The sequence below is a fragment of the Microbacterium sp. LMX7-1.2 genome (genome assembly GCF_040675935.1).
In the GTDB taxonomy this organism is placed as follows: Bacteria; Actinomycetota; Actinomycetes; order Actinomycetales; family Microbacteriaceae; genus Microbacterium.
In genome coordinates this window covers 1,453,490-1,511,160 of record NZ_JBEGIL010000001.1, presented here as the reverse complement: position 1 = coordinate 1,511,160, position 57,671 = coordinate 1,453,490, and the positions used below count along the sequence as shown (strand labels likewise).

General features: G+C 71.0%; 47 protein-coding genes (1 of these 47 cut by a window edge). 30 read left to right on the top strand and 17 right to left on the bottom strand.

Annotation, left to right across the window (positions count from 1 at the left end):
• The 8 genes in view from MRBLMX7_RS07390 to MRBLMX7_RS07355 are tightly spaced (at most 27 nt apart) and all read left to right on the top strand, a layout consistent with a single transcriptional unit that may run on beyond the window.
• Window positions 1–44, top strand: the final stretch of a protein-coding gene (locus MRBLMX7_RS07390) for a transglutaminaseTgpA domain-containing protein (RefSeq protein WP_363367125.1). It extends 2,362 nt beyond the left edge of the window; only the last 44 of its 2,406 coding nucleotides appear in the window; its start codon lies off the left edge, out of view; the stop codon is at window positions 42–44.
• Window positions 41–1,546, top strand: coding sequence for an RDD family protein (locus MRBLMX7_RS07385; RefSeq protein WP_363367124.1), 1,506 nt, complete (start codon window positions 41–43; stop codon window positions 1,544–1,546). Before MRBLMX7_RS07390 ends, MRBLMX7_RS07385 begins: the two co-directional genes overlap by 4 nt.
• Complete coding sequence (locus MRBLMX7_RS07380) at window positions 1,543–2,355, top strand: PP2C family protein-serine/threonine phosphatase (RefSeq protein ID WP_050723309.1); 813 nt, start codon at window positions 1,543–1,545, stop codon at window positions 2,353–2,355. The genes MRBLMX7_RS07385 and MRBLMX7_RS07380 overlap by 4 nt, the downstream gene beginning before the upstream one ends.
• Window positions 2,355–3,734, top strand: coding sequence for an FHA domain-containing protein (locus tag MRBLMX7_RS07375; protein WP_363367121.1), 1,380 nt, complete (start codon window positions 2,355–2,357; stop codon window positions 3,732–3,734). Before MRBLMX7_RS07380 ends, MRBLMX7_RS07375 begins: the two co-directional genes overlap by 1 nt.
• Window positions 3,731–5,419: a serine/threonine-protein kinase gene (locus MRBLMX7_RS07370; RefSeq protein ID WP_363367119.1), complete on the top strand. Its 1,689-nt coding sequence runs from the start codon at window positions 3,731–3,733 to the stop codon at window positions 5,417–5,419. Before MRBLMX7_RS07375 ends, MRBLMX7_RS07370 begins: the two co-directional genes overlap by 4 nt.
• Window positions 5,407–6,144: a hypothetical protein gene (locus MRBLMX7_RS07365; protein ID WP_082297629.1), complete on the top strand. Its 738-nt coding sequence runs from the start codon at window positions 5,407–5,409 to the stop codon at window positions 6,142–6,144. The genes MRBLMX7_RS07370 and MRBLMX7_RS07365 overlap by 13 nt, the downstream gene beginning before the upstream one ends.
• Before the next feature lie 27 nt (window positions 6,145–6,171).
• Window positions 6,172–6,942 carry a hypothetical protein gene (locus tag MRBLMX7_RS07360; protein ID WP_363367117.1) on the top strand — a complete coding sequence of 257 codons (771 nt, stop codon included), beginning with the start codon at window positions 6,172–6,174 and terminating at the stop codon, window positions 6,940–6,942.
• Between the two features lie 7 nt (window positions 6,943–6,949).
• On the top strand, window positions 6,950–7,312 hold the full coding sequence (locus tag MRBLMX7_RS07355; RefSeq protein WP_050723314.1) for a hypothetical protein: 363 nt from the start codon (window positions 6,950–6,952) through the stop codon (window positions 7,310–7,312).
• Between the two features lie 39 nt (window positions 7,313–7,351).
• On the opposite strand, the gene MRBLMX7_RS07350 is transcribed toward MRBLMX7_RS07355, so the two are convergent.
• Both MRBLMX7_RS07350 and MRBLMX7_RS07345 read right to left on the bottom strand, forming a co-directional pair.
• Window positions 7,352–8,062, bottom strand: coding sequence for a hypothetical protein (locus tag MRBLMX7_RS07350; protein ID WP_363367114.1), 711 nt, complete (start codon window positions 8,060–8,062; stop codon window positions 7,352–7,354).
• A complete protein-coding gene (locus MRBLMX7_RS07345; protein WP_363367112.1) occupies window positions 8,046–8,705 on the bottom strand; it encodes a hypothetical protein in 660 nt (219 codons plus the stop codon). The genes MRBLMX7_RS07350 and MRBLMX7_RS07345 overlap by 17 nt, the downstream gene beginning before the upstream one ends.
• A gap of 74 nt (window positions 8,706–8,779) precedes the next feature.
• On the opposite strand from MRBLMX7_RS07345, the gene MRBLMX7_RS07340 reads away from it, so the two are divergent.
• From MRBLMX7_RS07340 to MRBLMX7_RS07285, 12 genes are all read left to right on the top strand, one after another.
• Complete coding sequence (locus MRBLMX7_RS07340; protein ID WP_363367110.1) at window positions 8,780–9,829, top strand: hypothetical protein; 1,050 nt, start codon at window positions 8,780–8,782, stop codon at window positions 9,827–9,829.
• On the top strand, window positions 9,826–14,163 hold the full coding sequence (locus tag MRBLMX7_RS07335) for an FtsK/SpoIIIE domain-containing protein (protein WP_363367108.1): 4,338 nt from the start codon (window positions 9,826–9,828) through the stop codon (window positions 14,161–14,163). Before MRBLMX7_RS07340 ends, MRBLMX7_RS07335 begins: the two co-directional genes overlap by 4 nt.
• A gap of 111 nt (window positions 14,164–14,274) precedes the next feature.
• A complete protein-coding gene (locus tag MRBLMX7_RS07330) occupies window positions 14,275–14,970 on the top strand; it encodes an FHA domain-containing protein (RefSeq protein ID WP_363367106.1) in 696 nt (231 codons plus the stop codon).
• Window positions 14,971–15,078: 108 nt separating this feature from the next.
• On the top strand, window positions 15,079–15,372 hold the full coding sequence (locus MRBLMX7_RS07325) for a WXG100 family type VII secretion target (protein ID WP_050723320.1): 294 nt from the start codon (window positions 15,079–15,081) through the stop codon (window positions 15,370–15,372).
• 50 nt (window positions 15,373–15,422) lie between these two features.
• Window positions 15,423–15,863, top strand: a complete 441-nt coding sequence (locus tag MRBLMX7_RS07320) for a WXG100 family type VII secretion target (RefSeq protein ID WP_363367104.1) — start codon at window positions 15,423–15,425, stop codon at window positions 15,861–15,863.
• The gene (locus tag MRBLMX7_RS07315) at window positions 15,860–16,198 is read left to right on the top strand and encodes a hypothetical protein (RefSeq protein ID WP_050723322.1); all 339 of its coding nucleotides are present in this window, start codon (window positions 15,860–15,862) and stop codon (window positions 16,196–16,198) included. The genes MRBLMX7_RS07320 and MRBLMX7_RS07315 overlap by 4 nt, the downstream gene beginning before the upstream one ends.
• Window positions 16,199–16,202: 4 nt before the next feature.
• On the top strand, window positions 16,203–20,333 hold the full coding sequence (locus tag MRBLMX7_RS07310) for a hypothetical protein (RefSeq protein WP_363367101.1): 4,131 nt from the start codon (window positions 16,203–16,205) through the stop codon (window positions 20,331–20,333).
• A 44-nt stretch (window positions 20,334–20,377) separates the two neighbouring features.
• Entirely contained in the window at window positions 20,378–20,740 is a 363-nt protein-coding gene (locus MRBLMX7_RS07305) for a hypothetical protein (protein ID WP_363367099.1), read from the top strand.
• 109 nt (window positions 20,741–20,849) lie between these two features.
• A complete protein-coding gene (locus MRBLMX7_RS07300; protein ID WP_363367097.1) occupies window positions 20,850–21,749 on the top strand; it encodes a hypothetical protein in 900 nt (299 codons plus the stop codon).
• A gap of 36 nt (window positions 21,750–21,785) precedes the next feature.
• Complete coding sequence (locus MRBLMX7_RS07295; protein ID WP_363367095.1) at window positions 21,786–22,271, top strand: DUF6301 family protein; 486 nt, start codon at window positions 21,786–21,788, stop codon at window positions 22,269–22,271.
• On the top strand, window positions 22,271–22,741 hold the full coding sequence (locus tag MRBLMX7_RS07290; RefSeq protein ID WP_363367093.1) for a TY-Chap domain-containing protein: 471 nt from the start codon (window positions 22,271–22,273) through the stop codon (window positions 22,739–22,741). The genes MRBLMX7_RS07295 and MRBLMX7_RS07290 overlap by 1 nt, the downstream gene beginning before the upstream one ends.
• 33 nt (window positions 22,742–22,774) lie before the next feature.
• A complete protein-coding gene (locus MRBLMX7_RS07285) occupies window positions 22,775–23,254 on the top strand; it encodes a DUF6301 family protein (RefSeq protein WP_363367091.1) in 480 nt (159 codons plus the stop codon).
• 224 nt (window positions 23,255–23,478) lie between these two features.
• Here MRBLMX7_RS07285 and MRBLMX7_RS07280 read toward each other — a convergent pair whose 3' ends face one another.
• Together MRBLMX7_RS07280 and MRBLMX7_RS07275 are read right to left on the bottom strand one after the other, a co-directional pair.
• Window positions 23,479–23,952 (bottom strand): recombinase family protein, encoded by a 474-nt coding sequence (locus MRBLMX7_RS07280; protein ID WP_363367089.1) that lies wholly within the window; start codon window positions 23,950–23,952, stop codon window positions 23,479–23,481.
• A 52-nt stretch (window positions 23,953–24,004) separates the two neighbouring features.
• On the bottom strand, window positions 24,005–24,994 hold the full coding sequence (locus MRBLMX7_RS07275) for a malate dehydrogenase (RefSeq protein WP_363367087.1): 990 nt from the start codon (window positions 24,992–24,994) through the stop codon (window positions 24,005–24,007).
• A gap of 63 nt (window positions 24,995–25,057) precedes the next feature.
• Here MRBLMX7_RS07275 and ypfJ point away from each other — a divergent pair, with 63 nt between their 5' ends.
• A complete protein-coding gene (gene ypfJ, locus MRBLMX7_RS07270) occupies window positions 25,058–25,936 on the top strand; it encodes a KPN_02809 family neutral zinc metallopeptidase (RefSeq protein ID WP_363367085.1) in 879 nt (292 codons plus the stop codon).
• Here ypfJ and MRBLMX7_RS07265 read toward each other — a convergent pair whose 3' ends face one another.
• Entirely contained in the window at window positions 25,937–26,566 is a 630-nt protein-coding gene (locus MRBLMX7_RS07265; protein ID WP_363367083.1) for a hypothetical protein, read from the bottom strand.
• A gap of 51 nt (window positions 26,567–26,617) precedes the next feature.
• Here MRBLMX7_RS07265 and pip point away from each other — a divergent pair, with 51 nt between their 5' ends.
• Window positions 26,618–27,580, top strand: coding sequence for a prolyl aminopeptidase (gene pip / locus MRBLMX7_RS07260; protein ID WP_363367081.1), 963 nt, complete (start codon window positions 26,618–26,620; stop codon window positions 27,578–27,580).
• A gap of 77 nt (window positions 27,581–27,657) precedes the next feature.
• Here the strand turns inward: pip and MRBLMX7_RS07255 are convergent, their stop codons facing one another.
• From MRBLMX7_RS07255 to MRBLMX7_RS07245, 3 genes are read right to left on the bottom strand one after another with little or no spacing between them, the layout of a single operon-like run.
• On the bottom strand, window positions 27,658–29,421 hold the full coding sequence (locus MRBLMX7_RS07255; RefSeq protein ID WP_363367079.1) for an aldehyde dehydrogenase family protein: 1,764 nt from the start codon (window positions 29,419–29,421) through the stop codon (window positions 27,658–27,660).
• A 28-nt stretch (window positions 29,422–29,449) separates the two neighbouring features.
• Complete coding sequence (locus MRBLMX7_RS07250; protein ID WP_363367077.1) at window positions 29,450–30,862, bottom strand: MFS transporter; 1,413 nt, start codon at window positions 30,860–30,862, stop codon at window positions 29,450–29,452.
• A 34-nt stretch (window positions 30,863–30,896) separates the two neighbouring features.
• On the bottom strand, window positions 30,897–31,160 hold the full coding sequence (locus MRBLMX7_RS07245; protein ID WP_050723336.1) for a glutaredoxin family protein: 264 nt from the start codon (window positions 31,158–31,160) through the stop codon (window positions 30,897–30,899).
• Between the two features lie 90 nt (window positions 31,161–31,250).
• Here MRBLMX7_RS07245 and MRBLMX7_RS07240 point away from each other — a divergent pair, with 90 nt between their 5' ends.
• Complete coding sequence (locus MRBLMX7_RS07240; RefSeq protein ID WP_050723337.1) at window positions 31,251–31,643, top strand: SIP domain-containing protein; 393 nt, start codon at window positions 31,251–31,253, stop codon at window positions 31,641–31,643.
• A 61-nt stretch (window positions 31,644–31,704) separates the two neighbouring features.
• Here the strand turns inward: MRBLMX7_RS07240 and MRBLMX7_RS07235 are convergent, their stop codons facing one another.
• A complete protein-coding gene (locus tag MRBLMX7_RS07235) occupies window positions 31,705–32,166 on the bottom strand; it encodes an adenylyltransferase/cytidyltransferase family protein (RefSeq protein WP_363367074.1) in 462 nt (153 codons plus the stop codon).
• Between the two features lie 163 nt (window positions 32,167–32,329).
• On the opposite strand from MRBLMX7_RS07235, the gene MRBLMX7_RS07230 reads away from it, so the two are divergent.
• Together MRBLMX7_RS07230 and MRBLMX7_RS07225 are read left to right on the top strand one after the other, a co-directional pair.
• Window positions 32,330–33,505, top strand: a complete 1,176-nt coding sequence (locus MRBLMX7_RS07230; RefSeq protein ID WP_363367072.1) for a glycosyltransferase — start codon at window positions 32,330–32,332, stop codon at window positions 33,503–33,505.
• 248 nt (window positions 33,506–33,753) lie between these two features.
• Entirely contained in the window at window positions 33,754–36,567 is a 2,814-nt protein-coding gene (locus MRBLMX7_RS07225) for a right-handed parallel beta-helix repeat-containing protein (protein WP_363367070.1), read from the top strand.
• A gap of 18 nt (window positions 36,568–36,585) precedes the next feature.
• On the opposite strand, the gene MRBLMX7_RS07220 is transcribed toward MRBLMX7_RS07225, so the two are convergent.
• Both MRBLMX7_RS07220 and MRBLMX7_RS07215 read right to left on the bottom strand, forming a co-directional pair.
• On the bottom strand, window positions 36,586–38,253 hold the full coding sequence (locus MRBLMX7_RS07220) for a polysaccharide deacetylase family protein (RefSeq protein ID WP_363367068.1): 1,668 nt from the start codon (window positions 38,251–38,253) through the stop codon (window positions 36,586–36,588).
• On the bottom strand, window positions 38,250–40,463 hold the full coding sequence (locus tag MRBLMX7_RS07215; protein WP_363367067.1) for a glycosyltransferase family 4 protein: 2,214 nt from the start codon (window positions 40,461–40,463) through the stop codon (window positions 38,250–38,252). The genes MRBLMX7_RS07220 and MRBLMX7_RS07215 overlap by 4 nt, the downstream gene beginning before the upstream one ends.
• 124 nt (window positions 40,464–40,587) lie before the next feature.
• Here MRBLMX7_RS07215 and MRBLMX7_RS07210 point away from each other — a divergent pair, with 124 nt between their 5' ends.
• The 4 genes from MRBLMX7_RS07210 (at window position 40,588) to MRBLMX7_RS07195 (ending at window position 48,823) form a co-directional block, all read left to right on the top strand.
• On the top strand, window positions 40,588–41,331 hold the full coding sequence (locus MRBLMX7_RS07210) for a CDP-alcohol phosphatidyltransferase family protein (protein ID WP_363367065.1): 744 nt from the start codon (window positions 40,588–40,590) through the stop codon (window positions 41,329–41,331).
• Complete coding sequence (locus MRBLMX7_RS07205; RefSeq protein WP_363367063.1) at window positions 41,321–42,238, top strand: glycosyltransferase family 2 protein; 918 nt, start codon at window positions 41,321–41,323, stop codon at window positions 42,236–42,238. Before MRBLMX7_RS07210 ends, MRBLMX7_RS07205 begins: the two co-directional genes overlap by 11 nt.
• Before the next feature lie 63 nt (window positions 42,239–42,301).
• Complete coding sequence (locus MRBLMX7_RS07200) at window positions 42,302–42,943, top strand: hypothetical protein (protein ID WP_363367061.1); 642 nt, start codon at window positions 42,302–42,304, stop codon at window positions 42,941–42,943.
• A 216-nt stretch (window positions 42,944–43,159) separates the two neighbouring features.
• Window positions 43,160–48,823 carry a PKD domain-containing protein gene (locus tag MRBLMX7_RS07195; RefSeq protein WP_363367059.1) on the top strand — a complete coding sequence of 1,888 codons (5,664 nt, stop codon included), beginning with the start codon at window positions 43,160–43,162 and terminating at the stop codon, window positions 48,821–48,823.
• A gap of 190 nt (window positions 48,824–49,013) precedes the next feature.
• On the opposite strand, the gene MRBLMX7_RS07190 is transcribed toward MRBLMX7_RS07195, so the two are convergent.
• Genes MRBLMX7_RS07190 through MRBLMX7_RS07175 form a run of 4 tightly spaced genes read right to left on the bottom strand, consistent with a single transcriptional unit; the run spans window position 49,014 to window position 54,178 of the window.
• Complete coding sequence (locus MRBLMX7_RS07190) at window positions 49,014–50,228, bottom strand: hypothetical protein (RefSeq protein ID WP_363367057.1); 1,215 nt, start codon at window positions 50,226–50,228, stop codon at window positions 49,014–49,016.
• Window positions 50,225–51,550 carry a polysaccharide biosynthesis protein gene (locus tag MRBLMX7_RS07185; RefSeq protein WP_363367055.1) on the bottom strand — a complete coding sequence of 442 codons (1,326 nt, stop codon included), beginning with the start codon at window positions 51,548–51,550 and terminating at the stop codon, window positions 50,225–50,227. Before MRBLMX7_RS07185 ends, MRBLMX7_RS07190 begins: the two co-directional genes overlap by 4 nt.
• Window positions 51,547–52,971: a polysaccharide biosynthesis tyrosine autokinase gene (locus tag MRBLMX7_RS07180; RefSeq protein WP_363367054.1), complete on the bottom strand. Its 1,425-nt coding sequence runs from the start codon at window positions 52,969–52,971 to the stop codon at window positions 51,547–51,549. Before MRBLMX7_RS07180 ends, MRBLMX7_RS07185 begins: the two co-directional genes overlap by 4 nt.
• A 37-nt stretch (window positions 52,972–53,008) precedes the next feature.
• Window positions 53,009–54,178, bottom strand: a complete 1,170-nt coding sequence (locus MRBLMX7_RS07175) for a glycosyltransferase (RefSeq protein WP_363367051.1) — start codon at window positions 54,176–54,178, stop codon at window positions 53,009–53,011.
• Between the two features lie 143 nt (window positions 54,179–54,321).
• On the opposite strand from MRBLMX7_RS07175, the gene MRBLMX7_RS07170 reads away from it, so the two are divergent.
• Window positions 54,322–54,912, top strand: coding sequence for a hypothetical protein (locus MRBLMX7_RS07170; protein WP_050721947.1), 591 nt, complete (start codon window positions 54,322–54,324; stop codon window positions 54,910–54,912).
• Window positions 54,913–54,928: 16 nt separating this feature from the next.
• Here MRBLMX7_RS07170 and MRBLMX7_RS07165 read toward each other — a convergent pair whose 3' ends face one another.
• Together MRBLMX7_RS07165 and MRBLMX7_RS07160 are read right to left on the bottom strand one after the other, a co-directional pair.
• On the bottom strand, window positions 54,929–56,095 hold the full coding sequence (locus MRBLMX7_RS07165; protein WP_363367049.1) for a DUF1972 domain-containing protein: 1,167 nt from the start codon (window positions 56,093–56,095) through the stop codon (window positions 54,929–54,931).
• 4 nt (window positions 56,096–56,099) lie between these two features.
• Window positions 56,100–57,632, bottom strand: coding sequence for a sugar transferase (locus tag MRBLMX7_RS07160; RefSeq protein WP_363367047.1), 1,533 nt, complete (start codon window positions 57,630–57,632; stop codon window positions 56,100–56,102).
• Window positions 57,633–57,671 lie beyond the last annotated feature (39 nt).

Here is a 57,671-nt window from a genome sequence, read left to right as displayed (position 1 = left end):
CCCGTCCGACGACGTCCACCTCACCCGAGAGCGAGACACCATGACGCAGCCACAGTCCGGCCGGATCGCGCCGATCCCGCGGCGCGCGATCGCGTACCTGATCGATGCGCTGATCGCCGGCGGCATCGCCATCGTGCCGAGCATCGTCGTGTTCGTCGCCTTCACGGCATCCGCGTCCTCCGCGACGACCCCGGATGCGGCCCTCGGGAGTCTTGCCATCCTCGGGGTCGGTCTGCCGATCGTCGGGCTGCTGGCGCTCGGCTGGTTCGTGTTCTACACGGTCATGCAGTCGGGGCGCGGCTCGATCGGCATGCGTGCGCAGGGTCTGCGCCTGGTCGGCGAGGACGGCGCACCGCTCGGCTTCGGCCGGACGCTGCTGCGCAACGTGATCTTCGGTCTCACGGCCGGCATCGTCGTCGGCTACTTCACGCCCCTGTTCGACGGGTCAGGACGCTTTCAGGGTTGGCACGACAAGGTCGCGAAGTCGCTGATGTACGACGTGCGGACGGATGCCGTGGCACCGGTCTCCGCCGCATCCGCTCCTGCCTCGGCGCCGATGGTGCCCCCCGTGCCGACGGCTCCGCCCGTGCCAGGACTCGCGGCGCCCGGGTCGGTTCCGCCCGGAGCTCCCGGTGCACCCGGAGCTCCCGGTGCGCAGAGCGATCCGGCTCCCCAGTCGCCGAGCGGGTATCCGGTCCCGCAGGGGTACGCGGTGCCGGCGCCTCCGGCGGGCGCACCCGCATCGCCGTTCGCCCGCCCGGAGGCTCCCGCTGCCGCTCCGCAGATGCCGCCCGTTCCCGCCGCGCCGGCGTTCGCCGTTCCGCCCGTGCCCCCGGCCCCGGCAGCGCCCGTCCCCTCGTCGCCCGCCGTGCCGTCCGCGCCCGCCGTGCCCTCGTCCGGCGAGGAGTCGACGGACCGTTCCGCTCCTGAGGTCCCGATCACGACCACGCCTCCGTCGCCGGTGGACGACGGCGGCGTGATCGCGTACGTGCCGGGTATCACCCTCGACGCCCCGCCCCCGCGACCCGCCGCCGTGGAGACCCCGCCGCCCGCTCCCGCGCATCCCGCGGCACCGGCGTTCTCGGCCGCGCCCCCCGCTCCGGCGTTCGCCGCTCCGGCGGAGGCCGCTGCGCCCGCGCCCGCCGCTCCCGGATCGTCCCCCGAGGTGCCGGCCTCCGCAGGTCTCGACGACGACCTCGAGGAGACGCGCATCAGCATCCCCGGGCATCGCCTGGTCTTCACCTGGGACGACGGGACGCGCGTGACCGTGTCGCGTCGCACGGTCTTCGGTCGCAACCCCGGCCCGGAGGACGGCGCCATCATCGTGCCGGTCCGCGACGAGACGCTGTCGCTGTCGAAGACGCACTTCGAGGCCGCGGCCTCCACCTCGGGCGGCTGGGTGCTCGACCGCTTCTCGACCAACGGCATCACCCTCGTGCGCGACGGTCAGCGCATCGCCTGCCCGGCCGGACAACGCGTGCCCGTGCGCCTCGGCGACGCGCTCGAGATCGGCGACCGCATCGTGACGATCGGGGGCTACGCATGACCGTCCCCCTCGCCGTCTCGACGGGTGCGGCGACGCACACCGGTCTGCGACGCACCCTCAACGAGGACGCCTTCCTCGCCACCGCCCCCGTGTTCCTCGTCGCTGACGGCATGGGCGGCCATGAGGCGGGGGAGCGTGCGAGCGCGGCTGTGATCGCCGAATTCGCACGGCACGTGGGCCGCGAGGCGCTCGCCCTCGACGACGTGCGCGATGCGGTCTCGGTCGCGCGCGCCGAGGTCGAGGCGCTCTCGACGAGCAGCAACGGCCGGGCCGGGACGACGCTCAGCGGTGTCGTGATCGCAAACGTCGACGGCATGGGCTACTGGCTCGTGCTCAACATCGGCGACTCCCGCGTCTACCGACTCGAGGACGGCGACCTCGAACAGGTCAGCGTCGACCACTCGGTCGTGCAGGAGCTGATCGAGGCCGGCGAGCTGCGGCCCGAGGACGCCCAGACCGACCGCCGCCGCAACGTCATCACGCGGGCGATCGGTGCCGGGAGCGACGGCGAGGTCGACTACTGGCTGTTCCCCGCCGAGCGCGGCGACCGCCTGCTCGTGTGCTCCGACGGCCTGACCTCCGAGCTCGGCGACGGGGCGATCCGCGAGATCCTCCTGGTCGAGGACGACCCGCAGCGCGCCGCCGACATCCTCGTCTCGAGCGCCGTCCACGCGGGGGGTCGCGACAACGTGACGGTCGTGGTGGTGGATGCCGTCACGGTCGCCTCGCGCCCCGGCACGCTCGTCGAGACCGACGAACCGGACATCGCGGACACGCGTCCGCGCGAAGCCGCAGGAGGAGTGCGCTGATGCGTGTGAACTATCGCCCTGGTACCTGGAACGCCCTCGTGCGCGAGGGGGCCCTGCTCGTTCTCCCCGGCACGACCGACGCCGCGCTCATCGCCGACGCCTGGGACGGCGTGGACGGCATCAGCGACCTCGGTCGCCTCGTCGACCTCCTCACCTCCCGGTCGGGCGGCTCCCTCTCGGCGCTGCCGGACTTCGCGGCCGTCGTGGTCGAGGCCGACGTCGTCCGCGTCGCCGTCCGCGGTCTGCCCGAGGTCGTCGTCGAGACGAGCGAGGGGCGCACGCGCGTGAGCGGCGCCGAGGTGTCGACGTGGAGCGAGCGTCTCGTGCGCGGGGCGACCTCCGTGGAGATCACGGCCGAGGATGCCGGGGGCGCCGCCGATCCGGGACTCCCGCTGCTCGGCGGCGTGGTGCGGGTGTCGTCGCTCGCCGTGGACACGACGGGCGCGTCCGCCGCGGCCCGCGTGGAGGGTGCCGTCGCGTCGGCATCCGTGTCCGCCCCGTCGTCGTCACCCGCTCCATCGGCATCCGCTCCGGCGGAATCCGCTCCGGCGGAATCCGCTTCGGACGACGACGTCTCCGCGGCGGGCCTGGGCGGCGTGAGCCTCGGCGCTCTGGCCGGAGCCGCGGCCGTGGCTCCCGCCGTGGTCCCGGCAGCGCCGATCGGCCTCCCGGCCGACGCCCCCGCCGAGACAGCCTCCGATCTCGAGACGCCCGCCGAGACCTACGCCGCGCCGGAGGACACGATCCTGCCCGAGCCCGAGCCCGATCCCGAGCCCGAGTCCGAGCCGGAGCCCGACCTCACCGACACGCTCATGCCCGAGGACGTCGCGTCGACCGAGGAGGTCGACGAGTTCGACCTGCTGTTCGGGCAGACGATCCACCGTCCCGCCGCCGACGCCCCCGACGAGGCCGTGGTCGATCCCACCCTCGCGGGAGACCACGACGGCGCCACGATCTCCTCCGCCGAGGCGCGGGCACTGCGCCGCGAGGCCCCGGTCTCGCCCGAGGCCCCGACCATCGCGCTGCCCGTCTTCGGCGGCACCGGCCGCATCCGGGTGTCGACCGGTCAGGTCGTGACCCTCGATCGCACGGTCATCATCGGTCGCCGTCCGCGCTCCACCCGCGCCAGCGGTGCGAGCCTGCCGCACCTCATCGCGGTCGAGAGTCCGCAGCAGGACATCTCGCGCAGCCATCTCGAGGTGCGTCCCGAGGGCGACACGGTCGTCGTGATCGACCTGCACACCACGAACGGCTCGACACTGCTGCGCTCGGGCGCCGACCCCGTGCGCCTGCACCCCGGCGAGCAGACGGTCGTCGTGTCGGGCGACGTGGTCGACCTCGGCGACGGCGTGACCGTCGCCTTCGAGGATCTGCCGTGAGTCGTCGCCCCTCGCCGCCGCCCGACCTCCCCGGGTTCACCTACCTCGAGCCCCTGGGCACGGGCGGCTTCGCCGACGTCTTCCTGTACGAGCAGCAGATGCCCCGCCGCCGCGTGGCCGTCAAGGTGCTGCTCGCCGACCGCCTCGCGAGCAGCGCGGCGCAGGAGTTCGCCGACGAGGCGAACGTCATGGCCATGCTGTCGACGCATCCGGCGATCGTCACGATCTACCAGGCCGGCGTCGCCGGCGACGGCCGCCCCTACCTCGTGATGGAGTACTGCCCGCGGCCGAACCTGCAGGTGCGCGCGCGCAAGGAGTCGTTCTCGGTCGCCGAGGCCCTGCGCGTCGGCGTGCAGGTCGCGGGTGCGGTCGAGACCGCGCATCGTGCGGGTGTGCTGCACCGCGACATCAAGCCCGCGAACATCCTCGTCACCGAGTACAACAGGCCGGCGCTCACCGACTTCGGCATCGCCTCGACCACGGGCGCCACGGGCGAAGCATCCGGGATGTCGATCCCGTGGTCGCCGCCCGAGTCGTTCGGCGACCCGCCGCAGAGCGGTCCTCGCACCGACGTGTGGGCGCTGGGCGCGACCCTCTACACGCTGCTCGCCGGTCGTTCGCCGTTCGAGCGCGCGGGGGAGCGCAACTCGAGCGCCGACCTGATCGAGCGGATCGAGCGTGCGGCGCTGCCTCAGCTCGCGCGCCCCGACTCGCCGGAGAGCCTGCAGCGCCTCCTCGAGCGCGCGATGGCCAAGAACCCGGATGACCGGTTCCCGAGCGCTGTCGCGTTCGCCCGGGCGCTGCAGAAGGTGCAGATCGAGCTCTCGCACTCCGTGACGCCGATCGACATCGTCGACGACCATCCCCCGGCGGAGGACCTCGACGACGACGGCGACGGTCTGACCCGCGTCCGCGAGATCGTCAGCATCGACCCCGACGTCGCCGCGTTCACCCGCCCCTCGGCTGCGACGCAGCCCAAGGGCCCGGCCTTCTCCGCGCCCGACGTGCCGCGTTTCGACAGCCCCGAGCCCGTCGACGAGGCCACCCAGCTGCGCCCGCCCGCGTCTGCTCCTGTCGACGACGACGACGACCGCACGATCGCCCGCGGCCCGGTCGTCGTCTCGCCCCAGGCGAGCGCGCCCGTGGGCACGACGCCGAGCGCACCGTCGGGCACGACAGCCGGCGCCCCCGCATCCGCCCCGCATCTCGCGCCGGCACAGACGTCGCCTTCGGCCGCGTCCGGAGCATCCGAGGTGGAGCCTGCGACGCCGCGCCGCCGCACGGGCCTGTGGATCGGCCTGATCGCCGCCGGAGTCGTCGTGGTGGTCGGCGGCATCGTCGGCCTCAACCTGCTCGTCGCGAACGCGCCGACCCCCGATCCGGTCGCGACCGAGGAGGAGGTCGACCCGAAGGACGTGGTGTCCGACGTCGTGCCGCAGGTGTCCGACCTCGCCGGAACGCGCACGGGCGACCAGGTGACCTTCACGTGGACGAACACCGACCCGCTCGAGGGCGACAGCTTCATCTGGATGCCGATCGAGCTCGACGGCTCCGGCGCGGCGTCGACCACGACCGAGACGACGGCGACGATCACGGGAGCGCCGGCCGGTCAGGTCTGCGTCGACGTGGCGCTGCGACGAGAAGACGGACGAGCGTCCGAACCGGTGCGGGGGTGCGTGCAGTGACGGACACGACGGACGTCGGGACGGTGACGGTCGAGTTCGCCGGCGAGTACTTCACGATCGCTCCGGGCAGTCGGTTCTCGCTCGGACGCGAGGGCGACCTGGCGATCGACGACAACCTGTTCCTGCACCGCAACTTCCTCGAGATCTCCGATGTCGACGGGCTGTGGTGGCTGTCGAACATCGGCTCGCGCCTGACGGCATCGGTGACCGACAGCTCCGGCGGCGTCCAGGCGTGGCTCTCGCCCGGCGCGCGGCTGCCGCTCGTGTTCGAGGCGACGACGGTCGTGTTCAGCGCGGGTCCCACGACGTACGAGTTCGTCGTGCACTCGACCCAGCCCGCGTTCCGCGACACGCAGCGGGAGACGACGAGCGGGGACTCCACGATCGGCGACGTGCCTCTCACCGCGAGCCAGCGCCTGCTGATCCTCGCGCTCGCCGAGCCGCAGCTGCTGCGCGACGGCACCGGCATGAGCGAGATCCCCACCTCGGCGAAGGCGGCGGCGCGACTCGGCTGGACCGTCACCCGCTTCAACCGCAAGCTCGACAACGTGTGCGACAAGCTCGACCGCATCGGCGTGCCCGGCATGCGCGGCGGTCAGCGCTCGTTCGCGACGAACCGCCGCGCGCGACTCGTCGAGTACACCATCGCGACGCGCCTCGTCACCCGCGACGACCTCGCGGAGCTCGATCGACCTCAGGCGTCCGCGGAGGACGAGGATGCCTGAGCCGAGCCGATCGGGGAGCAGGCGCCCGTGCACGAGCTGAGCGCGCTCGGCCTCACCGAGACGCACGAGCGGGAGTGGCGCGACTACTTCGCGGGAGGGCGCGTCTTCGCGGTCCGGCTGGATCGGGCAGCCGCGCGACGCCGGCTGCGGGCCAACGCCGTCGTGCTCGTTGTGGCGGCCCTCGTGCTGCTCGCTGCCGTCGTCGCGTTCGTCGCGGTCCTCGTCGGGCAGCTCGGCGGCCCGGTGACCGTGCTGCTGCTCGCCCTGCTGGCGCTCGCCGCCGCGGTGCTGCTGGTGCGTTTCGCGCTGCTGCGGCGACGGCTGCGCATCGCCAGGGCATCGGGCGACGACTACCTCGTCGTGAGCGCGGAGGGTCTGCGGATCGCCGGGCACGTCGACCTGCCGTGGAGTGCGATCATCGGGGCCGTCGGCTACGACGACCGCGGCGGGTCGGTGCCGTTCCTGCGTGCCCCGGCCGCGGCCGTGGAACGTGCAGCCGGTCGTATGCAGGCCGAGTACACGCTCGGCATCCGCGGCGTCCGCGCACTCCGCGATGCCGCACCGCGCGACCTGCACGGGATCTTCGAAGTGATCGCCGACCACGGGGGGATGCGGCTGCCGCTCGATACGATGGTCGCGCCCGAGGACGTCCGCGCCGCGCTCGCGGCGATCTGCATCGCGGGTCGCGGTGCGGGAGTGGATGTCGAGGTCACGGCCGACCGGTCGACGATCTTCCGGAGGACAGTGGCCCTGCTGGGGGCCGAGACGACCGCTCCGCCTTCCGCGGAGCGAGGATGAGGGGAACATGATGGCCGATCTCCGTGCCGCCCGCTGCGAACAGCTCCTGTCTCCGGTGACCGCTCTCACGGTCGCCGTGGTGTCGTGCAACGAGCGCATCCCGCAGAGCTTCGCCGACGTCGTCAGCGCCGCGGAGGACGTACTGGCGATCGCGGACCTCGGATCTCTCGGCGTGGACAGCGAGGACTACGTGGCCTGGGCTTCCGGCGCCCCGCAGACCCTCGCCGACATGATCGAGGCCGCACAGGCAAAGGACACCACGCGGATCTGGGAGGCGTTCTCGCATCCGCAGTTCGGACTCCACCGACTGGGTTCGGCGTGCAGCGGGCTGCCGGGCTGGGTCATGCCCGAGGGGTCCGAGTTCGCCTGAACCGGCTCGTCTGACCCTGGTCGGCTCGCGTCCGGCGGATCAGCAGCCCGCGGGCGACCCGAGATCGGGGACGTCGATCTCGTCGCCCCAGCCCGAGAACTCCAGCTGCAGGGTTCCGGCGGCATCGGCCCGCGTGAGCGAGATCGGCAGCGCAGGCCCCTGCGTCTGCACGCGCAGAGCGCCGAGGGTGCCGTCCGCACCCATCACGAGGTCGACCGCGTCGTCGCGCGGTGCGCCCAGCGTCGACGCGTCCCCCGTGAACTCCGCGAGGGTCTGGAGTGGATGCAGGAGCGACGACCACTGCGTGAGCGCCGCGTCGTCCTCGGCCACGCAGCTGTAGACGCCCGCGTCGAGTCCCTCGGCCGCGGTCGTGGCAGAGGGGCGGACGTACGCCTGGCCCTCGCTCATGACGACGGAGGTCGTGGCGCCGTCGACCGTGAACTCCGCGACCGTCTGCTCGCTCGACCCGTGCACCACCATCGCGAGCGTGCGCCCGGCGCCGTTCGTGTACGTCCCGGTCATGGTCGCGGTGCCCGCCTCCCGCACGGCGGCCAGCATGGTGGCGCGGGCGGAGGCGGCGTCGAGCAGCACGAGCCCGTTGCCGGACGCCTCCTCGTCCCAGGTGCCGAGGTCGAGGTGGGTCGGCGTGGGCACCGGTTCCGCGGCCGCCGTCTTCGACGTGCACCCGGTGAGCAGCAGAGCCGCACCGAGCACGACGGCGATCAGCCGCGCGTCACCCCGCCGCGGCATCCGCGACACATCCCGAGACCGCGCCCTGCGCATCGAGCGTGGCCCGGTCGAGCTTGACCTCTGCGGTCTCGTTGCCGGCGGCCGGACGGACCACCACGCAGGAGCCGTCGTCGACGATCGCGGCGGCGCGCGGCAGCCAGGCCTCCGTGCCCGTCACGAGCTGCGAGACGTCGAGTGTCGGTCCCGAGGGCCCGTCGACCACGATGACCTGGTACGGCACGTCCGGTCCCGACCAGTCGACCCGCACGGCGTTGTCGGTGACCTCGAGCTTCAGGTCGGTCGCCGTCGACCCGCCGGACAGGCCGCCGAGGATCAGGAACACGACGAAGGCGATGAGCGCGAGCAGCGTGGTGCCCACCGAGATCAGGAAGGCCGGATGCCGCCACAGCGGGCGCTGCTTCTCGGGTGCCTCCTCCAGCTCGGGCAGCACGTCGCCGGACGTCTCGAGCGTCCGGATCGCTCCGGGGGCCAGTTGCATGCTCGGTCGGGGGGAGTCCCACCCGAGCTGGCCGTCCAGGGCCGCGGGCGCCGAGCTGCGCGTCGCGGTCCAGGGCACGGGCGCCGCCGTGATCATGGCGTCCACCGGGCGCTCGGCGGCCGGCGCAGCGTTCTGCTGACGGCGCGTGCGCGGGATGTCGCTCATAGATATTCCGGGATTCTCCGTCGTGGTCGGGCGCGTCTATCCTAGTCATGGCCTGCCGCCGACCCTGGAGTCCCATGACCTCGACGCACCGACGCCGGCGAGGAGCTCTCGCTCTCGCCGCCCTCGCGGGTGCCCTGCTGGTCGGGTCGCCGCTCGCGGCATCCTCCGCGCTCGCCGCGGCCACGCCATCCGGCGACGCGATCGAGGTGTCGTACGCCGACGTCACCGAGATCCGCCCCGGCGAAGGATGGCTCATCGACTGCTCCGGCGTCGGCACCCTCGACGGCATCACGGTGAGCTGCGCCGAGGACCGCGTGACGCTCGTGTCCGCGGGGTACGACACGGCCCTCGGGACGCAGACGCTCACGGTGCCGCAGATCACGGGCTCCACCCGCATCTCGATCGACTACCGGGTACGACTCGAGCCGCCGCCCGCGCCGGAGGTCGGCGTCGACCGCATCGACCTCCCCATCGCGGTCGGCGAGCAGGCGCTCGTGCCGATCTCGGCGCTCGCGATCACCTGCGCCGCGTGCACGGCCGACGGCGGGGCGACTATCCATGTCGAACCCCCGGCGCCCGCCGGGAAGGCGGCCGTGCCCTCGGGCATATCGGTCGGCGTGAGCCCGACGCACATCGCGATCCGCGGCACGATCCCCGGCGACGTGGCGATCCCCGTCACGATCACCGACGACGCCGGACAGACCGTGTCCGGCGAGCTCTCGGTCACGATCGTCGACGCACCGGCCCCGACGTTCGGAGCCCTGCACGTCATGGGCGACGCCACCGCGGTCGACATGGTCGCGCAGGTCTGGGGCGGCGATGCGGTGATCGTCTGCAGCACACCGCAGTCCGTCGGCCTGCGGTGCACGGCCGAGGGCGGCGCGGAGCGCACCGGTGACGGACCGGCGCAGCTGATGTTCCGGGTCGTTGCCGACGACGGACGCTTCGCGTGGGGCAGCGTCACCGACGACGCGGATGCCGATGGCGTCTCACTGGTCGCGCCGTCGTGGGAGAGTGAAGCGCCGCTGTCGATCGTCGCGGCGCCTGTCGAGGAGCAGCAGGCCGACGAGGCCGTACCGCTCGCGGGCCTCGCCCGACTTCTGGAAGGGATACCCGCATCATGAGCCTTCGGCTGACCGTCGCCGATCGTCCGGGAGCACCGCAGCCCGAGTCGTGGATCGTCAAGATCGACGAGGCCACCACGATCTCCGAGATCGGCGAGTCGCTCGACGTCCCCGTCGACGAGCTCGCGCCCGGCACCGATCCCGCGTCGGCGTTCACCGCCACGGGCATCCGCAGCGGCGTGGTCGTGCCGTCCCGGCATCCGGTGGTGCTCGAACCCGGTGCCCTGCGCCTGGAGTTCGTCGCCGGTCCCTTCGCCGGGGAGTCCGTGCCGATGGCAGCGGGCGTCGCCACGACGATCGGCCGCGGCTCGTCGGCGGCCGTGCGCGTCGCCGATCCGCATCTGGGCGAGGAGCACGCGTCGATCACGGTGTCCGGCGGCATCGCGGCCGATGGCTCCCTCCTGCCGCTCACCGCCCGCATCGAACTCCTCGACCCCGAGGCGCGGCTGGTCGTCAACGGCGCCGGCGACGAGCGTGCGGCGGACATCGTCCCCGCGGATCTCGTGCAGCTCGGCAGCAGCGTGATCCGCATCGGTGCGGCGCCCGCCTCCGACGCCGACATCACGATCGACGAGGTCGGCTCGCGGGCGTTCAACCGCCCCTCGCGCATCCGCCCCTCGCAGGTGCCCCCGGTGGTCCCGCTGCCCGGCGACAAGCCCGAGGAGCAGGACGCCTCGCCGTTGCCCTGGCTGTCGGCCATCGTGCCCGTCGTGCTCGGCATCACCCTCGCCGTGGTCTTCCAGCGCCCCATCATGCTGCTCATGGCCGCCGCGTCCCCCGTCATGGTGATCGGCTCGTTCTTCGCGAACAAGAAGCTCGCGCGGCGCAAGGGCGAGCGCAGCGAGGCCGACTGGATCGAGGAGATCGACGACGCGCGCCGCCGCATCGCGGTGCACGTGCGCCAGCAGCGTCTCACGAGCTGGTACCACCACCTCGACCCCGTGTACATCCGCGACGTCGTCACCCGCCCGCTGTCGCGCCTGTGGGAGCGTCGCCGCGGCGAGGAGGACGCGCTGCGCGCGCGGGTGGGCGTCGCCGACGTGCCGCTCGACGTGCGCTTCGAGGGCGGTCCGCAGAAGGAGAGACGCAGCGAGCGACGTGTGGGCGTCTCGCCCTCCCCGGTCGCGGTGGACCTCGCCACCGGCCCGGTGGGCGTCGCCGGTCCCGCCGACGTCGCGGGCGGCGTCACGCGCGCGATGCTCACGGCTCTCGTCGCGCTGCGCTCCCCTCGCGACCTGCAGGTGGTGGTGCTGTGCGACCGCGACCAGGAGCACGCCTGGTCGTGGACCCAGTGGCTGCCGCACGCGCAGCCGGGCGTGGGACCGGTTGCGCTGATCGGCAACACCGATCTCACGCGCCGTGAGCGCATCCGTGAGATCGGGAACCTGCTCGACATCCGCATGCGGATCGGCAAGGACCGTCGCCTCGACTCCGAGTCGCAGATCGTGCTCGTCGTCGACGGGGCACGACGCTACCGCATGCTCCCCGGCATGGTCACGATCCTCGAGCACGGCGCCGCGTACGGCATCCACGTGATCGCGATCGACTCGGACCGCTCGCGTCTGCCCGAGGAGGCCACGACCGTGGTCGTCGCGGATCCCGGCGACCCGCTGCTCGGCCGCGTGGAGTCCGGCGACGCGTACCACTCGCCCGTGCTGTTCGATCAGGTGAGCGTCGGCTACGCCGAGGAGATCGCCCGTGCACTGTGCTCGATCGAGCACGTGCGGGGCGTCGGCGACGACGCGACCGTGCCCAGCAGCGTCCGCTACACCGAGCTCCTCGGCATCGACCTCGCCGACCCGCAGCCCATCATCGACCAGTGGCAGGTCGTGCCGCGTCAGTCGTACGTCGTGATCGGCGCCGGCGCCGAAGGCGAGTACGCGATCGACATCGCGACCGACGGCCCGCACGCGCTCGTGGCGGGCACCACCGGATCCGGGAAGTCCGAGTTCCTGCAGGCTCTCGTGATCTCGCTCGCGCTCGCCAACCGTCCGGACGCGCTGAACTTCGTGCTGATCGACTACAAGGGCGGATCGGCGTTCGCGGACTGCGCACGCCTGCCGCACACGGTCGGCATGGTCACGAACCTCGACGCCCGCGAGACCGAGCGCGCGCTCGCCTCCCTCGACGCGGAGCTCAAGCGCCGCGAGCGGGTGCTGCGCGACGACATCGGCGCCAAAGACGTCGACGCCGCCTGGGAGAAGGATGCCGAGGCCGCGGCGCGTCTGGGACTCGCGCGCCTCATGATCGTGGTCGACGAGTTCGCCGAGCTCAAGACCGAGCTGCCGGACTTCATCACGGGTCTCGTGCGCATCGCCCGCGTGGGTCGGTCGCTCGGCGTGAACCTCGTGCTCGCGACGCAGCGCCCCTCGGGCGTCATCACGCCCGAGATGCAGTCGAACATCAACCTGCGCATCGCGCTGCGCGTGACCGATCGGGCGGACTCGACCGACATCATCGGAGTGCCGGATGCCGCGCTCATCTCGGCATCCACCCCCGGTCGCGGCTACGTGCGGGCAGGTCTCGACGCGGCACCCGCTCCGTTCCAGACCGCACGCGTCGCGGGACTCCGGATCGGCCACCAGCGCACCACCCGGGTGCTGCCGGCCGCCGCGCGCTTCGACTGGCAGACCGTGGGTCTGCCGCCGCGCTTCCCCGCGGTCGAAGCAGCGTCGCATCGACCCGACCAGGACGACACCGACCTGCGCGGCCTCGTGCAGCTCGCGAACCAGGCCGCGACCGCTCTGGGCATCGAGCGCAGCCCCTCGCCGTGGCTGCTGCCGCTGCCCGACCTGCTCCCGCTCGACCGCTTCGACGAGTCCTCGGCGCCGGAGGGCGGCCTCGTGCTCGGTCTGGTCGACGTGCCGTCCAAGCAGAAGCAGCAGCCGCTCGTGTGGAACGTGCTCACGGGATCGCACCTGCTGTTCTTCGGCGGCAGCCGGTCCGGACGCACGACGGCCGTCCGCACGCTCCTCGCCCAGGCCGTGCAGCGCTTCACACCCGCCGACCTGCATATCTACGCGGTCGACTACGGCACCGGTGCGCTGCTGCCCTTCGCGGACGCCCCGCACACCGGCGCGGTGGTGACCCCGCAGGACGCCGCGCGCCTGCCGCGGCTGCTCGACCGCCTCGGCATGGACCTGTCGCGCCGTCAGGCCACGCTCGCCCGCGCCGGGGTCGGCAGCATCGCCGAGCAGCGCCGCCAGGTCGACGCCCGCGACGCCCTGCCGTACACCATCGTGGTGATCGACGGATGGGAGCGCCTCGGCGCCTCCATGAGCGCCGACGACCTGGTGCTCGTACGCGACCAGGTCATGCGCCTGCTGCGCGAGGGCCCGGCCGTGGGTCTGCGACTCATCCTCACCGCCGACCGGTCGATCTCTTCCGATAAGGTCTCGACCTTCATCGACACGCAGTACGCACTGCGGATGCGCGACATCAACGACTACCGCGGCGCGGGCATCATGATCCGCGACCTCGCCCCGAACATGCCGCCGGGGCGCGCGCTGTTCGGCTCCGAGGGCACGGAGGCGCAGTTCGCGGTGCTCTCCGCCGAACCGGGCGGTGAGGCGCAGACCGCGGCGGCCCGCGGGATCGTCGAGTACGTGCGAGGGCACTTCGGTCAGTTCCCGCAGCTCGCCGAGCTGCCGCAGCCGCTGCGCGTCGATCCGCTGCCCTCGCGCATCGGTCTCAGCGTCGTGCACTCGCTGCCGCTGCTGAACGCGTCTGCGGCGGAGACGCCCGTGGTCGCGGTGGGCGGCGACCAGCTCTCGCGCATCACGATCGACTGGCCGAACGTCGGCGGGTTCGTCGTCGCCGGCGACCGCCGCAGCGGCAAGACGCACACGCTCGCCGCGCTCGCGCACCAGCTGGGCTGGCACAAGACGCCCATGGTCATCGTCGCGCGGGACGGCTCGATCCTCGCCGAGGTCGCCAAGAGCCACGGCGTCACCGTGCTGTCGCCGCGCACGTCGGACGAGGAGATCGCGGCGGCGCTCGCGCCGACCGATCAGCCGCTCACGGTGGTCGTGGACGACAGCGAGTCGATCAGGGACTCCGCGCTCGACCGCGCTCTGGGCGGCGCCCGAGGGCACGCCCGCTTCATCGTCGGAGTCGGTGCGGAGTCGGCCGGATCGTCGCTCACCGTGGCGCTCACCGAGGCGAAGAAGGGGCGCTCCGGCATCCTGCTCTCCCCGCCCTCGACGATCATCGGGACCCAGGTGTTCGGCGTGCAGCTCGCGCGCACGCACATCGGCCGTGCGGCACCAGGGGCCGGCGTGTTCTTCAGCGACGGCTCGTACATGCCCGTGCAGGTCCCGGACCTGACCGCCTGACGATCCGCAGCGTCTGCGACGGCGGTCTCGCGGGGTCTGCGGCGGGATAGACTGACGCGGGTGCCGTGACCTTGTCGCGGCGCGGGAGGACCACGACGGGGGAATCAGCCGATGAGCACTCAGTGCCGCTTCTGCGGCGAGGCCGTGCGCCCGGACAGCATGTTCTGTCCGTCGTGCGGGCAGCTCATCGGCATGCCGGGCGGCGTCGTCCCGCCGTTCCCCGGCGGCCCCACGGGCGCCGCCACCGCCTCGCCCGCCGAGCAGCAGCGCGCCGCGGAGCCGCTGCCGCCCGTTCCGCTCCCCGCACCGCTCGCGGCCGAGCAGCCCCAGCCCCCGGCATCCGCTCCGGCCGTCGCGCCGCAGCCCGCCGCGCCGCAGCCCGCCGCGCCGCAGCAGTCAGAGCCGCAGCCCCAGCCCATGCAGCCCCAGCCCATGCAGCCCGAGGCCCCGCAGGAGACGCCGCAGCCTGCCGCGTTCGCACCCTCCGTCCCGACGACCGTGTCGCTCCCCGACGGCCAGCACCTCGGCCTCGACGCCGTGCTGGTCTTCGGACGCTCGCCCGAACGCGGCGCCGCCGCCTACCAGGGCGCCCCCGTGCGGCTCGACGACCCGGCCCGGGCCATGTCCCGTGTGCACCTCGTGCTGTCGCCCGCCACCGGGGCCGTGATCGCCACGGACCCCGGCTCGGCCAACGGCACGCTCCTCGAGCGCGACGGCACCCAGTACGCGCTCGTGCCGGGCACGCCCTCGGCTCTCGTGCCCGGCGACCGGCTGCTGCTCGGCGACGCCGTCCTCGTCATCTCCTGACGACGGATGCTCATGGGGAGTTCTCCCCATCGGCCTGCGGCCCCGTGCGTGTTAGGAATGTATCCGGACCAATTCCGCGGCGTCGCCGCACTGAGCAGGGGGTAAGACATGGCTGAGATCAAGGTAACTTCGGAGTCGCTCGCGGGTGTCGCGAACCAGCTCTCCTCGGGTGCGACGTCGATCGAGTCGCAGCTCGGCAACCTGAAGTCCCTCGTGCAGGGCCTCATCGCCGGCGACTGGGGCGGCTCCGCCTCGCAGACCTTCAACGAGCTCTACGAGCAGTGGGACGCCGCCGGCATCCAGCTCAAGGAGTCCCTCAACGGCATCAGCGACCAGCTCTCGAAGGCCGCACTGGCCTACGAGGAGTCCGAGAACAACATCGGCAACAGCTTCCGTTCGTAAGTCCGTTCCGCCCGGTGCTCCGGGCCCGCTGATGTGAGGGGGGATGCCTCGTGGTGCAGTTCCACGTATCCACGCCGGCGCTGGGGTTCTCCGCGGCGTCGATGACCGGGGCGGTCGCGCAGTTCGACGCGCAGCTCGCCCAGGTCACGGCCGCGGTGAACGCGGTCGTGGGCTCGACCTGGACGGGGAGCGCGGCCGACGCGTTCCTCGAGGAGTGGACGTCGTTCCTCGCCAGTGCGGGCGTGACCCGGGAGGCTCTCATGAGCATCGCGGCACGACTGCAGAGCGGTCAGAGCACCTACGAGGGCAACGAGGCGCAGCTCACGGTCGCCGCGCGCTCCTCGAACGTCAACATCCGCATGCCCGGCACGACCGGCGGCAACTTCGGCGGAGCGCAGGCCGCGCCCGCGACGTTCCAGGCGGAGGGCGTGCAGGCCATGCCCGCCGAGGTCACGATCGAGGCACGGGTCAGCAAGGGGGACACCGCATGAGCGGCCTGCACACCTACGAGACGGCGGACATCCGCGGACTCGAGTCGGCTCTGAAGCAGCTGCACGGTTACTGCGGCGAGCTCCAGGCGCACGCCTCGGGGGCGACAGGCGCGCTGAGCGCGCAGTGGAGCGGCATGGCGAGCAACGACTTCGTCAACTGCGTGCAGACCTGGCAGGTCGGCGCGACCATCCTCACGTCGTTCGCCGAGTATCTGGCGACGTGGGCGGGGGATGCCGCGACGCAGTACGAGACCGCGCAGTCCTCCGTCGGCGCCATGTGGGGCGGCGGCGGTTCGGGTGGCGGCGGCGGCGCCGGCGGACCCGTGGCGGTGTGACGACATGGTGAGAATCGATCCCGCGAAATACTCCACCGCGGCTGACGCCTACGACACGGTCTCCCAGCAGGCCCTCAACTACGCCATCGAAGCGCGCGGAGCCCTCTCCGGCTTCGGCGGCATCGCCGGCACCGACCCGGGCGGCGAGTCCTTCTCGGAGTCGTACGACGCGATGGCGGGCGCCGCCCTGCAGACGCTCTACGACATCGCCGTGGCCTCGCGCGGCCTCGACCGCACGATCATGGCGTCGGGCGGCACGCACGCGCAGGCCAACGCCAACGCGGAGGGCATCGTCTACGACGCGTCCTCCGCCTTCGTGCTGCGCCCCGCGATCGCCGAGTCCTCCGTCGCCCCGCCCCCCTCCGCGTTCGGCGGACGGCCGGACACCATGGTGCAGGGCCTCGACAGCGCGGCCGTGTGGGTGTGGGACCAGATCCTCAACTTCATCGGCACGCTGTTCCCCGACGGCGACCCCGAGAAGCTCGAAGAGGCCGGTCGCGCGTGGCGCGGCATCCTCAGCGACATCCGCAGCCTGCGCAACGACATCCGCCTCGCGGACAACTCCCTCGCCGGGATCGACAGCGGCGAGATCGCGTCGATCACGCAGAAGGTCGACGACTTCGCCGACGGCCTCACGACCTTCCTCAGCGACGACGAGGGCATCGGGCAGATCGACGACATCTGCAAGGAGTATGCGCAGACCATCCGGGACACCCTCGAGGAGACCCGGAACATGCTCGTCCAGCTCGTGATCGAGGTCGTCGCCGGCGCCGGTCTCAGCTTCGCCCTGTCGTTCGTGACGTTCGGCGCGGCCGGCGTCGCGGGTGCCGCGGCCATCACCGCCCGCGTCATCGCCATCGGCGGACGCATCGGCGCCCTGGTCGCGAAGTGCGTCGGCGTCGCGGTGCGCCTCGCGGCACGGCTGCGCGCCATCGTCCCGGGCCTCGCCCGCGCGGCGACCAAGTTCCCCAAGCTCACGCGCGCCGGCATCGAGATCGTCTCGGGCACCGGGGCATCCGTGATCGCCGAGACCGTGCAGGGCGGCAACGCCAACTACGGTGCCGCTGCTCTCTCGGGTCTCGCGGGCAGCTCGCTGACCGCCGCGATCGTGGCGCCGTTCGGCAAGGCCGGCGAGCGCTTCGTGGTCCAGGCACTGGCGAACGGCGCCGGCGGCGCCGGCGGCACCGTCGTGGACCTCGCCGTCCGCGGCGAGGAGATCACCGGCGCGTCCATCGCGATGGGCGCCGGTCTCGGCGTCGCGGGTTCCGCGCGCCTGCCGGGACGCCGCGGCGGGGCCTCCGCCGGCGGCAGCAACAGCGGCGGCGGCGTGCATGTGAACGACTACGACGGTCCTTCCGGGACCGGGGATGCCGCGAACGCCTCGGGTGGAGACGGCGGCGGCGGTCCGCGTACGGACTACGACGGTCCGACCGGTCAGGGCGGCGACATCGGCGGCGGCGGATCCGACGGCGGCGCGGCCCCGTCGAACCACGGCGACGCCCCCGCGGCGACCGACGTGCATGTCACCCCGGAGAGCAACGGCTCCGGAACGGGTGGATCGGATGCCGGCACAGGAACCGGCTCCGGCGACGGGGGCAGCGGCTCGACGGCCGATTCGACCTCGACGGCTGATTCGACCTCGACTCCCGACACGACGTCGACCCCCGACACGACGTCGACGCCGGACACGACGTCTTCGGGCGACTCGACCGGAAGCGGCTCCGACAGCACCGGCACATCCACGCCCGAGACCCCCGCGACGCCGCAGGGCACCGGCGGCGACTCGTCATCCCTCGGCGGGTCCGGCGACTCGCCGGCTGCGGGCGGTACCGCCGGCGACTCGTCCCCGTCGGGCACCGGAGCGGGCACGGCAGGAGACTCCGCCCCCACCGGCACCGGCGCGGGGAGCAGCGGCGCGGCTGGGCACGCGGGCTCGTCCCCAGATGCCGGTTCGTCCCCCGATGCGGGCTCGACGCCGGACGCGGGCACCAGCCCCGACGGAGACGCGTCTGCTCCGGCCGACGTCGACGCCGACGTCGATGGCCCGCCGCCCGTCGATCCCGATGGTGACATGAACGTCGACCCCACGGCGGACGGCGACGGCGTGGGCACGGATGGTGCAGGAACGGACGGCGCGGATGCCGACGGCGTGGCCCCGCACGGCCCCGACGACTCGGGATCGACCGGGGACGCCGACACCACGGTCGACGCTGAGTGGAACGACGGCGGGCCGACGCACGACCCCTACGGCCGTGAGTACCTCGAGCGCGAGGACGGGCGACGCACGCTCGAGGGCGACCCCGAGGGGACGTGGCGCGATGGTGCGGGCAAGCTCCACGATGAGAGCACCGGCCAGTTCGTCACCGACACGAACAAGCCGGAGGGAGCTCTGCCGCTCGACCGAGCGGTGCGCGGCGATGCGACGGAGTTCACGCTCGACCCGGACGCGCAGAGCGCGCACGACGCGAGCATCAGAGAACGCGACAAGCTGCAGGCGGAGTCGCAGGCGGCGTCGCAGCGTGTCGTCGATGCAGCGAACGAGGCGGGCATCGACCCGAACGTCCTCGTCGGGCGGTCCGAGGCCGTGTCCGCACGGCTCGACGGACTGACCGAAGACGGCGTGATCACGCCGGCTCAGGAACTCGAGATCCGGGAAGCGCTCGCGGAGAGGATCAACACCCGTGCGAACCTGACCGAGTTCTCGGAGGGTCTCGGAGACAACGCGGCGGAGGCCGTCTCCTCCGCCCGCGGAGAGACCACGATCATCCCCGCCGGTGGCGCGGCATCCGGACAGTTCGATCACGTCACCGTGAGCGGCAACCCGCCGACGCTGCACGTCTACGAGGCCAAGGGTGGCAATTCTTCGCTGGGATTCCGTGACGCGCCGCCCGTCCGGGCCGAGCAGGGCACGACGGCGTATCTCAACGAAATCGGCGCTCGCGACGGCCGTCTGCAGGAGCAGCTCGACGCGTACATGCAGAGCCCCGACGCCGACCCGCGTGTGGTGGAGGCGATCCGCAACGGAACCCTCGACGTGCGTTACGAGCTCGTCGAGGCGCGTCCGAACGGCGACATCCGCGTGACCGAGTTCCAGATCGACCGCAGCCAGGTGCGAGTGCCCGGTGCGGATGCCACCCCCACTGCTGCGCACGGCGGTGCGGACGGCTCCTCGTCTCCGTCGCGCGCCACCGGGATGAATGCACCGGTCCACGCCGGGAGCGCCGACGCGGCACCGACCGCGACCGACGGTGCGTCGAACGGTGCGCCCGCGACCGACGGTGCGTCGAACGGTGCGCCCGCGACCGACGGTGCGTCGAACGGTGCGCCCGCGCACGCGGATCCGGCCCCGGCCGCAGAAGCACCTGTCGCCCCTGAGGCGGCGGATGTCGGCACGAACGGCGGCCTGGACGGCGAGGGCGGATCCGCCGTCGAGGCGAACGGCGACGGCGGCGATCCCCTCGATCCCGCGAACGGCACCGGCCACGGCGGCGGACCGGAGCTCAGCTCCGACCAGATCATCCGCGACTTCGTAGACGCGAACGGACTGTCGAACCAGGACCTGCACGACCTGCGACACACGCCTGCCTCGCAGCTCACGCAGGATCAGCGTGCACAGCTTCTCGAGCTGCGCGGACTCATCGACACCCCGACGCCCGACACGCATCTGGTGAAGGTGATCCCCTTCGACGATGTCGCCCGGTACCTCTCCGGCGACTACGATCCGCAGGTCCGAGGATTCGTGGCGCGCGCGACCGACCTGAACCCGTGGGGCGGCCTCGATCAGGTCGTGGCAGATGCCCGTCTGGACTACGTTCCGGACAGCGGCCGGACGAACCCGTACACGGAGCCGGGTGCTGACTCCTATGGCTTCATCGAGTTCCAGACGGACCAGACGCACCGGCTGACGACTCCGTTCTCGCCGGAGTTCGGGGGCACCGCGGAGTACGATCAGCCGTTCGCCGGGTCGGGCTTCCTCCTCAACCGCGACGATGTCTGGCGGCCCGAGTACGAAGCATCCGCACCTATGGACATGTCCGCGGGTGCGCGGATCTGGGCGGTCGGGCCCGACGGACCCCGCCTCGTCGGGATCTACGTTCCCGGGAGGGGCTTCTTCACCCCCGGCTCCGGCTCGTGACGGCGGATCGTCTCGAATCCGGGCTGCATGCTCGATTCGACGGGGTGGACTATCGACTCGAGAGTCGCGGCCGGGGATGGGTGCTGGTCTCCGAGGGCCCTGCTCCCGGCTTCGAGAAGCTCCCGTTCGACAAGAATCGTGGTTCGCTGTACGTCCGCCGGGTGCAGCCCGACGAGCGCCTCGAATGCTTCGACATCGATCACGAAGGGGAGTACCGCGGGATCCGGGTCCGTGTGTCTTCGAGCACACAGGGTCGGGTCATGGCCGTCACGCGGGATCCACAGGCGCAGCAGTACGGGTTCGATCCGTTCGAGCGCGATTCCTGGGTGAGACTGATCCCCCGAGACGATCGGGATCTCCGGTTCGTCGAGACACGCACACCGGTGCCCGCGCCGTGGATGAGATGAATCGACCGCCGCGGCTGCGGAAGTCGAGCTCCGCGAATCGCGCCCACCCGTTTGATAGCTTTGATCGCGATCGGTGGATGCGGCAGCGTTCCGATCCGGGAGGGACACGATGACCGAACTGATCAAGGCCGTCACGCCCGCGCGCGGTCGCGCGTGGCTGAGCCAGGGACTCGGGTGGGTCTCCGGCTACGTGGTCCGTCGCGACGACGTCCTCGCGGCGACGACACCCTCCGCTCTCTTCGCCGAGCTCGGACTCGGGTTCCCGGAGTCGCCGTTCACGCCCGATGCGCCGCACATCGACACCCTGCGCATCCCCGCGGCCTCGTACCTGGCGCTGCAGTCACCGGGCACACGCGACGTCGTCCCGCCGTTCCGGGATCACCCCCCGACGAGCGGCACGGGCTTCGTCGAGAGCGCCGCCGCCATGGTTCCGTACTGGTGGCTCGCACCGAGCGCGCTCCCTGCCGGCACGAGTCTGTGGCGTACGCATGCCGACGGCCGCGAGGAGATCCTCGCCGGTTACGCGAACGTCGCCGAGGGGTGGGTCTCCGTGCGCCCGGAGTTCGGACTCCCCGCTGTTCCCGTCCGTTCCCCGGAACTCGTCGGCGTCTGGGCGGAGGTGGCAGGCGAGCGGATGCTGGCTGACGTCCTGCCCGATGGGCAGGTGATCGTGTGCTCGCCGCAGCAGCGGCAGGACATGCAGCAGTCGGCCCGAGGCGTCTGGTGGCGCCACGCCGTGGCGGAGGAGGTCGAGCGGATCTTCGCCGTCCGCGTCGTCGGACGCTGGCGCAACCGTCGGGTGCAGCTCGTCGGCGCCGAGCGCGGCGAGTCCGGCGATCGCGCCCACATCGTCTTCCTCGGTCACGACGCCATCGACGCCGAATCGCTCGGCCTGACGAAGTCGGATGCCGGCGTCTACGAGGGCGTCGTCGCAGCCGCCGAGGTGGCGGACCTGAACGAGGAGCAGACCGAGGTGTCCGCTCCGCGCGATGCGGAGGGCACTGCCTGATGATGCTCGTCGGACGCGATCGATAGGGTGTGGAGTATGAGCTGGAAAGTGATGCCTGCCGCTGAGGCGTGTGACCTCATGGACTTCTGGACCGCCGCGCCGTGGCCGCTCTCGCAGGAAGAAGTCCAGCACTTGGGCGTCGAGCGCTTCGGGTGGACGATCGAGGTCGATAACGGGAAGTCGTACCTGTTCAATCGGGTGTCCGATTTCACCATTCCCGACGTTATGACCATCGCCTACAAAGACGTCGTCAACTACGTGACGCTGCGCCTCTCCGACACGATCAAACCCACGACCCCCGATTCGACCGCGTTCCTCAACGATGCCTTCACACTCATGGTCCGTGAGGGCGAGTCCCGGTGGGGTAAGACGACGTTGCGCGACGTCGAGGGCACGACGACGGCGCGGTGGGACGTCGCCGGGGGCGCCCGTATCCAGTTCTCCTTCCGTCCCGCCGGGATCACGGCGAAGTTCGAGACTCCGCAGGGGGTCGCGGTCGAGCGGAAGGCGGGCGGCCGCTGATGGCCGACTGGAGCGCATTCCAGTCTGGGCTCGCGCAGGCGCTGGCCCAGGTGACGGACCGCGTCTACCTCATCATCGCCTCCGAGGCGGACCCGACTCGGTACGTGCAGTTCGCCGGAGATCCCGCGGCCCTGTATGCCGAGGCCCCCGGCACGGATGTCGTCCGCGACGCCGACGTGTCGGTGCTGGCCGACGCAGGATGGACGGCGCCGGTGCCCGCTCAGCCGAACTGGACGTCGCCTCTGGCCCGGCCCGCCCTCACCGCGGAGTACGCCGCACTCGCGGAGCGAAACGTCATCGCTCTGCGTGACGCGTACGGGGTGTCGTCGCCCGATGACCTCGCCTACCGCGCGTGGCGTGAGCCCGAGCTGATTCCGCCCGGTGAGACGTGGTCGCCCGATCAGATCGCCGACCTCGATCCGGGAGCCGACTCCGTCGACTTCTCGATCCTGGGGATCTCGTCCGACTGACGGGAGCGAATGTCGCCGGATGGGGTTCTAGACATGACGTGGAAAGCGATGACCCCGACCGAGGTGTGCGACCTCATGGACTTCTGGGCCGCGGCTCCATGGCCGCTCACCCGTGACGAGGTGCTGCGACTGGCCGTCGACCGGTTCGCCTGGACGATCGAGGAGGAGGACGGCACGTCCTACCTGATGAACACCGTCTCGAACTTCACCGTGCCCGACGTGTCGACGATCGGAGCGCGGACGCAGCTGAACTACCTGAGTCTCGACCTCGCCGATGAGGCGACCGAGGAAGACCCGACGTCGCAGGATATCCTCAGGGACGCATTCGCCCACATCGTGCGCGAAGGGACGACGCGGTGGGGCGAGCCCGCCCAGCGCCAGAAGGACGGGACGCGGTTCGCGAGCTGGGAGAGGTCCGGCGGTCGTGTGACCATCAGCGCCTCCGATGTCACGCTCAGCGGCATGTTCCAGACGCCGCGCGGGGTCGAGATCGATCGGGACTCGGGTAGCTGACGGATGTCCGCGTGGGATGAGTCGAAGGCGCGCTGGCTCGCGTGTTCCGTGACATAACGGATCGTGTGTTCGTGATCATCGCAGCCGAGGCCGACCCGACGCGCTACGTGCCGTTCGCGGGGCAGCCGTCGCGGCTCGACGCCGAGGCGCCGGGGGCCGACGTCGAGGGCACGACGGCGGGGCACCCTGGGGATCTCCTCGGACCGACCGCTCCGCGAGCGCGCTCAGCGGGCGGCGGCGTCGGCGAGGTGCCGGGCGTTGTGGCTCAGCACCTTGACGATGATGCCGTGACGGCGCAGCTCCGACACCGTGCGGGCGCCCTCGTCCGCATCGCGTCCGAGGGCGCGGATGTTCGCGACGACCAGCACGTCGCCCTTGTGCAGCGTCGCGATCAGGCGGGAGAGCCGATCGTTCCAGGTCTCCAGGATGTCGGGGGCCGGGTGACGGAAGCCCTCGATCGGCACGCCGAAGCGCGTGAGGTCCTCACGCTGCTCGACCACCGAGGGCATGTCGTCGCGCGAGACCACGAGCCCGACGAGACGTGAGCCGTCCGGACGCGCGAGCCAGAAGTCGCGGTTCTGCTGCAGCTCGGTGAAGCACTTCGGGCACTCGGCCGCCGCGTGCGGCAGGTGCAGCGGGCTGGTCAGGGCCTCATCGACGGACGCCGTCGTGGTCGTGGGTTCTGTCGTCTCGCTCATCGCGCACCTCCGGCATCCATTCTGCCCTGAAAGCGGCCGGATCGGTGACGGTTCAGAGGAGCCCGAGCGCGCGGACCGCGTCGCGCTCCTCGACGAGCTCGGCGACCGAGCGGTCGATGCGCGCCCGTGCCCAGGAGTCGAGCTCCAGCCCCTCCACGACCTGCCAGGCGCCGTCCACGGACCGCACGGGGAAGGAGCAGACGAGACCCTCGGGCACGCCGTACTCCCCGCGGGAGACGACGCCCGCCGAGGTCCAGTCCTCGGTGCCGTGCACCCAGTCGCGCACGTGGTCGAGCGTCGCGTTCGCGGCCGAAGCGACCGAGGACGAGCCGCGCACCTCGATGATCTCGGCACCGCGCTTCGCGACCCGGGGGATGAAGGTTCCGTCGAGCCACGCGGGGACGTCGCCGACGATGGCCTCGAGGGCCTCGCCGACGGGGCGGCCGGCGACGGTCGCGTGCGACACATCGGGGAACTGGGTCGCCGAGTGATTGCCCCAGATCGGCACCCGGCGCACGGTGTCCACGGGGACGGCGAGCGTCTGCGCGAGCTGAGCCCTCGCACGGTTCTCGTCGAGGCGGGTCAGGGCGGTGAACCTGTCGGCAGGAACGCCGTCCGCCGAGGCGGCGGCGATCAACGCGTTCGTGTTCGCGGGGTTCCCGACCACGGTCACGCGCACGCCCGGTGCGGCGTTCGCGGCGATCGCGGCACCTTGAGGTCCGAAGATGCCGCCGTTCGCGGCCAGGAGGTCACCGCGCTCCATGCCCGGCCCGCGCGGCCGCGCCCCCACCAGCAGGGCGAGGTCGCAGCCGTCGAAGCCCACGGCGGCGTCATCCGTCACCTCGACGTGCTCGAGCAGGCCGAACGCGCCGTCCTGCAGTTCGAGCGCCGCGCCCTCCGCCGCGCCGAGCCCCTGCGGGATCTCCAGCAACCGCAGCCGCACCTTCTCGTCCGGGCCGAGGAGGTCTCCGGCGGCGATGCGGAACAGCAGCGCGTACCCGATCTGCCCGCCCGCGCCCGTTATGGTGATCGTGGTCGTCATGCCCCGAGCCTACGACGGGTCGCGGTGCGTGAGCACGGAGTCGGGCCGGAGTACTCTCATGGCATGACCTTCAATCCCGATGCCGACGTCTCCGGCAGCACCGCCCGCCGCAAGGGCCGTGGCGCCGTCATCGCGGGGGCCGGCGGCGTCGGCATCCTGGGGATCATCGCGCTGATCGCGGGCCCGTTGCTCGGCGTCGATCTCACCGGTCTTCTCGGGGGCGGCGGTGGAGGGAGCGGCAGCGAGCCGGCGGAGGGCAGCGTGATCGAGGGCTGTCTCACGGGCGAGGACGCGAACGAGAACGTCGATTGCCGCGTCGCGAGCGCGCAGCTCGCGCTCGACCAGTACTGGGGCGAGCACGTGGAGAACTACCGGGCGCCCGGGTTCATCATCGTCGACGGCGCCACGGCGACCTCCTGCGGAACCGCGTCGAACCAGGTCGGCCCGTTCTACTGCCCGCCCGACGAGACCGTCTACATCGACCCCACGTTCTTCCAGCTCATGCAGCAGCAGTTCGGGGCGTCGGCGGGAAATCTGGCCCAGCTCTACATCGTCGGTCACGAGTGGGGTCATCACATCCAGAACATCACGGGCGTCATGACGGCATACCCGAACAACGGCACGGGACCCGAGAGCAACGGCGTCCGCATCGAACTGCAGGCCGACTGCTACGCGGGTGCCTGGATCGGCCAGATGACGGAGCAGGAGGATGCCGACGGCGTGCCGTACCTCGAGAAGCCGACGGAAGCGCAGCTGCAGGATGCCGTCAACGCGGCGTACACGGTCGGCGACGACCACATCCAGGAGCAGTCCGGCTTCGTCAACCCGGAGAGCTTCACGCACGGCACGAGCGAGCAGCGCAAGTACTGGTTCGCGAACGGCTACCAGAACGGCCTCGACGTGTGCGAGCAGCCGCTCACGCTCGCCGGCGACCGCCTCTGATCACACGCCGTCGAGGCTCGTCTTGCCGAGCGCGGCGGCGAGGTCGTGCTTCTTCGCGTCGAAGTAACGGTCGGGGTCGAGCGCGATCGGCTCGCTGTCGATCCAGAGCACGTTCCCGTCGACACGCAGCACGCCGATGTACATCGCACGGTCCGCGTCGGACGACCAGATCGTGAGGAGACGCTCGTCCCCGGCATCCTTCTGCATGGCCGTCAGTGCCGCGATCACACCCTGGCTGTCGGCGCTCCCTTCGCGCAGCGCTGCGATCGCCCGGTCGACGGGGAAGCGGGCGCTGAAGCCGTGGATGACGGGGTTTAGCAGCACGCCGCCGCCCTTCACGCGCCACCGGCGGGCGCCGAGGAAGATCATGATCACGCTCACCACGATGATGATCGGCGGCAGCGCGAAGGCGCCGGCGATCGCGAGCCCGCCGCGGATGCGCCCGCCGAGGATCTCGACCGTGCCCGTCGGGTTGAGGTACACGAGCAGGGCCACGACGGCCATGATCCCGGCGACGATCGCCCATCCGGTCGTCTTGCGCGGGGAGCGCTCGGCCGTGAACAGATCGGGGCGGGTCGCGAACCACGCGTAGAGGTTGCGCGACTTCGAGCGCAGGGGCGTGAAACTCATCCGACCACGCTAGCGTGTAGACGTTGGACTGCTTTGACCCGGGGGTCGACGATGAACCTGGATGCGCTGTATCCGCCGATCGAGCCGTATGAGACCGGCGAACTGCTGGTGGGCGACGGCCACCGCGTCTACTGGGAGGTCAGCGGCGATCCCGAGGGCAAGCCGGTCGTGTTCCTGCACGGCGGACCCGGCAGCGGCACCTCCGCCTGGCAGCGGCGCTTCTTCGATCCCGAGCGCTATCGCATCGTGCTGTTCGACCAGCGCGGATGCGGTCGCAGCACGCCGCACGCGAGTGCGCCCGACGCGGATCTGCGTCACGTGACGACCGCGCACCTGATCGCCGACATCGAACTGCTCCGACGCAACCTCGGCATCCAGGCCTGGCAGGTCTTCGGCGGATCGTGGGGGAGCGGCCTGGCGCTCGCCTACGCGCAGGCGCACCCGGACTCCGTCACCGAGCTCGTGCTCCGCGGCATCTTCACTCTGCGTCGCGCCGAGCTGGAGTGGTTCTACGAGGGCGGCGCCGCTGCGCTGTTCCCGGACCTGTGGGAGGACTTCCTCGCGCCGATCCCGCCGATCGAGCGCTCGCACCTCGTGCACGCGTACCACCGGCGGCTGTTCGACCCCGATCCCGCCGTGCACGGGCCCGCTGCGCTGGCATGGTCACGCTGGGAGGCGTCGACCGTCACGCTGCGGCCCGATGCCGAGCAGATCGCGGCGATGTCGGACCCGCGCACCGCTACCGCGTTCGCCCGCATCGAGAACCACTTCTTCGTGCACGGCGGATGGTGGCGCGAGGGGCAGCTCATCGAGGACGTCTCGCGCATCCGCCACATCCCCGCGGTGATCGTCCAGGGGCGTCACGACGTGTGCACGCCGATGATGACCGCGTGGGACCTGCACCGCGCGTGGCCCGAGGCCGAGTTCGTCGTGGTGGACGACGCCGGTCACTCGGCGGCCGAGCCCGGCATCCAGAGCGCGCTGCGCGCCGCGACCGACCGCTTCGCCCGCTGACCTCAGACCGTCTATCTCTGCCGTTCGGCACGAATAGACGGTCTGTTCGCGTCATACGGCAGAAATAGACGGTCGGGTCAGGCGCGCAGCGCCCGCGCGAGGGTCTTCACAAGCCCGAGCACGCCGCCGTTCGCGCGGAACCGGGTCAGGCCCTCGCTCACCTCGGCGCCCGTGCGCGCGGACACGAACCAGGGCGGCGTCGGGAGGATCGTGAAGCGACCGCCGCCGTTCACTATCGGGAGCGCACGCGGGAGCGGGCGGAAGGGCCCGCGCACGATCGACCGCTCCACGCCGTCGAGCAGCAGCGCGTTGTGCACCACTCCGATGCCGCTCCCGACGTCCTGGATCGTGTTGCCGGGGAACGCGCCCCACGAGAGGGTCGGCGTGAGGAAGCCGAAGGCCGTCCATCCGTTGATCGCGATCGATCCGTAGCGGAGAGCGGTGATGGCCCTCTCGAACCCGGCACCCAGCGCCTTCTCGGTCGCGGGGTCGATCAGGAGGTTGGCGCCGAGGGTGCCCTGCAGCTCGTCGTTCGCGTACGCCACGGCGGCATCGAGGAAGTCCTGGCCGGTGCCGGGCACGCTCACGACGCCCAGCACGGGCGAGAAGTACTCGGTGCTCTGCAGAGCGCTTGCGTCGTCATCGGCGTCGATCTCGACGAGCAGACGGTCGCCGAGAACGAGGGCATCCGGATATGCATCGCTCGCGAGCTCCATGCGGGACGTCGAACCCGGATACCAGATCGGCCGCTCCGGAGCGTTCGCGTACGCGCGGCGCAGTGCGGCGCGGAAGGCGTCCGCCTGATCCCAGTCCTCCGAGAGGATCACGACCTGGCCCGCGATGCAGTTGTGCCCGCCGTTCTGCAGCCGCATGGTCGCGACGTGCTCGGCCTGATATGCGAGATCCGCGTCGGTCCAGCGTCCGGGGACCACGATTATCGGCGACACCCCGCCGAGCTCGGCGGTGATCGGCTTCTTCAGCTGCGGGCGGCCCTCCCGGCGGCGGCGGGCGTCTGAGGCCCCGGTGCCCCACACGATCGCATCGAACGTCGCTGCCGAGCCCGTGATGTGCACGTGGACGAGGTCGCGGTGCCCCGTGAGGTACGCGCCGACCGCCGGCCCGCCGCGCACGATGCGCAGGAACCCGGGGCCGATGAGCGGCGCGAGCGCGCGCTTGAACACCGGCACCAGGGCGTCCTGCGTGGGGTTCACCTTCAGCAGGGCGGTGCGGTTGTGGGCCAGCAGCTCGTAGAGCACGTCGAGCACCGGGATCGCGGTCACGTTGCCGGCTCCGAGCACGAGGCCGACGCCCCCGGAAGCGGTCGGTGTGCGCTGCGCGAGCCCGGCGGCGGCTCGCGCCGCGTTCGGCGTGATCCCCGGTTCGAGCCACACCTCGCCCGTGAAGCCCGAGAGCAGGAACCGGTCGATGCCGGTGAGTGGGAACGCGTGCACGCGCGTCCGTCCGCCCGGCGCACGGTCGATGCGCACCCCGTCGAGCGGGTTGCGTCCCGAGGCCAGGCGGGAGAGCGTCTCGATCGACGCGTCGAGGTAGCCGAGCACCGCATAGGGGCCGCTCAGCCATTCCTCGCCGCGCAGCGGATGGCGGGCATCGAGGCCCTTGGATGCTGCCGCCGTGACGGCCCAGTCCTCGGCGGCGGCCGCGACGTTGGTGCGCACGGCCCGCAGCAGCGTCACGCGCTGCGCGAGCGTGAGCGCGGCCCACGTCGTCGCGCCCGCCTGCAGGTCGGCGATCGCGGTGTCGAGCCGCTCGCGTTCGCCCTCGTCGACGGCGGCGGCCTTCGAGGGACTCTCGTTCGTCGGACGGGTGGTCGCAGAAGTCATCGGCGTCTCCTTCGGACGGGTCTCCAGCTTAGGCCGCGGGCGACTGTTCGATGTTGGCGCGGCGCAGCCGATAGCCGCGCAGGGTCAGCAGGCTCCCGGCCATGAGCAGAGCGGGAAGGATGCTGAAGCTCAGCACGATCCCGGTCACCGCCTCGGCAGGCTGCGAGGCGGTGACCCCCGCGACCGCGGACACGTATCCGGTCGCGGCGAGAGTGAGCGCGACCACCGAGGCTCCCAGCGCGAAGCCGATGGTCTCGCCCGCCGTCCAGACGCCGGTGAAACTCCCAGACCGTCCTGCGCCGCTCGTGCGGCGGTCGTGCGAGATGACGTCGGGGAGCATCGCCATCGGCAGGCACTGCAGCCCTGCGTAGGCGATGCCCGCGACCGCGACGGATACGTAGATCCACGCGCCGGGCACCCAGACGGCTCCGACGATCGACGCCGCGGCGAGGAGGAACAGCACACCCGCCACGGCGAACGCGCGCTCCTTGCCGGTGCGGCGCGCCGCGAGGGTCCACAGCGGTGTCGCGACGAGCGCCGGGCCGACCAGCGCTGCGAACAGGAACGTCACGGCCCCCTCCGAGCGCAGCACCCAGGTGGCGACGTACTGCGCCGCCGCGAGCATCGTGCCCGTCGCGAGAGCCTGCAGCAGGAAGGTGCCGAGCAGGGCGCGGAACGGCTGACTGCGCCGCAGCGTGTGTGCGGCAGCGGCGTACTGCGCGCGGATGCCTCCGGCCGTGACGTCCGGTGGCTGCGGGCGGCCGGAGACGGTGTCGGATGCCGTCGCGGTGCGCCGCGCCGCGGCATCCGCTGTCCGTGTCGCGACGAGCATGCCGATGCCGATCGCGATCCCGGCGACGACTCCCATCACGAGGTAGCCGGTGACCTGGTCGGATCCGGCGCCCCGGAGCTCGGGGCCGCCGGCGCCGAACAGGAGGATGGCCGCGGTGAGCACGATGACGCGCCAACCGAGCAGTCGCGTGCGTTCGTCGTAGCCGTCGGTGAGCTCGGCGGGCAGGGCGACGTACGGCACCTGGAAGAGGCTGAACGAGGTCGCGGTGGCGAGGAAGGCGAGAAGCACGCCGGTGGCCCCCGCGATCGGGCCCCAGGAGGGCGGCACCGCGAACGTGAGGGCGAAGAACACCGGCAGGGTCAGCGCCCCCAGCACCATGAAGCCGCGACGCGATCCGGTGCGCGCAAGCTGGCGGTCGGAGGCGGCGCCGATCAGCGGGTCGATCACGACGTCCCAGATCTTGGCGAGGGTGACGATGAGTCCGGCGGCGAGCGCCGCGACGCCGAGGTTGTCGGTGAGGAAGTACGTCAGCACCAGGCCCGGGAGCGTGGCATAGCCGCCTGTGCCGAGCGAGCCCACCGCATAGAGCGCGATCGTGCGCGCGGGGAGGCGCAGCGACTCCCTCTCGGGTCGAGCCTCGGTGCTCATCGCGCCAGTGTAGCGGTGGCGCGATGAGGCGGGGTCAGATCAGCGACAGCTCGCGGAGCTTGGCCTCGACGTCGGCGTTCGACGGCTCGACGTGGTGCGAGGAGTCCGGGTACAGCACCACGGGGATGTTCGTGCGACCCGAGATCTCCTTGGCGACGTCGGCCGCGGACGGGTCGGCGACGAGGTCGACGTAGGTGTACTCGACGCCGAGCTCGTCGAGCTGCTTCTTGGTGCGGATGCAGTCACGGCACCAGTCGGCGCCGAACATCGTGATCGCGGATGCTGCGGGAGAGGTCATGCATCCAGCGTACGACGGTCCGAGGGGGAGGGCGCCGAGATCATCCCCTGGGGTTGTCTGGTTAGGTTAGCCTTACCTATACTGAACGGCATGAACACCGCGTGCGAGCACCTCGAGGACCCGGACTGGGAGAGCATCGAGGGGGCCGTGCTCATAGCGGGGGACGCGGCGGACGTCGGGGTGATCGCTGGAATCGCCGCGCGTCTTCCCTGGGATGCCGATGGTGTGATCCTCGTGGAGGCCGCGGCCCGCATCCAGTTCCGCCACATCGACGTCCCCGAGGGTGTCTCCGTGCGGTGGCTGCTGCGCGGCGACGGCATCCGGCAGCACGCGAAGGGGGAGCGTCTCGCGAACGCGGTGCACTCCTGGTGCGTCGAGTGGACCTGCTCGGAGCCGCCCGCTCAATGGACCGTGTGGCTCGGCGCCCACACACCGCCGCATGTCGCGCGCATGGCGCGCAGTCTGCTGGGCGTCGCACACTGAGCTCTGAGCCGACCCGCCGGCGCACGGCCCGTTCGGGTCGGACCGTGCGCGGGTCGGTCGGTCAGCGCGTGGCGAGCGCCGGCGCGGCGGCTGCGGTCGCGCCCGAGGAGATCGCGTCCAGCGCCCGACGCAGCGACGAGCTCGACGTGTGCGCGGTGTACGGGAAGTACACGACCTCCACACCCACCTCGGCGAACTCGCGCTCGAGGCGCAGCCCCTTGTCGGTGCCGCGCCAGTCATCGCCCTTGAAGAAGTGCGTGAAGTGCACGTCGCGCCACGAGTCCATCTTCGACGGCGTGGTCTCGACGTAGACGTCGTCGACGAACGAGATGTGCCGCACGATCTCGGCGCGCTCCGCCGTCGGGATGACGGGCTCGATGCCCTTCACCTGACGGAGCATCTCGTCGCTGACGACGCCGGCGATCAGGATGTCGCACTGCTGCTTGGCGTGACGAAGAAGGTTGAGATGCCCGACGTGAAACAGGTCGAAGGCACCCACGGCATAGCCGATGCGCGTCTGCATGATCTCCCCAGATCAAGTAGTTCCCCAGAGAACGGATCCCCATCCGTCCAGCGACTCCCACAGCCGCATCCGGCCACTCTAGCAGGAACCGGTTTCGCTGCCCATAGCAACCCGTGGAACTATGGAGGCCGCAGCGGGTTCCGCTGCGTCGAAGGGGGAGCTCGTGGAGTCAGCGGTCACGGTGATCGTTCCGACGTTCAACGAACGCGACAACGTCGCGGAGCTCGTCGCACGCACCGCCGCCGTGCTCGCCGGACGCGAAGCCGAGATCCTCTTCGTCGACGACAGCACCGACGACACCGCCGCCGAGGTCGAGCGCGTCGCCGCGACCGCCGCGCTCCCCGTACGGGTGATCCACCGCACCGAGAACAGCGGTGGACTCGGCGGTGCCGTGGTGGTCGGTCTGGGCGCCGCGGCGCACGACCTCTGCATCGTCATGGACGGCGACCTGCAGCATCCGCCCGAGCTCGTCCCCGCGCTGCTCGCACGTCACGCCGCGGGGGACGCTGACGTCGTCGCGGCCTCGCGCTACATCGGCGGCGGCGACACGAGCGGACTCGGCACCGCCGTGCGATTCGGCGTCTCCCGTGCGGCCACATGGCTCACGCGCGCGATGTTCCCCATCCGCCTCGCGCGCAGCACCGACCCGATGACCGGCTTCTTCCTCGTCGACCGCGCGCGCCTCGATCTCGCCTCGCTCAAGCCCCAAGGATTCAAGATCCTCCTCGAGATCCTCGCGCGCACCGATCTGCGGATCGCGGAGGTGCCGATGGAGTTCGGGGAGCGCCGCCACGGCACCTCGAAGGCCAGCCTGCGCCAGGGAGGCACCTTCATCGCCCACCTCGCGCGTCTGCGGTTCGGCAAGATGTCGCTGTTCGCGCTGATCGGCGCGATCGGGGCGCTCGCGAACCTGGGCATCATGTGGGCGCTCACGGCTGCGGGCATGCCGTACGTGTGGGCGGCCGTCATCGGCGCCGAGGTCACGATCATCGGCAACTTCCTCCTGCAGGAGCGCTACGTCTTCGCCGACATGCGCACCGATGCCCGCGCGCTCTGGGTGCGCTTCGCGACATCGTTCGCGTTCAACAACGTCGAGGCGGCGCTGCGCATCCCGGTCATGGCGCTCATGGTCGAGACTTGGCACATCTCCAGCGTGCTGGCGACCGCGCTCTCGCTGATCGTCGCGTTCTTCGCGCGCTTCCTGTTCCACTCGCTCGTCGTCTACGCGCCGTCACGACGACGGGGAGCGGATGCCGCGGCAGAGCCGAAGCCCGACACGGCGGCGCTGCGGGTGATCCGTGCGATCGACGCCGAGGTCATGAAGCCCGGCGAGCTCTGATCGCGGAGGTCCCTCGCAGGCGGATCCAAGGGGAAAAGGCGCGTGCCACTCGAATACGAGCGTTTCTGCGGGGCGAACTATGCACCTCGAACCTGACAGTTTCCCGAAAGAAATCTGGCAAGGGTTTGAGGATCCGCTGCGGCCTGTGTTTGATGGGGGCGACCGTTACCGAATCTTCATCGTCAGTGGCGGATACCTCCTCCCGATAGGTACCCGAAATGCGTCCTCCCCTTTCTCGTCATGCCCTGGTGACCTCCCTCGTCGTCGTCGCCGCCCTCGCGCTCGCCCCGCTCTCGGCCAGCGCATCGACCGATCCGTCCGACCCCTCCGATCCCTCGATCACGGCTCCTGCGGTCGCACCCGACCCCGCCGTCGGGGGCACGCAGGTCTGGGGTGACGGCTTCGCCCGCGGCGATGGGAAGGGATGGGGCGACGGTTACGTGTCGACGCCCGCGTACGTCGCGTCCGTTCAGGACGGCTCGGGCGTGATCGCGCTGCGAGGCGGCCACCGCAGCATCCTCGCAGCGACGACGGGAGTGGCCGCCGACGGCGTCGTCGGCGCGACGCTGCAGTTCTCCGACGTCCCCAACGCCGGCTACGGCGCGACGACCATCGTCACGTCGCGCAACGGCGACACCGGATCGTACGGAGCCCGCTTCCGCCTCGACACGCAGTCACGCGGCGTGCTGTCCATCGCCCGATACGACGCCGACGACGTGCAGACCGTGCTGCGGCAGGATCTGCTCCTGATCGACGAGGTCCCAGCCGACGCCGCCGTGCGGGTCGAGATCGAGACCGTGGGCTCCGAGGACGTCACGATCCGCGCACGCGCCTGGATCGCGGGCACCGAGGCGCCCGACTGGCAGATGTCGGTGACCGATCTGTCTGACGCTGCCATCACCTCCGCCGGCACCTCCGGCATCTCGACGTACCTGTCACCCGGCAACCGCTCCCTCGCGGTGCGCGTGGACGATCTGAGCCTCGCCTCGACCGAGGTGCTCCCCGTGCCTGTCCCCGAGCCGGAGCCCTCGCCCGAACCGACGCCAGAGCCCGAGCCGACGGAACAGCCGACTCCGGTCCCGACCGATGCACCCGCCCCCGAGCCGACGGACGAACCCTCGCCGACTCCGACGCAGGAGCCGTCGCCCGAACCCACCGTCGGACCCACGCCGGCCCCGACCGAGGAGCCCTCGCCGGAGCCGACCGCGACGCCGACTCCCCGCCCGACCTCCACGCCTGCGCCGACCGCGACACCGACGCCGGTTCCGACGCTGTCTCCGTCTCCGACGGCGACGCCGACTTCCACGCCTACGCCGACTCCGACTCCGACTCCGACTCCGTCTCCCACGCCGTCGCCCACGCCAACGCCGACCACACCCCCGGTCACCACCCCGCCGCCGACGACCACACCGCCGACCGGCACCACGCTCGCGGGCTCCATCCCCGTCGGACAGACCGCGTACCCGGTGCCTGACGGAGCGATCCACGCGGTGCCCGCGGGCTCGCGGGCTTCGGGTTCCGGCAGCGCGGCGAACCCGATCGCGGGCGCCCAGGCGGCGATCGACGCGGCGCCGAGCGGCGCGACCGTCGTGCTGCACGGCGGCACGTACCGCGAGAGCGTCACGGTGCCGTTCTTCAAGAAGCTCACGATCCAGTCGGCGCCCGGCGAGGCCGTGTGGTTCGACGGATCGCGCCCTGTCTCCGGCTGGACGGCGTCCGGCGGCACCTGGGTCGCACCGTGGAGCACGTTCTTCGACTCGCGCGTCTCGTTCAGCCAGGGCCGCGACGAGACGAGCTGGTGGGTCAACTCGTCGAACCCTCTCGCCGGCTTCCCTGACCAGGTCTGGATCGAGGGCACGCCGCTCACGCAGGTCGGCAGCCGGTCGTCCGTGACCGCGGGAACCTTCTACGTCGACCAGAGCGCACGCCAGCTCGTGATCGGCTCCGACCCCGGCGGACGCACGGTCTCGGCGAGTGCCCTCGCCAAGGCCATCAAGATCCAGGGTGCCGGGACGACGGTGCGCGGCATCGGCGTGCAGCGCTATGCCACGACCGTCGCTCTGCTCGGCGCCGTGAGCGCCGAGGTCGACGGGATCACCCTCGAGAACATGGTGATCCGCGACAACGCGACCGTGGGCCTGTTCGCCTGGAACGACCACAAGATGATCCGCAACGTCACCGCGACCGGCAACGGTCTGCTCGGCATCGCGGTCAACGACGTCACCGACCTCACGATCGAGAACTCTCTCATCACCGGCAACAACGCGGCGCGGTTCAACTACACCCCGGTGGCCGGCGGCGTGAAGATGTCTCGGGCCTCCGACGTCACGGTCACGCGCAGCATCATCTCCGACAACGTGGCCTCCACGGGGCTGTGGTTCGACGTCTCGAGCTCCGACCTCACGATCACCGACAACGTGTTCGAGGGCAACGGCCGCGAGGGAGTCGAGATCGAGCTGAGCCAGACCGCGATCGTCGCCGGGAACTACATCATCGGCAACGGCAACAGCGGATTGTTCGTGTTCGACTCCGGCGACGTCGACGTGTGGAACAACACGATGGTCGGCAACGGCCGGACGATCACCTACATGCAGGACGAACGGCGCCAGGAGGTCGCGAGCCTGCGCAGCCTGATCCCCTGGGTCACGAGCGACGTCGTGGTGCGCAACAACGTCCTGTCCTACGGCGGCCAGGCCTGCCCCATGCTCACGCAGGACCTCACCAACCGCTGGTACGGCAACGACTTCGGCGTCTCCCAGGATGCGAATCTGTACCACCGCACCTCGGCGTCCTCCCCGTCGAACTTCGCCTGCTGGGCCGACGGGCCGAAGGGCACCCGCGGGTTCACCACCATCGAGGAGTTCCGCGCGCACACCGGCGGCGACGCCCGCTCGGTGCTCGTGCAGGGCGCTCCGGTCGTCGACCCTGTGACCTGGCAGCTCACCGCCACATCACCGGTCAGCGGGGCGTTCTCGCTCACCGGCACCGTGGCGGCTCTGCTCGGCATCGCACCGGGCACGACGACCGTCGGGGCCGTCAAGCCTCCGGTGACGGCGCGCTAGCCCGGGGCCCGGTCCGGCTCAGCCGACGAGCAGCATGCGCCGGTGGAGCCGACCGGAGCGCAGCGCGCGCCCCAACGACACGGTCGACAGACCGCGATGCGCGTAGGCGTCGAGGACGTCGGCGATGAGCGCCGCCCGGTCGAAGGATGCGATCGCGCCGTCGTCCACACCGTCGTCGAGTCCCGCGCGCGAATCGTGGGCGAGCACGATCGCCCCCGGCCGAATGCCGGACGTCGCGCGTCGGAGCCGTTCCTCGTGCGCGGCATCCCTGCCGTCCAGAACGCTGGTGGTCCACAGGACGGGAACCATCCCTGCGGTCCGCACGGAGCGCCACGTGCGTATCGACAATGCGCCGTAGGGCGGCCGATACCAGCGGATGCGCGCGCCGGTCAGCGCCTCGAGTTCGGCCCGGCCCTGGGTCAGCATCCGGTCCGCTTCGCCGGCGTCCAAGGTGGTGAGGCGGCGGTGGTCCTCGCCGTGCAGCGCGATCTCGTGGCCCTCCTCGACGATGCGGCGCAGCAGCTCAGGATGCCGACGTGTGCGGGTCAGCAGCACGAAGAACGTCGCCGTGGCGCCTCGCTCCGCGAGCACCTCGAGCACGCGGGGAGTCCACTCGGGATCGGGCCCGTCGTCGAGCGTGAAAACGACGACCGGCGCGGAGGTGCGCACGGAGACGACGGAGCGGAACAGGGGCGAGAGACGTCGCGCCGCGCTCGCCGCGATCCCGCGGAGCCGACCGCCGTCACGCCGGATGTCTCGGGCGTATTCGGCCGAGGCGGCGCCGAGCGCCCCCTGAATCAGGCCGATGCCGCGCTGAACCTCGCGTGCGCCGCGGGCGCGACGAGGCAGCGAACCCGAGACCGCGCCGCTCAGACTGCGGAGCGCGCCGCGCATCGCCCAGCCGCCGCCCTTCACGAGGTTCCGCACCCGCGAGACGAGCTGCGCGCGCCGGCCGGAGGCGAGCCGCAGCTCGATGACCGACTGGGTCTGCCCGTGGTGGCGTGCGCGTGCGAGCGCGAAGCGACGGGTCGCGCGCCCCTCCTCGAGCGTGTCCTCCGCCACGGAGCCGGGGCAGGCCACGACCAGGCGGCCGACGGCCACGATGCCCCGGGTGAACAGCGTGTCCTCGCCGCCCGACAGACCGAGCGAGGTGTCGAACGCCAGGTTCGCGGCGCGGATCTGTGCGAGGTCGAGCAGCAGGTTCCCGGCGCCGGCTGCGGGAAGGCGCTCGCCATCCGTCCGCCGGGGGCGCGCGAACAGCCCTGACGCGAGGACCCACGGATCCGTGCCGGCGGGGAACGCGGTGTGCACGTGCCCCGCGACGGCCGCCGCACCCGTGCGGTGCCAGGTGTCGACGAGTGCCCGCAGCCACTGCGGATGCGGCACCTCGTCGTCGTCGATGAACGCGAGCAGGTCGAAGCCCGCTGTCGCATCGAGCGCATGCTGACGCGCGGCCGCGATCCCGGGGATCGGCTCCGGGGCGTACGTCACCCGCACCCCCGCGGGCGGCGTGGCCGCGACGCGCTCGGCGCTGCGCTCGGGGTCGTTGTCGATCACGAAGACCTCGGCATCGGCCCCGTCGTCGAGCTCCGCGAACCGTTCCGGCAACTCTGCCAGGAGGCTCCGCAGCCGCTCCGGGCGTCGATAGGTCGGAATCGCCACGGCGATGCGGAGCGGCTGGGTCATCGGCCGGCCCGTCGCAGGGCGTGCGCGGCGTGGAAGGCTGCGGAGTGCTCACTGCCCACCGCGGCCCAGTCGCGTCGCGCCAGATCGGGGGCGCCGTCCAGACCGCCTGCGACGGCGCTGCGCACGCGTGCGAGGTCGGATGCCGTGAGCTCGCCGTCGAACAGGTGCACCCACTGCGGTCCGACCTCCTCGGCGAGCGCGCGGTTGACCTCGTTGTCCGGCACGAGGATCGGGCGGGCGAGCGACAGCGCGGCGAGCGCGGTGCCGGAGTTGTGCATGTGCCGGTAGGGCAGCACGATCACCTCCGCCTCGGAGATCCGCGCCACGAGCTCGGCGTCGTCGAGGAACCGGAACGCGAAGTCGATGCGCTCATCGTCACCGGCGAGCCCTCGCAGCTCCTCCGCGAGGTCGTCGGTCGACGGGCGGCCGGCGACCGAAAGGGACGAGCCCTCCGCGTCCAACTCGCGGTACGCGTCGATCAGCTGCTCGACGCCCTTGTAGCGCCGCACGAGGCCGACGTACCCGAGGCGACCCTCGATCGCCTCGGCCGTGGGGTGCGACGCGAACCAGTCGCGGTAGTGACCGTGCAGGATCGTCCGGCGTGCATGCCCTGTGGGGAGCGGGGTGTCGTCGTTGAGAGTGATCGTGAGGGTCGTGAGCCGGTCGAGCGCGCTCAGCAGAGCGAGGTCGATGCGGGCCATGTCGGACGGCCGCTCCAGGTTGTGCAGGGTGCGGACCACGGCGACCTTCGTGAGCCGGATGCGCACCAGGAACAGTGCGGTCAGGAGGCGACGGGCCATCCGCCCGGAGAGCCGGTGGCCCCCGACGAGCAGTTCCGGCCAGTGCACGTGGAACACGTCGAGGCGGCCGAGCAGCGCCCGCTTCCAGCGGAAGAACGACAGGTCGACGTCGGGCGTGCGCTCGAGCGACTCGCACAGCTGCACGAGGTACGGGTTGGTGGTCGGACGCAGCTGCGTGAGCGACTCCATCACGACGAGAGGGCGACGTCGGTCGCCTCGTGCCGTCGCGTACCAGTCGGCGACGACGCGGGGGAGACGGTCCTCGGCCCAGCGCCGGTGCGGGCGCCCCGGCGTCGACGTCGTGTCGCGCAGGGTGCGGGCGAGGCTGCCGGGCAGGTCGCGAGCGGTCGCCGACACGACCCGCGCGTTGACGTCGGCGAGCGTGGGAGGCCCCCCGAGGTCCAGGCACACCACGGGCAGACCCATCGCACTGGCCTCGCCCACGATCCATCCCGCCTGGTCGTGCATGGACGGGAAGAGCAGAGCATCGGCACCGGCGAGGGTGTCGAGCGTCTCGTCGCGGGGGAGGTGTCCGCGGAACTCGATCCGATCCGCGACGCCGAGCGTCGTCGCCAGCCGCTGCAGGCGCCGTCGTTCGTAGCCTTCGCCCAGGATCAGCAGGCGCCAGCCCGCGGCCTCGGGCTGGGCGATGGTCTCGATCGCGAGGGCTGCGCCCTTCCAGGCGAGCAGGCGCCCGGCGAACACGACGATCCTGCCGGACTCGCTGCCGCGGTGAGGGGGGATCTCCTCCGCGAACGCGGCGTTCGGTTCGACGACGACGCGGCGCGCACGGCGGAAGCGATGAGCGACGTCGGGGTTCTGCGCCACCACGAGGGCCGCCCGACGGGCGGTCGTGTCGCCCCACAGGGCGCGCGGGATCGCGGTGAGCACGACGCGGGCGATCTCGGTCGCGGTACCGCGGGCACCGAGCCAGCGACGGAGCGCCGAGACGGGGACGCGACTGGCCCCGCCCACGGGTCCCCAGATCACCGGCACGTCGAGACCCGAGATGCCGCACGGCATCCAGTCGTTCGCGAAGGTGACGTGGTGCGCGAGGTCGAAGCGCACCTCGGCGTGCAGGCGCGCCGCGGTGCGACCGGCGAGGCGCTGCCACAGCGCGTAGTACCAGTAGAGGTCCCAGCCGCGTCGCTTCCAGCGCATGATCCGCGCCGGCAGGTCGATGTGCACGACGGTGACGCGCTCGGCGAGCTGCGGGTCGGCGGCGAGCGCCGTCGCGAGGGACTCGCGGAATCGCTCTCGGGTGAGGATCCAGACGTCGCCGGTCTCGGCGGCGGCACGTGCGAGCGCCCATCCCGCGGTCGCCTCCGGCCCCTGGTCAGGGCCGCATGCGTACGCGCTGATCAGGACCCGAGGCCTGCGATCTCCGTGCGGAGGGTCGACGACGGTCATGACATGGTCCTCCCCTTCGACGAGGCGTCGGCAGCGCTCCCCGGATGCGTGCCCCCTCGGCAAGGCATACTCTATCTGGTGATCGACGCCCTCTCTGCGGGGTTCGACGGAGGGGACACGCCGAATGACCACGGAGAGCTTCGCCGACTCCTTGAGGCGGCTCGCCTCGGCCCAGAAGGGACGCGCGAAGGGCGCCCCCGCGTACAGCGTGTACGTCAACCGCCCGGTCGGCCGGGTGTTCGCGGCGATCGCCTACCGGCTCGGGATGACGCCGAACGGCGTCTCCGCCGTGAGCGCGGTGTTCACGTTCTCCGGCATCCTGGTGCTGGCTCTCGTCGAGCCGGCCTGGTGGACCGGCGTCCTGGTGTGGCTGCTGCTCGCCATCGGCTACGCCCTGGACTCGGCCGACGGCCAGGTCGCTCGCCTTCGAGGCGGGGGCTCGTCTGCGGGGGAGTGGCTCGACCACTTCATCGACTCGATCAAGATCGTCACGCTGCCCCTCGCCACGGCCGTCGCGATCTTCCGCTTCACGGATCTCCCCGACGCGTACCTGCTGGTGCCGCTCGGCTTCGCGATCGTCGCGACGGCGACTTTCTTCGGCATGATCCTGAACGATCTGCTGAAGGCGGCCCGCGGCATCTCCTCCTCGGCGGAGGCTGGGGGCGGAGGCTCGCTCCGGTCGATCATCCTCCTCCCGGTCGACTACGGCATCGTGTGCCTCGTGTACGTGCTGTGGGGATGGGCGACGGTGTTCGCGGTGGCCTACGCGTTCTTCTTCGCGGCTGCTGCCGCCTTCTGCCTGCTGGCGGCGGTGCGCTGGTTCCGCGCGATGAGTCGCGTCGGTGAGGAGCCCGGCGATGGGCGCTGATTCGGCGCTCGCGATCATCGTCGTGAACTACGGCTCGTCCTCCCTCCTCGAGCGCAACCTCGTGCGGGTCGCGCACGCCGTCCCTGACGCGGCGGTGTACGTGGTCGACAACCGCTCCACGGACGCGGAGGCTGCGCGCGTGCGCACGCTCGCCGAGCGGGAGGGATGGGTCCCACTGCTGCAGACCGGCAACGTCGGCTTCGGCATCGGGATGAACCGGGGCGTCGACGCCGCGCGGCGCGACGGCCGCACCCGCTTCCTCCTGATCAACCCGGATGCCACGATCGACGCCGCATCGACACAGCTGCTGCTCGACGCGGTCGACCGCAACGCGATCGTGGTGGCCGCGCCCCTGATCGAAGACGGCGCCGGACGCGTCTGGTCGGCGGGCCACGTGCTCGACCTCGATGACGGCGCCACGCACGGGCGCGCCTGGGCGCAGCGCCATCCCGAGGCGCGCGTCCGCCGCTGGCTGACGGGTGCGGTGCTCATGATCAACGAAACCGCGTGGGTCGCGACGGGCGGCTTCGACGAGGACTACTTCCTCTACTGGGAGGACGTCGATCTCTCCCTGCGGGTCGAAGACGCCGGCGGTGAGCTCGTGCTGGTCGAGCACGCCAAGGCCGTGCACGACGAGGGCGGGACGCAGGGGATCGGCGATCCCGACGTGCACGCGAAGTCGCCGATCTACTACTACTACAACATCCGCAACCGGATGCTGCTGGCGCAGAAGCTGCTCGATGCGGAGACCGTGCGACGGTGGGATGCGTCGTCCGCGACGGCGGCCCGCGAGGTGCTGTTGCGCGGGGGGCGTCGTCAGCTCCTCCGGCCGTGGCGCCCGCTGCGGGCGGTGTGGCGGGGTTGGCGCGACGGACGGCGTATCGCTCGGCGCTCGCGTCGGGACTGACCGGATAGAATCGCCCCCATCCGCCGCAGTCGCGGCGCAGCGCAGCAGGGGGATGGGACGGACATGAGCGAAGAGTCGGGCGCAGCCACGAGCGGTCCTCGTCGTCGGATGTGGTGGTGGCTGGCCGCGATCGCGGTCGTCGTCATCGCGGTCGTCGTGTACTTCGCCGTCACGTCCTCCGGCGCCCCGAAGGACGTGGATGCCTCGCCGACGCCCTCGCCGACGGCCAGTGCCACGGACGCCCCCTCGGAGACGCCCGACCCGGCGCAGCCGACTCCGGGCGCATCCGAGCCGTCCGGCACCATGCCCGAGCTCACTCCTGTCGCGCCGGACGAACCATCCGACAATGGCGAGGGCCTCGTGGCGCGTATCGTCTCGATGACGGCCGTCCAGGGCGAGGCCGTGCAGGCCGGCGAGATCGCCGGACCCGCAGTGCAGTTCCAGCTCGAGCTCACCAACGACACGGGGGAGGCGGTCGACCTGGGCCTCATCTCCGTCAACGCCTACCTCGGTCAGGATCGCACTCCGGCCGGCGGGCTGGTGCGCCCCGGCGGAGCACCGTTCGAGGGGACCCTGGATGCCGGGAAGTCGGCCTCCGGCGTCTACGTGTTCACGATCCCCGAGAACCAGCGCGGTGACGTCACGCTGACGGTCGACTACCGCGCAGGGCAGCCTGCGTTCGTGTTCCGTGGCGCGGTCGGCTGACCGACCCGGCGTTCCGTCTGGCCGAGTCGGCTGAGCGCAGCCGTGCACCCCGTCTGGCCGAAGGTCGGACACCCCGGAGATTCCCTTCGACTTGTGTCTTGCCAATAAGACCGATATGCCGCTACCATCAGCGCAGGGGAAAAGGTCGCCTGTGGGAGGCGGTCTTCATTTAGCGCCGCTTCTGCGTGCGCAGTGCAGAACTCTGGGGAGAACAAAGTGCACATCAATTGGGGTGGCCGTATCGTTGCGGCCGAGAAGCGCGGCGCTCGTCGCACGCGTACGGCACAGCTGTTGGGAGCTGTCGCCACCGCTCTGGCTGTGACCTTCGGCGCGCTCACCGTGCCCGCAGCCGCCGCGGCCGACACGACGCCGGCTCCAGGTACGCCGGAGACGTTCGCCGCCGATGCGCTGCCGACCGTGCAGATCGACGGTGTCGTCTACGCGCAGGAGGTCGTCGGCAACACGGTGTACGTCGGTGGCAGCTTCGCGCAGGCCCGACCGGCAGGCGCTGCCGCAGGAACGAACGAGACTCCGCGCGCCAACCTGCTCGCCTACGACCTGACCACGGGCAACCTGATCTCGTCGTGGAACCCGGGCACGAACGGCACCGTCCTCGACATCAAGAAGTCCGCCGACGGATCCCGCATCTACGTCGCCGGCATGTTCTCCCAGGCCGCCGGCGCCTGGCGCTACCGCATCGCGGCGTTCGACACCGCGACCGGCGCGCTCATCACGAACTGGGCCCCCGAGGCCAACGGCCGCATCGACGCGGTCTCCGTGACCGACTCCGCGATCTACCTCGCGGGAGAGTTCACGACCATCAACGGCACCCAGCGCACCAAGGTCGCGGCGGTCTCGCCTGCGAACGGTGCGGTGACCGCGTTCACCGCGGACGTGCAGGGCGGCTACGGTGCGAAGGGCATCGTCGTCTCCCCCGACCGCTCCAAGGTCGTCATCGCCGGATCGTTCACCTCCGTGAACGGCTCCACCAACCCCGGACGCGGCATCACCGCGCTCGACGCGAGCACCGGCACCCTGATGCCCTGGGCCATGAACAGCGTGCTCCGCAACGGCGGCACCGCGGCCGCGATGTACTCGCTGTCCTCCGACGGCGACAGCGTCTACGGCACGGGCTTCGACTACGGCGGGACCTCGCAGGACGGCTTCGAGGGCGGATTCCGCGCCAGTTGGGCCGACGGCAGCCTGATCTGGATGGAGGACTGCCACGGCGACAGCTACGACATCTCCCCGGTCGGCGACGTCATCTACGTCGTGGGTCACCCGCACTACTGCGGCAACGTCGCGGGCTTCCCCGAGACCAACCCGCGCTCGTACAAGCACTCGCTCGCATTCGCCAAGGCGCCGAGCGGCCAGCTGATCACGAACGACACGCAGGGCTACCGCAACTTCGCCGGCAACCCGGCAGGCTCGCTGCTGCAGTGGTACCCGGAGTACGTCCCCGGTAACTACACGGGTCAGTACCAGGGTCCGTGGCAGGTCTCGGCATCCGGCGACTACCTCCTCGTCGGCGGCGAGTTCCTCAAGGTGAACGGAGCGAGCCAGCAGGGCATCGTCCGGTTCGCGAAGAAGACCGTCGCACCCAACAAGCAGGGTCCGCAGGTGCAGGGCGGGGCATGGACGCTCAGCGCCACCTCGTTCCAGACCGGCGTGAACCGCCTCTCGTGGGCCGCGAACTACGACCGCGACAACCAGAGCCTGAAGTATCAGGTGTTCCGTCAGGACAAGGGCATGACGACGCCGATCTACGAGGTCGACCAGCTGTCGAACTTCTGGACGCGTCCCGCGATGTCCTACCGTGACACCACGGCAGTGCCCGGCACGACGTACAGCTACCGCGTACGAGCGATCGACGCCTACGGCAACAGCACGCAGGGCGATTGGACGCCGGTCACGACCGCGGCCGCCGGGGTCTCGACCTCCTATGACGACGCCGTGCTCACGAGCACGCCCATCGACTACTGGCCCCTCAACGAGAGCAGCGGCGCCGCCGGCTTCGACTGGTCCGGCGGCAACGACCTCGTCGTGACCAACGGCACCCGTGGCGCGACCGGTCCGGTCGGCACCTCGAGCGCGACCACGTTCACCGGCGCCTCCGGCTCCGGCGCACGCACGAGCAACAGCACCGCCGGCCCGCAGACCTTCACGGTCGAGGCCTGGTTCAAGACCAACAGCACGCGCGGCGGCAAGATCGTCGGCTTCGGCAACGCCGCGACCGGCAACTCGGGCAGCTACGACCGTCACGTCTACCTCGACAACTCGGGGCGGGTCACCTTCGGCGTCTACCCGGGCTCGACCAGCACCATCACGAGCGGCACCGGCTTCAACAACAACCAGTGGCACCACGTGGTGGCCTCGCTGAGCCCGGCCGGTCAGGTGCTGTACGTCGACGGCGTCAAGATCGGCGAGCGTACCGACACGACCTCGGCTCAGGACTACACGGGGTACTGGCGCATCGGCGGCGACAACTACGGGTCGTGGCCGAACACCGGAACGAGTGCGTACCTCGCCGGCTCGATCTCGAACGTCGCGATCTACGACCGTGCGCTCACCCGCTCGGAGGTCGACGCGCACTGGGTGGCCAGCGGCCGCACCAGCACGATCCCGGCGGCTCCCGCCGACTCCTACGGCAAGGCTGTCTTCGACCTCGATCCGACCCTGTACTGGCGTCTGAACGAGACCGGCACCGGCACCACCGCCGCGGACTCGGGCATCAACGCCTCGACCGGCACGTACACGGGCAACACGAGCGTGCTCGTGAAGAACCAGACCGGCGCGATCTCCGGCGTGAGCAACAAGGCCGTGCGCTGGGCGCCGACCACGAGCTCGACGACGGTGCGACTGGCCGGCACGAAGCAGTACACGGCTCCGCAGATCTTCTCGACCGAGGCGTGGTTCAAGACGACCACGACCGCCGGCGGCAAGATCGTCGGATTCGGCGACAGCAACAGCGGCCTCAGCAGCAGCAACGACCGCCACATCTACATGTCGCCCAACGGCACGCTGAACTTCGGCGTGTGGAACAACGCGCAGTTCAACATCAGCACCTCGGGCTCGTACAACGACGGCCAGTGGCACCACGTCGTGGGCTCGCTCTCGGGTGACGGCATGGCGTTCTACGTCGACGGAACGCTCGTCGGCACCAACGCGAACACGGTCGCACAGAACTACAGCGGCTACTGGCGGGTCGGTAACGACAGCGGCTGGGCCGGAGCGACGACCTTCACGGGCACGATCGACGAGGTCGCCGTGTACGGCAAGGCCCTGACGGCCGCGCAGGTGAGCGAGCACTACCAGCTCGGCGCCTTCGGCTCGGTGAACCAGGCCCCGACGGCCGCGTTCGGCTCGATCCCGACCGACCTGGCCGTCGCGTTCGACGCGTCGACCTCGGCCGACGCGGACGGCTCGATCGCCTCCTACGCCTGGGACTTCGGCGACGGCAACACGTCGACGGACGGCCCGACCGCCGCGCACACCTACACGGCGGGCGGCACCTACCAGGTGAAGCTCACGGTGAAGGACGACCGCGGCGCGACCGACAGCCTCACGCAGGCCGTCACGGTCCGGGCGGCCAACGTCCTTCCGACCGCCGCGTTCGACGCGACCGCGACCCACATGAACGTGGCCGTGGACGCCTCGACCTCGACGGATTCGGACGGCACGATCGCGACCTACTCCTGGTCCTTCGGCGACGGAGCGGTGGCCACCGGCAAGACGGCCACGCACAGCTACACGACGCCCGGCGAGTACACGGTCACGCTGACCGTGACCGACGACCGTGGCGGCAGCGCGACCATCAGCAAGCAGGTGACCGCGGCGCTCGCGCCCAACGTCCTGCCGACCGCTGCGCTCACGGTGACGATCACGAACCTGTCGGCTGCTCTCGACGCCTCGGCGTCGACGGATTCCGACGGACAGATCGTCTCCTACGCCTGGGACTTCGGCGACTCGACCAGCGCGACCACGACGACCCCGACCACGACGCACGACTACGCGGCTGGCGGCGCCTACACGGTCACCGTCACCGTCACGGACAACCGCGGCGGCACGGCATCCGCATCCAAGGGCCTGACCGCCGTCGAGCCTCCCAAGTTCACGGTGCTCGCGAGCGACAAGTTCCAGCGCACGGTGGCAGCCGGATGGGGGACCGCCGACAAGGGCGGTGCCTGGACCACCTCGGGCGGCAACGCGGCCTTCTCGGTCGACGGCACCACGGGGCGCATCGTCTCGAACATCTACGACACGCGCAGCACGCTGCTCACGGGCGTCTCGTCCAAGAACTCCGACATCACGGCGAAGTTCTCGGTGGACCGCACGGGCGCCGGGTACTCGTGGACGCTGATCGGCCGTCAGGTCGGCGCGGACAACTACTCGGCACGCGTGCGCTTCGAGGCCGGAAACACCATGCGGGTGTACATCCTGCGCGGTGAGACCGCGATCGGCAGCTCCTACGTGCTGCCCGGAACGTACACGCCCGGGACGGAGCTGTCGGTCCGGCTGCAGGTCACCGGCACCTCGCCGACGACCGTGCGGACGAAGGTCTGGCGCTCCGCGGATGCCGAGCCCACGGCGTGGCAGCTCTCGGGCACCGACACCACCGCGGCCCTGCAGGCGAACGGCTCCGTCGGACTCCTGACGTACCTCGGCGGCACCTCGGCCACGCCGAACGCCACGATGACCCTGAAGTCGCTCGAGGTGGTCGACCCGACCGCTCCGACCGCTCCGAACCAGCTCCCCACGGCGGCGTTCACGCCCACCGTGGCGGGTCTGAAGGTCACGGTCGACGGTTCGGCCTCGGCCGACTCCGACGGCACGATCGCAGGTTACGCGTGGAACTTCGGCGACGGCGGCACGGCCACCGGCGCGACGGCCACGCACACCTACACGACCGCCGGGACGTACAACGTGTCGCTGACCGTGACGGACGACCGCGGAGGCGTCGCGACGAAGACGACCGCCGTGACCGTGGCACCCGCGCCCAACCAGGCTCCGGTGGCGGCGTTCACGCCGACGGCGACGGGTCTGTCGGTGGCGGTGGACGGATCGGCGTCGGCGGATCCGGACGGCACGATCGCGTCGTACGCGTGGAACTTCGGCGACAACGGCACGGCCACGGGTGCGACGGCGTCGCACACGTACACCACGGCCGGCACCTACCAGGTCACCCTCACGGTGACGGATGACAAGGGCGCGACGAACACGGTCACCAAGCCCGTCACGGTCACGGCTCCTCCGGCGAACGCGCCTCTGGTCACCGACACGTTCACCCGCACGGTCCCGTCCGGCGGGTGGGGCACGGCCGATCTCGGCGGCGCGTGGACGTTGCAGGGCGGTGCCGCGGCGTACTCCGTGAACGGCACGGGCGGTGTGGTGTCGATGGCTCCGTCGCAGACGCGCACGGCACGCCTGGGATTGTCGGGCACGGATGCCGTGGTCCGGGTGTCGGTCGCGGCCGACCAGGTCGCCACCGGCGGTGCGGCGACGGCGACCGTGATCGGTCGTCAGGTCGCCGGGTCCAACTACTCGGCCCGGGTCCGGTTCGAGGTCGGCGGCGGGGTGCGCCTGTACCTGCTGCGCGACGAGACCGCACTGGGCTCGTACCTGATGCCGGGTGTGACCTACACGCCGGGAACCGTGCTGAACGTGGCTCTGTCGGTCACCGGCACGAACCCGACGACCCTGTCCGCGAAGGTCTGGAAGGCCACGGACGCCGAGCCGGCGACGTGGCAGGTCACCGCGACCGACACCACCGCGGCCATGCAGACCGCCGGCACCGTCGGACTCATGAACACCGTCTCGGGAGCATCCACCCTCCCCGCCACCGTGTTCACCTGGGACGACCTCACCATCACCAAGCAGTAAGCCAGGTCGCCCGCACACAGCACACACCACCCACGACACCGGGGCCCCGCGAGAGATCGCAGGGCCCCGATGCCGTATACGGGCAGCGCCGTCTACGGGCAGCGCCGTCGACAGGCAGCATCCCTGCCGCGTCCAGCGACCGCGCGCCCGCGTCTGAGGCGGGGCGCCCCGGGGGAAGGGGCGGATGCGATCAGCGTTCGAAGCTGACGAAGTCCCGGTCGGTCGCTCCCGCCGGGGACCGCTGCGGACGCGGGACCATGACCAGCGCGACGCCGAGGATCAGCGTGGCGATCGAGGTCGAGAAGAAGGGCGCGAACAGCGAGTCCCAGAAGATCTGGATCGTGAGGAAGATCGTCAGGCCGCTCGCCTGGCGCTGCGCGACCTGCGAGGCGGTCCCGAGGCCCACCACGACGAGGAGGACGATCAGCAGCGCGGCCCCGAACAGGCCGAAGCGGATCCACAGGTCGCCGAGCATCGAGTGCACCTCGAAGCCGTTGCCGAACATGTACCTCTCGACGTAGCCGTTGTTCGGGTCGTAGTTGAGCCGCGCCATGCCGGCCTTGGCGATCATCAGATCGATGCCGTTCGCGAGCGTGCCCGAGCCGAGGCCGAACGGGTTTGCGGCGATGAGCTCACTCGAGGCGCCCAGCTCGGGCCGACCACCGAGGATGAGTGAGCCCGACTGCGCGATCTGCTCCTCCGATCGCACGGCGGCCGCCCGACCGAACCATCCCTCGAGGATGAACGACTGCAGTGCGAAGTAGCCGATCACGGCGACGAATCCGAAGACGGCGAGGGTCCGCACGGTCGAGGAGCTCTTCGACAGCCGGGCGCTGAGCGCCTGCCACATCACGAGCGCCGCGGCGACGAGGAGCATGGAGCCGGCCGAACGGGAGTCGTTGAGGGCGGAGACGACGCCGAGCAGCAGCAGGGCGAGGACTTCGAGCCACAGCCTGCGGCTGAGCATGCAGAGCGCGAGGACGACGACGGTCGCGGGCACCGACAGGTCGAACTTCCAGATGTTGTCGGTGTTGACACCGTGCAGCACGACGCCCGCCGTCAGGCCGAAGCCGTACCAGAGGGCCGTCGGGGCCGTGCCGAGGATCGTGCGCGCCCAGACCACGACGCCGATCCCACAGATCAACCCCAGCAGTGAGAACGTGTTCTGCTGCATCATCGAGTCGCTCGTGGGGTGGTCGCCCGCGAAGAAATCGGTCAGCACGAGACCGCTGATCATCGTGAGACCGCCGAGGCTGACGATCGTGGAACCGCCGCGCATCCTCCACATCGCCACGATCCACACCGGGAGCAGCAGGAGGCTCAGCACGATGCCCGCGGTCACTCCCTGGAGCAGAGTGACGCGGGCGGCGATGATGACGCAGGCGAGGGCGGCGACGATCTTCACGTCGGCTCTTCCTCACCGTTCGACGGGGGAGTGCCCATGAGGCGCTCCCGGTGGCGGGAGATGTACACGGCGAACGGGACGATCTGGAACACGAGCACCGAGAACGCGTTCGCGAGCACGGGCCCGGCTGAGCCGAGCGAGGGCGTGATGAGCAGGGCCAGAGTGATGGTCGAGACCGTCATGAGCGCGACGGGGATCATCTGGAATCGGATGCCCGCCTCATCCATCAGGAACATGCCCAACGGGTAGAGCGCGGCCTGGCACACGACCATGAGCCCGAAGGCGAGCACGGTGGTCCCCGCGACGTCGAGGGTGCCGTCGGTGATGAACGCGAACAGCCAGGGGGACACGGCCCACACGATCGCGCAGATGACGGCGGCTCCTCCGGCGAACAGCGCCGCGATCAGGTACGGCCCGCGGGCGAGCGTGCCGCGTGATCGCGCGCGTGTGAACAGCGGCCACAGGGCGAGGCCGCCCGCGGCGACCACGCCGTTGATCGCGAAGAACACCTGTCCGACCGCGCCGTACTCGGCGACGTCATGCGTCGTGCCGGACTGCGCCAGCACATAGCGCAGCAGCGCGACGGAGAGGGGAGCCGAGACGAGCTGCACGAGCATCGGCCAGCCCACGTGCATGACCCGCACGCCGGGCACGCGGCGCACGCGGGGGACGTCCCGCAGCGCACGTCCGAGCATCGGCGACAGCGCCGTGACCGCGAAGAGGAACCCCGTCGCGGCGATGAGGAACCCGGAGACCATCGACGACAGCGCGAGGAAGGTGCCGGCCGAAGGCGGCGCGAACGACACCAGAAGCCAGACGAGGAGCAGGTTCAGGGGTCCCTGGGCGGCCTGGATGAGGATGATCCAGTGGTTCTTGTGCAGGCCGAGGAGAACGCGCTGCCAGATCCCGAGCGGGATGCCGAGGCAGAAGATCATGAGCGATGTGAACGCCGCGAGATCGGCGCCGGGGAGGCTGCCCGCTTCGCCCAGGATCACGGTCCATGCGCCGGTGAGGTAGAGGATCGCGTTCACGACCATGCCGATGCCTGCGAAGCCGACCATGATGCGACCGACCGTGGTCAGCTGCGCCCGGATCACGCGGTCGCCCCGAGGGTCGTCGCTCACCGCGATGCTGTTGACCAGCACGGCGCCCGAGCCGAGATCCGAGAACGAGATGAGTCCGGGCAGCGACGCCACGAGCGTGTACAGCGCGTAGTACTCGACGCCAGGGCCGCCCAGGATGAGCCTGACCGTGAGCACGCCGCACACGAGCGAGATCGCCATCGACAGGGCCCTCGCTCCGAGGGCGAGCAGTACGCTCATGCGTCGCCGGCGTCGCGGTCGGTCTCTCCTGCGGTCAGCGCGGCCTTCTTGCGCTTGGTCGAGCGCGACCAGGTGCGAGAGGGGGCGTCGGGCACGTAGTAGGGGCTGCTCTCGTTGCGCTTGACCGCGTTGAGCACGATGCCGACGACGTCCTTCTTGGTCGACTTGAGCGTGCTGAGCACGGCGCTGATCTGCTTGCGGCGCGTGCGGCCGGATCGGGCGACGACGAGCACGCCGTCGGACAGGTCGGCGAGCCACAGCGCATCCGAGACGACGAGGGCGGGCGCGCTGTCGACGATCACGTACTCGTAGCGCTCGCGCGCCTCGGCGACGAGCTCGCGCAGGCGGTGCGAGGTGATCAGCTGCCCCGGGTTCGGAGCGGTCGCGCCCCCGGCGATGATGTCGATGTTCATGGCCTCGGAATGCTGAACGGCCTCGTCGAAGGTCACGTCTCCCACGAGGATCGAGGTGACCCCGACCGCGCCTTCCAGCTGCAGAGCCGTGGCGACGGAGGAGCGCCGCAGGTCGGCGTCGATCAGCAGCACGTCGTGGTTCGACTCGGCGAGGGCCGCGGCGAGGCCGATGCTCACCGAGGACTTGCCCTCGTGGGGCGCGGACGATGTCATCATGACGACCTGCAGGTCACGATCCACGGCCACGTACTTGAGATTGGCGGCCAGGGCGCGGAAGGACTCCGCCGAGCGGCTGTCGCGGCTGCGCAGCATGGTCGACAGGATCGTGTAGGTGCGTCGCCAGGCGACGATCTCGCCGATCACCGGGGCGTCGGTGACCGCGGCGATGTCGGAGCGCTCGCTGATGCGGGTGCCCAGCACGCGGCGGAACAGTGCGTAGGCGACGCTGAGTCCGAATCCGATCGCGGCGCCGATGATCGCGAACAGACGCGTGTTGGGTCCGATGGGCGCCTGCGGCTCGCGTGCGGGCGCGATCGTCTCGAGTCGCACGGCCGGTGCACCCTCGGAGTCGCTCGGCGAGACCTCCGCGACGGCGCCGATGAGCGAGTCGGTGATGGCGGCGGCGGTCTCCTGCGCGCGCTCCTTGTCGGTGTCGGTGACAGAGATCTCGATCACCACCGTGTTGAGGGTGTTCACGACCGACACGCGCTTCGCGAGCTGCGTCGCCGTCTCATCGAGCTCGAGGTCCTCGATCACCGGGGTGAGGACGAGCGGGGACGAAGCGAGCACGGCGTAGGTCTGCACGAGGCTCTGCACGTAGCTGGACCCCTGGACCAGTTCGTTGGTGCTGTCGCCGCGCTGGGGGATGACCATCACCGCTGCGGTCGAGCTGTACTCCGGAGGGAGCGTGCGCGAGTAGCCGAAGGCGGCACCGGCGCCGATGATGGTCAGTGCGACGATGACGATCCACTGCCGACGCAGTGCGTCTATGTAGTCCTGCAGTGTCATGAAGCTCCCTCTCCCCCTGCCCGAGCGCGCCGTCTTCTCACGAAGAGACTCGACCGAGGCTATTCTCCCCTGAGTCCTGCATTCCGGCGACGCTCTCGATCGTCGCCGTGATCTGTCTGTGGTACCCCGCTGTGGAATGCCGGGACGCTGCGATGGTCGCGGCGACCGGCGCCTCCGTCGTGACCTCCGTCCACCGGCCGACCAGATCCTCGACGGCGTCCGCCACCGCGGAGATGTCGCCCGGCGCGACGGTGCGCGCGGTCGGGTACCCGGCCACGGCCTCGCGCAGACCGGCGAGATCGCTCACGATCACGGGACGACCGGCGAGGACCGCCTCGACCGCGGTGTTGCCGAACGATTCGTCGGTGCGCGACGGCATGACCATGACATCGCACTCCGCGAGGTGCGGCCAGACGTCGGCGTCGTAGCCGTGCATCGTCACGACCTCGGTCAGCGACTCGGCGGCGATCTGCTGGGCGAGCTCCGCCGAGTACCACTCGTAGCCGCGGAAGACGTCGCCGACGATGTCGAGCCGCGCGTCGTGCCCGCGTTCCCGAAGTGCGGCGACCGCGGCGACCACGACGTCAGGCGCCTTGCGCGGCGAGAGACGGCCGACGTACCCGATGCGGATCTCGTCGAGGCGCTCGCGGAGCGGCGAGGGCTGCGCGGGTCCGGGGATCGGATTGAGGACGACACGGATCCGGCGACGCAGGGCCGGCAGGGAGCGTTGCAGCAGATCGGCCGTGAACCCACTGTTCGCGACCACGACGTGCGACCACAGCTGTGGGAGGTAGAGGAACGCGCGCAGCGCCCACGGCGAGCCGGACTCGGCCTCGTGCACGTGCGTCACGGTCGGCACACGGCGCAGGCGGAGCAGCATCGGCCAGTGAGGGAGGATCACGGTGCTCACGTAGGCGGCATCCGGACGGTGGCGTGAGACGAGCCGCCACGAGTCGATGAATCCGCCGACGGCGGAGGCGATCAGCGTGAGCCAGTTGCGTGGGCGCAGCAGATGTTTGCGCAGCACGAACATGCGAGTCACGATCACGCGCACGCCGTGCTCCTCCAGCGCGGCGACCAGCGGACCGTCCTCAGGGAGGGCCGCGATCACGTCATGCCCGGCAGCGGCGAGTCCGGCCGCGGATTCGAGAGTGACCCGGTCCGCGCCGTAGAGCTCAGCCCCGGGGTGGGCGATGAGAACCAGCACCGGCGACCACCCTCCCCTCCTGCTCCGGGCCGTCCGGTTCGATACCGGCGGTGTGTGAGATCATTCTTACCGTGTCCATGCGGTCGTGGGTGGACCGTCGGGATCTGGGGTCCCGAAGACGAGCACTGGTGATGGGAACCGGGATGACTGAGAGCGTCTTGTTCGTGTGTGCGCAGAACATCTGCCGCTCGCCGCTGATGGCCGCTGCCTTCCAGGAAGCGCTGCGTGCAGAGGGCGAGCTCGGCTTGGGAGGCTCGGACTGGGCTGTCGAGTCGGTCGGCACCGTGGCATCCGAGGGGCGCGACGCGTGCCGTGTGTCGGTCGACATCGTGCCTGCCGCCGCGGAGCACCGCTCGGTGCGGCTGGAGGCCGAGGACCTCGACGTCGCCGACCTCGTGATCGCGGCGTCGCTCGAGGAGCGTTCGCTGATCGCTCGGATGCGGCCGCAGTCCCGCTCGCGCACCTTCACGCTGCGTGAGGCGCTGCTGCTGGGCGAGCGGCGCATCACCGCATCCTCGCTCGAGGAGTACGCCGCGGCGCTGGATTCGCGCCGGGGGACGCTCGACCTGCCCCGGCCGTCGGCGCTGCCGTGGCGGCGCGCCGACGACCCGCTGGACGTGATCGACGTGCACCAGCTCGGCACCCGCGCGCACCGCAAGGGCCTCGAGAAGGCCGCCGCCGACACGCGGTTGCTCGCCTCCCGCCTGCGACGCGATCTCGCGCCGACGCCCTGAGCCCAGGTCGGGCGACTCACCACTCCTCCGCGCGGCGGCGCGCCCTCCGTGCGACGCGGTGCACGCTGTGCTCCGAGGCGAGTCGACGAGCGAGGTCCTCGTACGCGTCCGCGACGTCCTCCCAGCGGAAGGCCTCGCGGGCACGCCGCTGGGCGCTCGCACCGAGCTCGCGGGTGCGATCCGCATCGGCCTCCGCCTCTTCGAAGGCGCTCGCCGCGGCATCCGGGGCTGTGAAGAACCATCCCTCGCCGTCGAGCACCTCGCGGTTGAACGAGACGTCGAAGGCGATGACGGCGGTGCCGGCGCCCATGGCGCGCAGCAGGGAGGGGTTCGTCCCGCCGACGGAATGCCCGTGGCCGTAGGTGAGCGCGTGGAAGTAGAGGGCGTCGAGCAGCTCCTGATCGAAGACGCCGCCGACGAGACGGATGCGGTCGTCGCCGGCGGCCGCCGTCTGGATGCGCTGCGTGTACTCGCTGCTGTAGGGCGCCGAGCCGACCACGACAAGGGGAAGGACAGCTGCGCTGCGTCGGTACCCCTCCACGATCTCGAGCACGTGGTTCTCGGGTTCGAAGCGCGCGACGACGAGGTGATAGCCCTGTGTCGTGAGGCCGAGCTCCTCGATGCGCCCCTGCGGGACGGACTCGAGGATGGGGGCTCCGTAGCGGATCATCTCGGTCGGCACCTGGAACTGGTGTGCATAGTAATCGGCGATCCCGGGGGCGTCAGCGATCAGCGCGTCGGCCGTGCGCACCCCGAACTGCTCCGCCCAGCGGTAGTACGCCTTGCCGCGCGGGCCCCACTTCGACCTGCGCCACTCCAGGCCGTCCATGTGCAGGGCGGTGGGTGCGCGACGCAGACGCAGGAGCGGGAGGAACGGCGAGTTGGCCGCGTTGAACACGAAGGTCGCGTCGGGCCGACGTCGGAACATCAGATGCAGGGTCGAGAGTCCGGTGTGGCTGAGAGTCTCGATCTGCTTGACCGGGATCGCGGGCAGATGGACGACCCGCATGCCGAGGTACTCCTTGTCGCGGCTCTCCGACCCGCGCGTGTACACGACGACCTCGTGCCCCCGTTCGGCGAGACGCCGTCCGACCTCCTCGATCGCGGTCTCGAAACCTCCGTAGGCCGCGGGCACTCCCCGCGTCCCCACCATCGCGATGGTGAGGGCGTTCCCCTTGCTCATGGATTCAGTATGCCCCGCTCGGCTGCACCATGACGCGGGCGGTACGCCACATGATCTGCAGGTCGTTCATGACCGACCAGTTCTCGACGTAGCGCAGGTCGAGGCGCACGCTCTCGTCCCACGAGAGGTCGCTGCGCCCGGACACCTGCCACAGCCCGGTGATGCCCGGCTTGATGTAGAGGCGGCGGTACACGGTGCCGTCATAGGCGGTGACCTCGCTGGGCAGCGGCGGACGGGGGCCGACGACGCTCATGTCGCCCACCAGCACGTTCCAGAACTGCGGCAGCTCGTCGAGCGACAGCTTGCGCAGCACACGCCCGACGCGGGTCACGCGCGGGTCGTCCTTCATCTTGAAGAGCAGACCGGCGCCCTCGTTCTGCTCCTTGAGGGCGGCGAGCTGCTGCTCGGCATCCGTCTTCATGGAGCGGAACTTCACGATGCGGAACGTCCGACCGTCCCGACCCACGCGCTCCTGCAGGAAGAACAGCGGACCCGGCGAGTCGAGCTTCACGAGCAGTGCGAGGATCGGCGTGATCAGCGCGATCGGGATGAGTGCGACGGTCGCGACGGCGATGTCGAGCGCGCGCTTGAGGAGGTGCTGACCGCCCTCGTAGGAGGGGATCTGCACCTGGATGAGCGGGAGTCCCTCGACGGGGGCGAAGGAGATGCGGGGGCCCGCGACGTCGGTGAGACGGCTGGACAGGACGAGCTCCGCAGCCGTGCCCTCGAGCTGCCAGCTGAGCTTCTTGACGAAGTCGGGCTCGCCGTCGGGCCGGCTCGCGACGATGATGGTGTCCGCACCGAGCTGGGCGGCGACCGCCGACACCGTGTTCACGTTGCCGATGACGGGGAACTTCGCGCCCCCGACCTCGACGTCCCTCGCGTTGCCGTCGAGCAGCGTGGTCCCGACGACCTGATAGCCCGACGCTCCGATCGGGTGGAGGGTGCGGACGACGTACTCGACGTCGTCCCTGTCGCCGACGACGAGCGTGCGCGAGACGAACAGTCCCCGCGCACGCTGCGCCGCCAGCCAGTTCCGCCACACCCAGCGGGTGATGAGCAGTGTGAGACCGCCGAGCGGCAGGCAGACGAGCAGCACGAGCTGCATCGTCTGCCAGCCGAGCACGACAGCCAGCATGGCGATGATCCCAAACGCCAGTCCGGTGGCGTGCACCACTCCGCGGTACTCGGTTGCGCTGGCGCGGAACAGCGCTGCATCACGGGTATGCAGGGCGCTGAGCATCAGATACCAGAGCGCAGCCAGCGGGATGCCGTTCCCCAGGGCCTCTTCCCCTGTGACACCGGTCATCAGCTGGATCGCTGCTGTGATCGCGACGGCGGACAGGATGACCCCAGCATCCGAGATCCGAAGTCGCATCCGATAACGCCGTTCCCACTGACGGCGTCGCTCCAACGTTGCGGACGCGCGCGGCGTGACCACCGTGCGCGTGACCGACTTGGTGGCTCGCGGTGCGGCGACCGGCGCGAAGACCGAACCCGTGCGAGTGATGCTCAGAGCATCCTCGACGGAAGTCATGCCGAGGCCTCGTGAGCCGTGTATGTGCGCAGAAATCCC

Excerpts from the sequence above, each read along its gene's own strand:
- MRBLMX7_RS07385 (WP_363367124.1), top strand. The coding sequence starts at position 41 with ATGACGCAGCCACAGTCCGGCCGGATCGCGCCGATCCCGCGGCGCGCG.
- MRBLMX7_RS07380 (WP_050723309.1), top strand. The coding sequence starts at position 1,543 with ATGACCGTCCCCCTCGCCGTCTCGACGGGTGCGGCGACGCACACCGGT.
- MRBLMX7_RS07375 (WP_363367121.1), top strand. The coding sequence starts at position 2,355 with ATGCGTGTGAACTATCGCCCTGGTACCTGGAACGCCCTCGTGCGCGAG.
- MRBLMX7_RS07355 (WP_050723314.1), top strand. The coding sequence starts at position 6,950 with ATGATGGCCGATCTCCGTGCCGCCCGCTGCGAACAGCTCCTGTCTCCG.
- MRBLMX7_RS07350 (WP_363367114.1), bottom strand. The coding sequence starts at position 8,062 with ATGCCGCGGCGGGGTGACGCGCGGCTGATCGCCGTCGTGCTCGGTGCG.
- MRBLMX7_RS07345 (WP_363367112.1), bottom strand. The coding sequence starts at position 8,705 with ATGAGCGACATCCCGCGCACGCGCCGTCAGCAGAACGCTGCGCCGGCC.
- MRBLMX7_RS07340 (WP_363367110.1), top strand. The coding sequence starts at position 8,780 with ATGACCTCGACGCACCGACGCCGGCGAGGAGCTCTCGCTCTCGCCGCC.
- MRBLMX7_RS07335 (WP_363367108.1), top strand. The coding sequence starts at position 9,826 with ATGAGCCTTCGGCTGACCGTCGCCGATCGTCCGGGAGCACCGCAGCCC.
- MRBLMX7_RS07330 (WP_363367106.1), top strand. The coding sequence starts at position 14,275 with ATGAGCACTCAGTGCCGCTTCTGCGGCGAGGCCGTGCGCCCGGACAGC.
- MRBLMX7_RS07325 (WP_050723320.1), top strand. The coding sequence starts at position 15,079 with ATGGCTGAGATCAAGGTAACTTCGGAGTCGCTCGCGGGTGTCGCGAAC.
- MRBLMX7_RS07315 (WP_050723322.1), top strand. The coding sequence starts at position 15,860 with ATGAGCGGCCTGCACACCTACGAGACGGCGGACATCCGCGGACTCGAG.
- MRBLMX7_RS07310 (WP_363367101.1), top strand. The coding sequence starts at position 16,203 with ATGGTGAGAATCGATCCCGCGAAATACTCCACCGCGGCTGACGCCTAC.
- MRBLMX7_RS07300 (WP_363367097.1), top strand. The coding sequence starts at position 20,850 with ATGACCGAACTGATCAAGGCCGTCACGCCCGCGCGCGGTCGCGCGTGG.
- MRBLMX7_RS07295 (WP_363367095.1), top strand. The coding sequence starts at position 21,786 with ATGAGCTGGAAAGTGATGCCTGCCGCTGAGGCGTGTGACCTCATGGAC.
- MRBLMX7_RS07290 (WP_363367093.1), top strand. The coding sequence starts at position 22,271 with ATGGCCGACTGGAGCGCATTCCAGTCTGGGCTCGCGCAGGCGCTGGCC.
- MRBLMX7_RS07285 (WP_363367091.1), top strand. The coding sequence starts at position 22,775 with ATGACGTGGAAAGCGATGACCCCGACCGAGGTGTGCGACCTCATGGAC.
- MRBLMX7_RS07280 (WP_363367089.1), bottom strand. The coding sequence starts at position 23,952 with ATGAGCGAGACGACAGAACCCACGACCACGACGGCGTCCGTCGATGAG.
- MRBLMX7_RS07275 (WP_363367087.1), bottom strand. The coding sequence starts at position 24,994 with ATGACGACCACGATCACCATAACGGGCGCGGGCGGGCAGATCGGGTAC.
- ypfJ (WP_363367085.1), top strand. The coding sequence starts at position 25,058 with ATGACCTTCAATCCCGATGCCGACGTCTCCGGCAGCACCGCCCGCCGC.
- MRBLMX7_RS07265 (WP_363367083.1), bottom strand. The coding sequence starts at position 26,566 with ATGAGTTTCACGCCCCTGCGCTCGAAGTCGCGCAACCTCTACGCGTGG.
- pip (WP_363367081.1), top strand. The coding sequence starts at position 26,618 with ATGAACCTGGATGCGCTGTATCCGCCGATCGAGCCGTATGAGACCGGC.
- MRBLMX7_RS07255 (WP_363367079.1), bottom strand. The coding sequence starts at position 29,421 with ATGACTTCTGCGACCACCCGTCCGACGAACGAGAGTCCCTCGAAGGCC.
- MRBLMX7_RS07250 (WP_363367077.1), bottom strand. The coding sequence starts at position 30,862 with ATGAGCACCGAGGCTCGACCCGAGAGGGAGTCGCTGCGCCTCCCCGCG.
- MRBLMX7_RS07245 (WP_050723336.1), bottom strand. The coding sequence starts at position 31,160 with ATGACCTCTCCCGCAGCATCCGCGATCACGATGTTCGGCGCCGACTGG.
- MRBLMX7_RS07240 (WP_050723337.1), top strand. The coding sequence starts at position 31,251 with ATGAACACCGCGTGCGAGCACCTCGAGGACCCGGACTGGGAGAGCATC.
- MRBLMX7_RS07235 (WP_363367074.1), bottom strand. The coding sequence starts at position 32,166 with ATGCAGACGCGCATCGGCTATGCCGTGGGTGCCTTCGACCTGTTTCAC.
- MRBLMX7_RS07220 (WP_363367068.1), bottom strand. The coding sequence starts at position 38,253 with ATGACCCAGCCGCTCCGCATCGCCGTGGCGATTCCGACCTATCGACGC.
- MRBLMX7_RS07215 (WP_363367067.1), bottom strand. The coding sequence starts at position 40,463 with ATGACCGTCGTCGACCCTCCGCACGGAGATCGCAGGCCTCGGGTCCTG.
- MRBLMX7_RS07210 (WP_363367065.1), top strand. The coding sequence starts at position 40,588 with ATGACCACGGAGAGCTTCGCCGACTCCTTGAGGCGGCTCGCCTCGGCC.
- MRBLMX7_RS07205 (WP_363367063.1), top strand. The coding sequence starts at position 41,321 with ATGGGCGCTGATTCGGCGCTCGCGATCATCGTCGTGAACTACGGCTCG.
- MRBLMX7_RS07200 (WP_363367061.1), top strand. The coding sequence starts at position 42,302 with ATGAGCGAAGAGTCGGGCGCAGCCACGAGCGGTCCTCGTCGTCGGATG.
- MRBLMX7_RS07185 (WP_363367055.1), bottom strand. The coding sequence starts at position 51,550 with ATGAGCGTACTGCTCGCCCTCGGAGCGAGGGCCCTGTCGATGGCGATC.
- MRBLMX7_RS07180 (WP_363367054.1), bottom strand. The coding sequence starts at position 52,971 with ATGACACTGCAGGACTACATAGACGCACTGCGTCGGCAGTGGATCGTC.
- MRBLMX7_RS07170 (WP_050721947.1), top strand. The coding sequence starts at position 54,322 with ATGACTGAGAGCGTCTTGTTCGTGTGTGCGCAGAACATCTGCCGCTCG.
- MRBLMX7_RS07165 (WP_363367049.1), bottom strand. The coding sequence starts at position 56,095 with ATGAGCAAGGGGAACGCCCTCACCATCGCGATGGTGGGGACGCGGGGA.
- MRBLMX7_RS07160 (WP_363367047.1), bottom strand. The coding sequence starts at position 57,632 with ATGACTTCCGTCGAGGATGCTCTGAGCATCACTCGCACGGGTTCGGTC.